The sequence below is a fragment of the Acinetobacter lactucae genome (assembly GCF_013344765.1).
GTDB lineage: Bacteria > Pseudomonadota > Gammaproteobacteria > Pseudomonadales > Moraxellaceae > Acinetobacter > Acinetobacter lactucae_A.
This window is the reverse complement of sequence record NZ_JABVBF010000004.1, coordinates 1-53,767: the sequence shown is the minus strand read 5'-3', so window position 1 is coordinate 53,767 and position 53,767 is coordinate 1. Positions and strand designations below refer to the sequence as shown.

Annotated in this window: 52 protein-coding genes and 1 riboswitch; of the genes, 23 read left to right on the top strand and 29 right to left on the bottom strand. The window is 40.2% G+C overall.

What is annotated here, in order from left to right; translation table 11 throughout:
- Nucleotides 1-168: 168 nt before the first annotated feature.
- The 7 genes from HUN22_RS01250 to HUN22_RS01220 all read right to left on the bottom strand — a co-directional run bounded on the left by HUN22_RS01250 (nucleotide 169) and on the right by HUN22_RS01220 (nucleotide 6,400).
- Nucleotides 169-609, bottom strand: a complete 441-nt coding sequence (locus HUN22_RS01250) for an acyl-CoA thioesterase (RefSeq protein WP_174726217.1) — start codon at nucleotides 607-609, stop codon at nucleotides 169-171.
- Nucleotides 610-616: 7 nt separating this feature from the next.
- The gene (locus HUN22_RS01245) at nucleotides 617-1,810 is read right to left on the bottom strand and encodes a heme biosynthesis protein HemY (RefSeq protein ID WP_174726216.1); all 1,194 of its coding nucleotides are present in this window, start codon (nucleotides 1,808-1,810) and stop codon (nucleotides 617-619) included.
- Between the two features lie 9 nt (nucleotides 1,811-1,819).
- Nucleotides 1,820-2,662: a hypothetical protein gene (locus tag HUN22_RS01240; RefSeq protein ID WP_174726215.1), complete on the bottom strand. Its 843-nt coding sequence runs from the start codon at nucleotides 2,660-2,662 to the stop codon at nucleotides 1,820-1,822.
- 8 nt (nucleotides 2,663-2,670) lie between these two features.
- Nucleotides 2,671-3,438 (bottom strand): uroporphyrinogen-III synthase, encoded by a 768-nt coding sequence (locus HUN22_RS01235; protein ID WP_174726214.1) that lies wholly within the window; start codon nucleotides 3,436-3,438, stop codon nucleotides 2,671-2,673.
- Between the two features lie 3 nt (nucleotides 3,439-3,441).
- The gene (hemC, locus tag HUN22_RS01230) at nucleotides 3,442-4,359 is read right to left on the bottom strand and encodes a hydroxymethylbilane synthase (protein WP_217488028.1); all 918 of its coding nucleotides are present in this window, start codon (nucleotides 4,357-4,359) and stop codon (nucleotides 3,442-3,444) included.
- Nucleotides 4,360-4,459: 100 nt separating this feature from the next.
- Nucleotides 4,460-5,200: a LytR/AlgR family response regulator transcription factor gene (locus tag HUN22_RS01225; protein ID WP_174726212.1), complete on the bottom strand. Its 741-nt coding sequence runs from the start codon at nucleotides 5,198-5,200 to the stop codon at nucleotides 4,460-4,462.
- A gap of 60 nt (nucleotides 5,201-5,260) precedes the next feature.
- Complete coding sequence (locus tag HUN22_RS01220; RefSeq protein ID WP_174726211.1) at nucleotides 5,261-6,400, bottom strand: sensor histidine kinase; 1,140 nt, start codon at nucleotides 6,398-6,400, stop codon at nucleotides 5,261-5,263.
- On the opposite strand from HUN22_RS01220, the gene argH reads away from it, so the two are divergent.
- Nucleotides 6,391-7,824 (top strand): argininosuccinate lyase, encoded by a 1,434-nt coding sequence (gene argH, locus HUN22_RS01215; protein WP_174726210.1) that lies wholly within the window; start codon nucleotides 6,391-6,393, stop codon nucleotides 7,822-7,824. The two genes, HUN22_RS01220 and argH, sit on opposite strands and share 10 nt — an antisense overlap.
- Before the next feature lie 9 nt (nucleotides 7,825-7,833).
- Nucleotides 7,834-8,103, top strand: coding sequence for an oxidative damage protection protein (locus HUN22_RS01210; RefSeq protein ID WP_000089995.1), 270 nt, complete (start codon nucleotides 7,834-7,836; stop codon nucleotides 8,101-8,103).
- Between the two features lie 305 nt (nucleotides 8,104-8,408).
- On the opposite strand, the gene phoU is transcribed toward HUN22_RS01210, so the two are convergent.
- The 4 genes from phoU to HUN22_RS01185 form a co-directional block, all read right to left on the bottom strand.
- Nucleotides 8,409-9,131 carry a phosphate signaling complex protein PhoU gene (phoU, locus tag HUN22_RS01205; protein WP_000075183.1) on the bottom strand — a complete coding sequence of 241 codons (723 nt, stop codon included), beginning with the start codon at nucleotides 9,129-9,131 and terminating at the stop codon, nucleotides 8,409-8,411.
- 105 nt (nucleotides 9,132-9,236) lie between these two features.
- Nucleotides 9,237-10,568 carry a TolC family outer membrane protein gene (locus HUN22_RS01200; protein ID WP_174726209.1) on the bottom strand — a complete coding sequence of 444 codons (1,332 nt, stop codon included), beginning with the start codon at nucleotides 10,566-10,568 and terminating at the stop codon, nucleotides 9,237-9,239.
- A 95-nt stretch (nucleotides 10,569-10,663) separates the two neighbouring features.
- Nucleotides 10,664-11,569 carry a DMT family transporter gene (locus HUN22_RS01190; RefSeq protein ID WP_174726207.1) on the bottom strand — a complete coding sequence of 302 codons (906 nt, stop codon included), beginning with the start codon at nucleotides 11,567-11,569 and terminating at the stop codon, nucleotides 10,664-10,666.
- Entirely contained in the window at nucleotides 11,562-12,143 is a 582-nt protein-coding gene (locus tag HUN22_RS01185; RefSeq protein ID WP_174726206.1) for a TetR/AcrR family transcriptional regulator, read from the bottom strand. The genes HUN22_RS01190 and HUN22_RS01185 overlap by 8 nt, the downstream gene beginning before the upstream one ends.
- A 110-nt stretch (nucleotides 12,144-12,253) precedes the next feature.
- Between HUN22_RS01185 and HUN22_RS01180 the strand changes: the two genes are divergently transcribed.
- The 6 genes from HUN22_RS01180 to gluQRS all read left to right on the top strand — a co-directional run bounded on the left by HUN22_RS01180 (nucleotide 12,254) and on the right by gluQRS (nucleotide 18,729).
- Complete coding sequence (locus HUN22_RS01180) at nucleotides 12,254-13,336, top strand: hypothetical protein (protein ID WP_217488026.1); 1,083 nt, start codon at nucleotides 12,254-12,256, stop codon at nucleotides 13,334-13,336.
- A gap of 34 nt (nucleotides 13,337-13,370) precedes the next feature.
- Nucleotides 13,371-13,505: riboswitch (TPP riboswitch) on the top strand.
- Between the two features lie 89 nt (nucleotides 13,506-13,594).
- Nucleotides 13,595-15,472 carry a phosphomethylpyrimidine synthase ThiC gene (gene thiC, locus HUN22_RS01175; protein ID WP_174726205.1) on the top strand — a complete coding sequence of 626 codons (1,878 nt, stop codon included), beginning with the start codon at nucleotides 13,595-13,597 and terminating at the stop codon, nucleotides 15,470-15,472.
- A 75-nt stretch (nucleotides 15,473-15,547) separates the two neighbouring features.
- Nucleotides 15,548-16,174, top strand: coding sequence for an NUDIX domain-containing protein (locus tag HUN22_RS01170; RefSeq protein WP_174726204.1), 627 nt, complete (start codon nucleotides 15,548-15,550; stop codon nucleotides 16,172-16,174).
- A gap of 4 nt (nucleotides 16,175-16,178) precedes the next feature.
- On the top strand, nucleotides 16,179-16,991 hold the full coding sequence (cpdA, locus tag HUN22_RS01165; protein WP_174726203.1) for a 3',5'-cyclic-AMP phosphodiesterase: 813 nt from the start codon (nucleotides 16,179-16,181) through the stop codon (nucleotides 16,989-16,991).
- 210 nt (nucleotides 16,992-17,201) lie between these two features.
- Nucleotides 17,202-17,735 (top strand): RNA polymerase-binding protein DksA, encoded by a 534-nt coding sequence (gene dksA / locus HUN22_RS01160; RefSeq protein WP_174726202.1) that lies wholly within the window; start codon nucleotides 17,202-17,204, stop codon nucleotides 17,733-17,735.
- 130 nt (nucleotides 17,736-17,865) lie between these two features.
- Nucleotides 17,866-18,729: a tRNA glutamyl-Q(34) synthetase GluQRS gene (gene gluQRS, locus HUN22_RS01155; RefSeq protein WP_174726201.1), complete on the top strand. Its 864-nt coding sequence runs from the start codon at nucleotides 17,866-17,868 to the stop codon at nucleotides 18,727-18,729.
- 55 nt (nucleotides 18,730-18,784) lie between these two features.
- Here the strand turns inward: gluQRS and ftsW are convergent, their stop codons facing one another.
- The 5 genes from ftsW to HUN22_RS01130 form a co-directional block, all read right to left on the bottom strand.
- The gene (ftsW, locus tag HUN22_RS01150; protein WP_016144113.1) at nucleotides 18,785-19,981 is read right to left on the bottom strand and encodes a putative lipid II flippase FtsW; all 1,197 of its coding nucleotides are present in this window, start codon (nucleotides 19,979-19,981) and stop codon (nucleotides 18,785-18,787) included.
- 24 nt (nucleotides 19,982-20,005) lie between these two features.
- A complete protein-coding gene (gene murD / locus HUN22_RS01145) occupies nucleotides 20,006-21,352 on the bottom strand; it encodes a UDP-N-acetylmuramoyl-L-alanine--D-glutamate ligase (RefSeq protein ID WP_174726200.1) in 1,347 nt (448 codons plus the stop codon).
- 160 nt (nucleotides 21,353-21,512) lie between these two features.
- Complete coding sequence (locus tag HUN22_RS01140) at nucleotides 21,513-21,764, bottom strand: DUF6587 family protein (protein ID WP_174726199.1); 252 nt, start codon at nucleotides 21,762-21,764, stop codon at nucleotides 21,513-21,515.
- 20 nt (nucleotides 21,765-21,784) lie between these two features.
- Nucleotides 21,785-23,638: a ferrous iron transporter B gene (feoB, locus tag HUN22_RS01135; RefSeq protein ID WP_174726198.1), complete on the bottom strand. Its 1,854-nt coding sequence runs from the start codon at nucleotides 23,636-23,638 to the stop codon at nucleotides 21,785-21,787.
- On the bottom strand, nucleotides 23,635-23,898 hold the full coding sequence (locus tag HUN22_RS01130; RefSeq protein ID WP_174726197.1) for a FeoA family protein: 264 nt from the start codon (nucleotides 23,896-23,898) through the stop codon (nucleotides 23,635-23,637). Before HUN22_RS01130 ends, feoB begins: the two co-directional genes overlap by 4 nt.
- Nucleotides 23,899-24,041: 143 nt before the next feature.
- On the opposite strand from HUN22_RS01130, the gene xerD reads away from it, so the two are divergent.
- From xerD to thrC, 4 genes are all read left to right on the top strand, one after another.
- Entirely contained in the window at nucleotides 24,042-24,962 is a 921-nt protein-coding gene (gene xerD, locus HUN22_RS01125; RefSeq protein WP_174726196.1) for a site-specific tyrosine recombinase XerD, read from the top strand.
- 146 nt (nucleotides 24,963-25,108) lie between these two features.
- Nucleotides 25,109-25,924 carry a DsbC family protein gene (locus HUN22_RS01120; RefSeq protein ID WP_174726195.1) on the top strand — a complete coding sequence of 272 codons (816 nt, stop codon included), beginning with the start codon at nucleotides 25,109-25,111 and terminating at the stop codon, nucleotides 25,922-25,924.
- A gap of 243 nt (nucleotides 25,925-26,167) precedes the next feature.
- Entirely contained in the window at nucleotides 26,168-27,469 is a 1,302-nt protein-coding gene (locus HUN22_RS01115) for a homoserine dehydrogenase (protein WP_174726194.1), read from the top strand.
- 54 nt (nucleotides 27,470-27,523) lie between these two features.
- Nucleotides 27,524-28,663 (top strand): threonine synthase, encoded by a 1,140-nt coding sequence (thrC, locus tag HUN22_RS01110; protein ID WP_002048893.1) that lies wholly within the window; start codon nucleotides 27,524-27,526, stop codon nucleotides 28,661-28,663.
- Nucleotides 28,664-28,768: 105 nt separating this feature from the next.
- On the opposite strand, the gene pbpG is transcribed toward thrC, so the two are convergent.
- Nucleotides 28,769-29,815, bottom strand: a complete 1,047-nt coding sequence (pbpG, locus tag HUN22_RS01105; protein WP_174726193.1) for a D-alanyl-D-alanine endopeptidase PBP7/8 — start codon at nucleotides 29,813-29,815, stop codon at nucleotides 28,769-28,771.
- A 212-nt stretch (nucleotides 29,816-30,027) separates the two neighbouring features.
- On the opposite strand from pbpG, the gene gacA reads away from it, so the two are divergent.
- From gacA to HUN22_RS01090, 3 genes are read left to right on the top strand one after another with little or no spacing between them, the layout of a single operon-like run.
- Complete coding sequence (gene gacA / locus HUN22_RS01100) at nucleotides 30,028-30,663, top strand: response regulator transcription factor GacA (protein WP_174726192.1); 636 nt, start codon at nucleotides 30,028-30,030, stop codon at nucleotides 30,661-30,663.
- A gap of 10 nt (nucleotides 30,664-30,673) precedes the next feature.
- Nucleotides 30,674-32,242, top strand: coding sequence for a sensor histidine kinase (locus tag HUN22_RS01095; RefSeq protein ID WP_217488023.1), 1,569 nt, complete (start codon nucleotides 30,674-30,676; stop codon nucleotides 32,240-32,242).
- Between the two features lie 23 nt (nucleotides 32,243-32,265).
- A complete protein-coding gene (locus HUN22_RS01090) occupies nucleotides 32,266-33,678 on the top strand; it encodes a sigma-54-dependent transcriptional regulator (protein WP_174726191.1) in 1,413 nt (470 codons plus the stop codon).
- Between the two features lie 3 nt (nucleotides 33,679-33,681).
- Here the strand turns inward: HUN22_RS01090 and HUN22_RS01085 are convergent, their stop codons facing one another.
- From HUN22_RS01085 to lptF, 4 genes are all read right to left on the bottom strand, one after another.
- Complete coding sequence (locus HUN22_RS01085) at nucleotides 33,682-34,866, bottom strand: S41 family peptidase (RefSeq protein ID WP_174726190.1); 1,185 nt, start codon at nucleotides 34,864-34,866, stop codon at nucleotides 33,682-33,684.
- A gap of 15 nt (nucleotides 34,867-34,881) precedes the next feature.
- The gene (gene gpmI, locus HUN22_RS01080) at nucleotides 34,882-36,429 is read right to left on the bottom strand and encodes a 2,3-bisphosphoglycerate-independent phosphoglycerate mutase (RefSeq protein WP_174726189.1); all 1,548 of its coding nucleotides are present in this window, start codon (nucleotides 36,427-36,429) and stop codon (nucleotides 34,882-34,884) included.
- A 126-nt stretch (nucleotides 36,430-36,555) separates the two neighbouring features.
- Nucleotides 36,556-37,626 carry an LPS export ABC transporter permease LptG gene (gene lptG / locus HUN22_RS01075; RefSeq protein WP_174726188.1) on the bottom strand — a complete coding sequence of 357 codons (1,071 nt, stop codon included), beginning with the start codon at nucleotides 37,624-37,626 and terminating at the stop codon, nucleotides 36,556-36,558.
- A complete protein-coding gene (lptF, locus tag HUN22_RS01070; RefSeq protein ID WP_174726187.1) occupies nucleotides 37,626-38,726 on the bottom strand; it encodes an LPS export ABC transporter permease LptF in 1,101 nt (366 codons plus the stop codon). Before lptF ends, lptG begins: the two co-directional genes overlap by 1 nt.
- A 143-nt stretch (nucleotides 38,727-38,869) precedes the next feature.
- Here lptF and HUN22_RS01065 point away from each other — a divergent pair, with 143 nt between their 5' ends.
- The 4 genes from HUN22_RS01065 (at nucleotide 38,870) to HUN22_RS01050 (ending at nucleotide 41,744) form a co-directional block, all read left to right on the top strand.
- Nucleotides 38,870-40,318 (top strand): leucyl aminopeptidase, encoded by a 1,449-nt coding sequence (locus tag HUN22_RS01065; RefSeq protein WP_081175515.1) that lies wholly within the window; start codon nucleotides 38,870-38,872, stop codon nucleotides 40,316-40,318.
- Complete coding sequence (locus HUN22_RS01060) at nucleotides 40,311-40,718, top strand: DNA polymerase III subunit chi (protein WP_174726186.1); 408 nt, start codon at nucleotides 40,311-40,313, stop codon at nucleotides 40,716-40,718. The genes HUN22_RS01065 and HUN22_RS01060 overlap by 8 nt, the downstream gene beginning before the upstream one ends.
- 38 nt (nucleotides 40,719-40,756) lie before the next feature.
- On the top strand, nucleotides 40,757-41,386 hold the full coding sequence (gene blhA / locus HUN22_RS01055; RefSeq protein ID WP_174726185.1) for a cell division protein BlhA: 630 nt from the start codon (nucleotides 40,757-40,759) through the stop codon (nucleotides 41,384-41,386).
- 139 nt (nucleotides 41,387-41,525) lie between these two features.
- Entirely contained in the window at nucleotides 41,526-41,744 is a 219-nt protein-coding gene (locus HUN22_RS01050) for a hypothetical protein (RefSeq protein ID WP_174726184.1), read from the top strand.
- Nucleotides 41,745-41,804: 60 nt separating this feature from the next.
- On the opposite strand, the gene HUN22_RS01045 is transcribed toward HUN22_RS01050, so the two are convergent.
- The 6 genes from HUN22_RS01045 to glnK form a co-directional block, all read right to left on the bottom strand.
- On the bottom strand, nucleotides 41,805-42,464 hold the full coding sequence (locus HUN22_RS01045; RefSeq protein ID WP_174726183.1) for a riboflavin synthase: 660 nt from the start codon (nucleotides 42,462-42,464) through the stop codon (nucleotides 41,805-41,807).
- 43 nt (nucleotides 42,465-42,507) lie between these two features.
- The gene (locus HUN22_RS01040; protein WP_002121221.1) at nucleotides 42,508-43,800 is read right to left on the bottom strand and encodes a DNA adenine methylase; all 1,293 of its coding nucleotides are present in this window, start codon (nucleotides 43,798-43,800) and stop codon (nucleotides 42,508-42,510) included.
- A complete protein-coding gene (gene ribD, locus HUN22_RS01035; RefSeq protein ID WP_174726182.1) occupies nucleotides 43,797-44,882 on the bottom strand; it encodes a bifunctional diaminohydroxyphosphoribosylaminopyrimidine deaminase/5-amino-6-(5-phosphoribosylamino)uracil reductase RibD in 1,086 nt (361 codons plus the stop codon). The genes HUN22_RS01040 and ribD overlap by 4 nt, the downstream gene beginning before the upstream one ends.
- A gap of 15 nt (nucleotides 44,883-44,897) precedes the next feature.
- Entirely contained in the window at nucleotides 44,898-45,356 is a 459-nt protein-coding gene (nrdR, locus tag HUN22_RS01030; RefSeq protein WP_000543541.1) for a transcriptional regulator NrdR, read from the bottom strand.
- A 163-nt stretch (nucleotides 45,357-45,519) separates the two neighbouring features.
- The gene (locus HUN22_RS01025) at nucleotides 45,520-46,914 is read right to left on the bottom strand and encodes an ammonium transporter (protein WP_016144094.1); all 1,395 of its coding nucleotides are present in this window, start codon (nucleotides 46,912-46,914) and stop codon (nucleotides 45,520-45,522) included.
- Nucleotides 46,915-46,971: 57 nt separating this feature from the next.
- On the bottom strand, nucleotides 46,972-47,310 hold the full coding sequence (glnK, locus tag HUN22_RS01020) for a P-II family nitrogen regulator (protein ID WP_000780326.1): 339 nt from the start codon (nucleotides 47,308-47,310) through the stop codon (nucleotides 46,972-46,974).
- A gap of 278 nt (nucleotides 47,311-47,588) precedes the next feature.
- Here glnK and HUN22_RS01015 point away from each other — a divergent pair, with 278 nt between their 5' ends.
- On the top strand, nucleotides 47,589-47,816 hold the full coding sequence (locus HUN22_RS01015) for an accessory factor UbiK family protein (RefSeq protein ID WP_174726181.1): 228 nt from the start codon (nucleotides 47,589-47,591) through the stop codon (nucleotides 47,814-47,816).
- Between the two features lie 65 nt (nucleotides 47,817-47,881).
- The gene (locus HUN22_RS01010) at nucleotides 47,882-49,369 is read left to right on the top strand and encodes a YifB family Mg chelatase-like AAA ATPase (RefSeq protein ID WP_174726180.1); all 1,488 of its coding nucleotides are present in this window, start codon (nucleotides 47,882-47,884) and stop codon (nucleotides 49,367-49,369) included.
- Between the two features lie 15 nt (nucleotides 49,370-49,384).
- Here the strand turns inward: HUN22_RS01010 and HUN22_RS01005 are convergent, their stop codons facing one another.
- A complete protein-coding gene (locus HUN22_RS01005; RefSeq protein WP_174726179.1) occupies nucleotides 49,385-50,818 on the bottom strand; it encodes a PLP-dependent aminotransferase family protein in 1,434 nt (477 codons plus the stop codon).
- Nucleotides 50,819-50,929: 111 nt separating this feature from the next.
- On the opposite strand from HUN22_RS01005, the gene HUN22_RS01000 reads away from it, so the two are divergent.
- Nucleotides 50,930-51,706, top strand: a complete 777-nt coding sequence (locus tag HUN22_RS01000) for an aldolase (protein WP_174726178.1) — start codon at nucleotides 50,930-50,932, stop codon at nucleotides 51,704-51,706.
- Between the two features lie 15 nt (nucleotides 51,707-51,721).
- Complete coding sequence (locus HUN22_RS00995) at nucleotides 51,722-52,600, top strand: dihydrodipicolinate synthase family protein (protein WP_174726177.1); 879 nt, start codon at nucleotides 51,722-51,724, stop codon at nucleotides 52,598-52,600.
- A 44-nt stretch (nucleotides 52,601-52,644) separates the two neighbouring features.
- Here HUN22_RS00995 and HUN22_RS00990 read toward each other — a convergent pair whose 3' ends face one another.
- A complete protein-coding gene (locus tag HUN22_RS00990) occupies nucleotides 52,645-53,457 on the bottom strand; it encodes a TorF family putative porin (protein WP_174726176.1) in 813 nt (270 codons plus the stop codon).
- Between the last annotated feature and the right edge of the window lie 310 nt (nucleotides 53,458-53,767).

The following is a 53,767-nucleotide window of genomic DNA, read 5'->3' as shown; positions in this document are numbered from 1 at the left end:
ATTCAAAATAATACAGACAAAATTTAAAAACATAAAATCAAGACCAATATTATTTATAATCCATTCAATAAGCAATAGTTTGAAAGCCGTGTTCATCAGAATAACTAAAAAAATTACCTTTTAATTACATTATCAATTATAAATGAAATATATTTTATTAATATTTATTTAAGATGAATGTATTAAGTCATGTCCTACTGATTTTTCTAACTCAATAATTTTTTGTTTTATCTCCTGAGGTATTTCACATTTTCGTTCTGTTAATTTATCCATGCATACCAGAACAGCCTCAGCAGTAGCCACGATTTGTTGTTGGGTTTCACTCCATAATATATAGGCCATACGGAATGCGCTATTACGGAGCTCTTCCACGCGAACACCGACTTTCAATACATCGGGATAAAAAACAGGCCTTAAATATTTACACTGACTTGAAGCAACAACGGGATATATTTGGGGAGTTAATATATTTATTGCTTCCATATATAAAATACGTGAGCTTTCAATATATCGATAATATTGTACATTATTGACATGACCAAAAGCGTCCATATCTCCCCATGCGACTTTCTGTTCATATATTATTGGATAGACAGACAGTTCTTTCATTTTTACCTCATATTTTAAACTTTAAAAAATTTGCATCGTTTTCAAAGATTAGATTTAACTGTTTGATTAACACTTCATCTTCTTTAAGCGTAGACTTAATACGTAAATAGCTCATTAAAATATTATCTGGATATAATGTTAATAATGTTTCAGCTTCTGCTTGACGTCCAGTTGCCATATAGACATGCCATTTTGCGAAAGTTAAAACCGGTAGATTCATATATTGATTTTCAAATTGAATAATTTTTTCTTCAACATCAGCATAGTCAGGAACCTGCTTAAGCAGTTGTTGCTGAAACCATAAATAAAATACTTCTGGATCAAACTGCTCTTTTAACAAGTGAAGGGTTAAGGCCGCATGTTGCATGCTCATATCTGGCATACGGGCTAATAGTTTTAGCCATAACAACTTACTGCTATAAGGTCGAGTTTGAATTTCAGCCTCTAAATCTAAATAACGCTGTTGCAATGCCTGTAAGTCATCAATAGAGGCTTGTTCAAATTGCTGAAGAAGTTGCTGCAACCATAAATCACGATGCTCAGCATCTAATAAGCCGTATTTCATGGATCGTAAATATATCCATGGGTGTTGCAGAGCTAATTGCCCCCATAAAGCAGTTAATCTTTGTTGGTAAGCAGTTTCTATTTCTTGTAACCAAGGCGATAACTGATGTTGGTATAAAAACTCAAGATGAGTTAATGCGCGGTCGGCTTCATTTTCGGCTAAAAAGATTTCAATTCGCTGTAACTCTGCCAATTCAAATGCCATCGGTGGTGATTGATCGAGAGCCGCCAGTGCCTTGGGATAGTCACCGCTTAAAACCAGAAACTTAGCATCAATAATATTTTTTAAAAGTCCTGACTGAGTAAAAACACGTTCAATAAATACGCGTTGGTCTTCGGCAGCCTCTAATAACCAGACAATACCTAATTGTTCATAAGGATGAAGGTTTTTAAACTGAAAGATGTTTTCACTTTTTCTTTGCTCACGAGAGGAATAACGTTTAATCCATAGCCATATAAGTTGAGCAATAAAACTTATTACTACAAAAGTAAGGGTTAATCCCCATACATTTGTTTGCAACTGTAATTGTCGCCAGTAAATATAGACATATCCCATTCCATAGCCATAACTCAATAAAGCTAAGGCTGCAAAAAGTATTAAGCTAATTATGAAATAAACCGACAGGAGGTGTTTCATATATCCTCCTTATGAGCCAATTAGCCCAAGTGTAGAAAGTTTAGGAACTGGCACGACAGATAAATGTGCCACTTTAGCAATACGTTTTTTCAACTGCTGACTCGTTGCATCAGGCATTTCATCTAGCTTTTGCATCACCAATTGCAACTCATTTTGATACTCAGTCATTTTTCCTTGATTGAGTGCCTGTTCGGCAATTAACAATCTTAATTGCACTTCTTTCAGCACGACACTTCGATTCATTAAATTAATAGAAGGAGTTTCTACTTTTTCTATACGGAACCATTTTTTCCACCAAGACACAGTCTCGGATTGATCCATTTCAAGTTTAGGCTGGGCTAAGGCTTGTTGAATATTCTTATCAATATTCTGCAATAAATCATCAATTAATTGATGGCGTTGATTTTGAGCCAAACTGAATTGTTGAACTGCTTGTTTATCCTGCTCAAGCGATTGATTCAAACTATGCTGCAATGCAGGAGCAATTTCATAGTGTACAAGCGATTGCTGTAACTGATTTAATTGATCAACTGCATAAATCAACTGCTGCTGATCAATCGCAAATTGAATTAAATCTAACTTTTGTTTAATTAAAACTGTAGGTGCAATACCTGTCGGTGGAGCATCTAGTTGAGCCACTGAACTAGTTTTATTCCCTGTATTTACGGGTTGATTCTGCAACTGTCGCTGTAAAGCAACCAATTGATCATTTAAATTGGCATAGTGCTGTTCTGATTGCAGCAGACTTTGTTTGAGCTCGGGAACAGTACGAGAAATTTGCCACATATCGTAACTGAGCTTAGCCAACCAAGCTACGCCCAGTAAAATGATGATAGAAACAAGTTTTCTCATATGAATCCTTATAATGCCTGAATGTGATGAATCATCCCCGAAGGCGATAAATTTTCAAGTTGAATAATGTGAAAATGAGCCTGTTGCTGATCGCGATACTCTTTAACCATTTGAAAAAGACGAGGTCCTAAAACCAGATATACACCATCAGGTTGTACATTATTTTTTGAACAAAGCTCTAACCAATACTTCCAGCTCGCTTCACTGGTAATTAAGACGAGCCATTTATTTAAATTATAATTTGAATTCTGTGTCAGATGTTTGAATGCAGAATATGAAGCTTTCGGGCACTGCCGATGATATAGAACAAAATTTAAAATCTGAATTCCTTGCTGTTGCAAAGACTCCATCATAAATTGGCGACCACCTTCTCCCCGCCAGAAAGCCACACTACCCGTCTGTTGCATATTGTGCAGAATAGGTAGGTTCAACATTCCCTCAGAGGTTTCAACATCTGGGATATGTGCGTCTATTCCATATTCATTTAGACAATTTGCTGTTGCCTGCCCTACAGCAATCCACTGAATATGTTTTAAATCGCTAATTTTTAAGCCACTTTGTGCTAAATACTCCATGCCCACTTCAACAGCTGTTGGGCTGACAACAACAATAGCTTGCGCCTTAATTAATTGTTGGTAAAGCTGAAGTAAATGTTCGGAAAAGGGTTTGGCAACAAGCTCTAAAAGAGGTAAAGACTCAACCTGACAACCTTCATTTTGCAAAGCTTCTGTTAATTCAGCTGCACGAGAATCAGGTCGAGTATTAATAAACAACATGGTTTAGTAGAGGGCCTTTAATAGCTCACCCGCACCTTGATCAAGTAAGTTTCGAGCAAGGTTCTCACCCAATTGCTGAGCATTATTGGCTTCGTCTGTCAGTTCAGCACGTAATAATGTTTGGCCATCAGGGCTTCCAACACGACCTTCGATATGGATTTGACCATTTTGTAATGTGGCATAACCTGCAATTGGGACCTGACAACCACCTTCAAGATAGGCATTAAATGCACGTTCAGCACGCACACAAACATCTGTTTCTGTGTGTAATAACGGTTGGATTAAAGCCAATACATCTTGGTCAGCAGCACGGCATTCTAGGCCCAATGCACCTTGCCCTACAGCAGGCAAACTAATATCTGGTGTTAAACAATGACGAATCCGTTCTGACAACCCTAAACGCTTCAAACCGGCACTGGCCAGAATAATCGCATCGTATTGACCTTCATCTAGCTTCGCTAAACGTGTGCCAACATTTCCACGCAAGTCAATAATTTGTAGATCTGGGCGTTGTTTTAAAATCTGAGATTTACGACGCAAGCTTGATGTACCAACTTTTGCACCTTGTGGTAAATCAGCAAATTTTTCAAAATGATTTGAAACGAAAGCATCTAACGGATCTTCACGTTCACAAATCACTGCTAAGGTTAAACCCTCAGGCAGAGCCATTGGGACATCTTTCATTGAATGTACAGCCAAATCTGCACGCCCATCTAAAAGTGCTGCTTCCAACTCTTTAACGAACAGCCCTTTACCCCCAATTTTTGCTAAAGGCGTATCTAAAATTTTATCGCCCTGCGTGACAAACTTAACCAATTCCACCGTTAAATCAGGGTGAAGCTCCTGTAAACGGGCACGAATATGTTCTGCCTGCCAAAGAGCAAGTGGGCTTTGTCGCGTAGCAATTTTCAAGGTTTTCATAAATTCAAGCATGGGCTGGTCAAACAATACACCCTAAACTTAACTTGATCCCTTAAAATTGCAAGTAAAATCTCGCAAGTCCAAGATCACTCTTCTAAATTTAGAGCTGATGAATCCTCTCTCTAAGCGTAGACAAATGTCGACGGCTCACCGAAAGTCGTTCATCTAGACCACGTAACCGAACCTGATATTGACCTGAACTAACCAGCTCTAGCCCATCTAGATATGCAACTGCAACCAACGCGTTTCGATGAATACGAATAAACTGATCTGCAAATTCGGTTTCAAGCTCTTTTAATGTTTCATCTATTAATACACTGCCGTTTTGATGACGCACTGTGACATATTTCTGATCTGCTAAAAAATAATAGATATTCTCAACAGGAATCAGCTCAACGCCACGATAGGTTTTTGCAGCAATTTGATGGCGCTGTGTTTTTAGATCATGTAAAAATTCATGTTGTGGCAAAGCACTTAGCTGTGCTCGAGTAAGCTGTGTCAATTGACCAAAAACTTGCTCAAGTTCTACTGGATCAATCGGCTTAAGAAGATATGCTTGAGCTTGTGATTTAAATGCTTCTAACGCATGTTGATCATAGGCGGTACAAAACACAATCGCAGGCCGAGGATTGAGCTGGCTTAACTGTTCTGCACAGACGAGACCATTCATACCTGGCATTTGAATATCAAGTAAGATTACATCCGGTTGATGAAGCCGTGCCTGTTCTAAGGCCTCCTGTCCATGATGAGCCGTTGATACAACTTCATGTCCCATCTTTGAAACTAAACGTGACAAACGCTCCACTGCAAGTGGTTCATCGTCACAAATTAGCACCTTCATTCATCCTCCTTGTCACCGTTAACTTGGTCCATTTTTTTATGGTTAACTCTGACTGACTTATTATTTTGTTTGATATTGATAGCTCATAATAGTGGTATATAAAGCTTCGCCTTTATAAACCTGAAATCTAACGGTGTTCCCATAATACGCTTTCAGGCGCTGCTTAACATTTTCAAGAGCGATTCCATGCCCTTTCCGTGAATTTATTGTATCGTCTGTATATGGGTTGGTAATGACTATACTGACCTGATTTTGCAATATTTCAACCAATACCCCTATGGTTGCTTTACCCATCATTGGTTCTACCCCATGAAAAATACTATTCTCCAACAAAGGTTGTAATGTCAATAAAGGAATAGTGATCTGTTTTAATTGCACAGATGAAAGCTCGATCTTCCAATCTACTTTTAAGCGTTCTCCCAAGCGAACCTGTTCAATCATTAAATATTGTTTACTCAGCTCGATTTCTTCATACAGACTCACCAACTTCAATTCTTGGAAGCTCGCGCGAAATAGCCGCGACAAACTAATAAGCATGCTTTCTGCTTTATCTGGATCTATCGTAATTAAACTGACCACATTATTTAGACTATTAAATAAGAAGTGAGGATGAATTCGCGCTTGCATGGCCTGAATACGAGCATTTAACTCTGCATACTGCTGATGCAACCATTGTTCTCTAACATATAAATAACGTAAACAGAAAGCCCCGAGCAATATTCCATAGCTTAGATATAAAGGTACATTGGTAAAGTAAATGCTCCAGTCCTGTGTTAAAGAAACATGTTTATTTAAAAGACCAAATTGAAAAAAATTACTCATTAAAGTAGTCAAAACAACAATGCCTTGTAGCATCACAAAACCAATAGCCAAAGCAAACTCTTGACGTAAACCGCTAAAAAAACCTTGAAAGCGTTCAACCAAGGCAAAAAAAGACAATATCACCCAATTAATAAAAACAATGTATTGAAAAAGTCTTCCCCCATTTAAGGCTTGCCAAGACTGTGCTTCAGCCAATGCTAAGACCAGTGCCAAAACATTACTTGCGATAATTAATTCGAATAAGTGTTGCCAACGCCCGTTTTTCGTAAAAAAATAGGAGGAATTTTGATTTCGGTATGCTGTAGGAAACAACTTTGTTTGTTGAGCTTCGGCAAGTGATATACTCTTTTTTATTTTACTGAGCCACCATGACCACATCTTCAAATCCCCCTAATTCAGTAACCCCAGACCAAACCTCAGGTATGTGGGGTGGTCGTTTTTCTGAAGCGACGGACGCTTTTGTAGCCGAATTTACCGCCTCTGTTCAGTTTGACCAACGTTTTTATAAGCAAGACATCGCTGGTTCGATTGCGCATGCTACCATGCTTGCGAAAGTTGGCGTACTCACAGAAGCAGAACGCGATGACATTATTGAAGGTTTAAGCACCATTCGCTCAGAAATTGAGGCTGGAAACTTTGAGTGGCGCATCGATCTTGAAGATGTTCACATGAACATTGAATCACGTTTGACTCAACGTATTGGCATTACAGGTAAAAAATTACACACCGGCCGTAGCCGCAACGATCAGGTTGCAACTGATATTCGTCTTTACCTACGCGACGAAATTGATGATATTTTAAAATTATTAGAACGTTTACAAAAAGGCTTGTTAGGCTTGGCTGCCAAAAATGTAAATACAATTATGCCGGGCTTTACACATCTACAAACTGCTCAGCCTGTGACTTTTGGTCATCACTTGCTTGCATGGTTTGAAATGTTGGTACGTGACACTGAACGTCTTCAAGACTGTCGTAAGCGCGTTAACCGCATGCCACTTGGTTCTGCCGCTCTTGCTGGTACAACTTATCCAATTGACCGCGCATACACAGCAGAACTCTTAGGTTGTGAAGCTGTATCTGAAAACTCGCTTGATGCCGTATCTGACCGTGACTTTGCCATCGAATTTAATGCAGCTGCTGCACTGATCATGATGCATTTATCACGTATGTCAGAAGAGCTCATTCTTTGGACTTCTGCACAGTTCAAATTTGTGAATATTCCTGACCGCTTCTGTACAGGTTCTTCAATTATGCCGCAGAAGAAAAATCCGGATGTTCCAGAACTTATTCGTGGTAAATCTGGCCGTGTATTTGGTGACTTAATTAGCTTGCTTACGCTCATGAAAGGTCAACCATTGGCGTACAACAAAGATAACCAAGAAGATAAAGAACCTTTATTTGATGCGATCGATACGGTTCGTGGTTCACTCATGGCATTTGCAGACATGATTCCTGCATTGGTGCCAAATATTGAAATTATGCGTGAAGCTGCGCTTCGTGGATTCTCAACTGCAACTGATCTTGCTGACTACTTAGTGAAAAAAGGCGTTGCGTTCCGTGATGCGCATGAAATTGTAGGTAAAGCAGTCGCGTTAGGCGTTGCTGAAGAAAAAGATTTATCTGAGCTCACACTTGAGCAATTACAGCAATTCTCTGACTTAATTACAGCAGATGTATTTGATAAAGCCTTAACCCTAGAAGCTTCTGTAAATGCACGTGATCATATTGGTGGAACTTCACCAAAACAGGTTGAAGCTGCGATTGCGCGTGCCCATACACGTTTAGAACAGTTATACGCTTAAGGATAAAACATGAGTCGCCAAGTATTTTGCCGTAAATATCAAAAGGAAATGGAAGGTTTAGACTTCGCTCCTTTCCCGGGTGCTAAAGGCCAAGATTTTTTTGAAAATGTTTCTAAGCAAGCATGGCAAGAATGGTTACAGCATCAAACTACACTGATTAATGAAAAGCGTTTAAACGTGTTTGAACCAGAAGCTAAAAAGTTTCTTGAAGAACAACGTGAAAAATTCTTCAATAATGATGAAAGCGTAGAAAAAGCTGAAGGCTGGAAACCAGAATAATCGGTTTGTTTTAGCTTATTCATCATTAAAAAGGCGGGTCTATATACATAGATCCGCCTTTTTTTACGTGAAACTTACACAAACATAAAAAGCCTTACATAGAGCGCACAGGACTCTACATGACTTTAAAAAGCGAAAAATTTATTATCACTCTATAGCAAGAAGAACACGATCCCTGTCGTGTTTATGCACTTGATTTTCTGTCCTGAACTTCCCCCCAAAGTTCGGGACATTTTTTTATCTATTATTTTTAAAAATAAAAAAGCCTTGTTTCAAACAAGGCCTTTAAATAGTTCAGCTCAAGATTATTTTTCGTGGACTTTCGCTTCAATTTCTTCAATTTTGGTATGGCGGGCATCAAAGCCTTTTGCCATGTAAATCACTTGCTCAGCAATGTTACGTGCATGGTCACCAATACGCTCTAATGAACGTAAAACCCACATCACATTAATCACACGGGCAATATGTCGTGGATCTTCAATCATATAAGTCATTAATGTACGAGTTGCCGACTGATATTCGCGGTCGATATCAGCATCGGCTAAAAGTACACGTAAAGCTTGATCTGCATCTAAACGTGCAAAAGCATCAAGAGCATCATGAATCATGACACGAACTTGGTTACCAATATGACGTGTTTCCATGTAGCCACGAGGTGACCCGCCCTCTTCACACAGATTCTGTGCAATACGGGCAATTTTCGCTGCTTCATCACCAATACGCTCAAGGTCAGTATTGGCTTTACTCATGGCAATAACCATACGCAAGTCAATTGCTGCTGGATGACGACGTGCTAAAATTAGCGTCAAGCCTTCATCAATATCACGTTCATATTGATTGACTGCATTATCTTTAAATTGAACATCAATCGCTAAATTTGCGTCTGTATCAAGCAAAGAATGAATTGCATTGGCAACCTGTTGTTCGACCAAGCCACCCATGGTCATAAACTTTGTGTTTACATCTTGCAAATCTTCATTAAATTGAGAAGAAATATGATGGCTTAACACCGGATTACTTGGACTCAAGGGAAGCCTCCAACATGATGGCGCAGGAATAAAATGATTGAGCATTAAAACACAGCAATCATTAAGTTTTTATGACAAAATTAAATTTCAGATAAAAGCATTTTATTACTGATACGTTAACCAGCTATTAAGCTCGACCAGATCTTTTTCACCTAACTGACCTACCGCAGCTTTTAAACGAAGTACATTCAATAAGTAGTCATATTGACTATTAAGATAATCCTGTTTTGCTGAAAAAGCATTACGCTGCGCTAATAAAACATCAACCATACTTTTTAAGCCTTCGTTATAACTCGCTTTTGAGGCTTGAGAAACTAAAGAAGATGAATCCATTGCAGCCTTTCTTGCTTCAAGTTTGGCTTGGTCTGTATCGACCTGCATAAAGGCACTTTTCACATCAACATTGGCACGGCGGATGGCCGCATCAAGTTGAGCCTGAGCTTTACTGGCTTCTACAGTCGCTTTTTTAATTGATGTTCGAGTGCGCCCACCATTAAATAAATTCCAGTTCATTTCTACCCCAACCTGATCAAATTTTCCGTCAGTCGAAATAAGAGTCTCTGGGGTCTGTTTGGTATAACCATAGCTCGCAACTGCGTCTATCTGTGGATAAAGCGCGGCTTTTTCCACACGGCGCTGATCTTCACTATATTGTTGCTGTAAGCGGGCTTGCTGGATCTTTAGATTTTTTTGCTGGGCCAAAGAAATCCAGTCATTAAGCTCTGCTGGATAAGGCTTTTGAAAACTAAAGTCACTTCGTAATACAGCAAGCTTATCTTGATAAGAACCAATATATTCAGACAGCTGTTCTTGGGCTAAAAGTAATTGAACATTGGTTGCAATACGATTAGCTCTGGCATTTTGATATTGAGCATTTGCTTCACTCACATCACTACGCGCCACCAAACCTTCTTTGAGTTTGGCATTCATCATATTAAGCTGCTCAAGCAAAGCTTTTTCTTCTTGTAGATATGCAACACTCAATGCCTGCTGACGCAGTACATTAAAATAGGCTTCTGCTACATTTAAAACATGATCTTGTTTTTGCAGTCTTAAAGTAATTTCACTTAAGGCAACCGAAGTTTTAACTTGCTTATAACCTTCCCAAGCATCCATACGGAATAATGGCTGACGTGCAGTGAGAGTCGCCTGTCGAGTCGTCGAAGTATTACTCACCAAAGCATCTGACAGGCCTTCTTGATCAACACCCGGAAAGTTTGAACGTTTTACAGTTTGTCGATTACGGGTAATGTTTCCAGACAATGTGACAGTGGGTAATAACGCCCCCGTTGCTAAGCCTAAGTTCAGTTGATCTGCTTCATATTGTTGTTGATTGGCTTGCCATGTCGGGTCATTTTGTTTTGCGCGCTCATAAGCTTCAACCAAATCTAGAGCAAAACTCGAAGATGCAAAACTCCAAAGGCCCACAGCGACCATTAATTTTATTTTCATTGTTCAAATCAACGATAAAACTTGCCTTTAAGACTAAGAAAAATTCTAATCAAACTCAAGCCATTAAAAGTTTTAGTTTTTTAAGAATCCTTAGTTTTTGACAAGATTAAAATACAAATAAAAATCAGAAACATACCTATCCAGCCTACCCATGAAACATGCTCACCAACCAAAACAATCGCAAAAATCGCAGCAACTAAAGGTTCAAATAAAGTTAGGGTGGTAGCCTTGCTAGCATTTACTGTTTTTAGACCAAATCCAAAAAGTAAATAACCTAAAAACATAGGAATCAGCATCATATAACCAGCCACAAGTAGATTAGTTGAGCTATGCAATAACCCTCCACCTGTAACCAATAAAGTAGGAAGCAAAATAACTGCCCCGCCACCCATAATCATGCCCATTGCAGCTTTAGCGGCAACACCCCGATCTATTAATCTTTTTGCGGCCCATGAATAAAGCGAATAAGTTGTAGCAGCGACCAACCCAAGGAAAATACCGAAGAATTTATTCCATTGATTTGTACTCTCTTGAACCGCATGACTTTCGCCCATCGACAACATACTTACGCCAAGCACACCGCAAATAAAACTTAGAAACCAAATAGCAGATAAAGCTTTGCGGTCAAAGAATCTTTCTAAAATCGCTGCGATAAGTGGAGCGGTACCAATTGAAACCACCGTACCAATCGTAATGCCTGCATAATGCATTGAGGAATAAAAAGCCAAAGGATAAATTCCAACCGCCACTACGCCTAAAAGTAGTATTGAAAGATTTTCTCTAATAAATTGGCGGTTTTCCCGTATCGCCTGTGATGCAACCAAAGCTTGTAAAAGGCCTCCACCGCCCATCGCTACGGCGCCAATAGCAAGTGGGCCAAGTGTCGGTGCAAATGCTGCCGCAGTACCTGTTGTTCCCCACAAAACAGAGGCAACTAAAATCGCAATTGTGCCTCCATAGCTACTATTTTTAATGAGGCTAATCATGTAGGCATTCTCTATTTAAAATGTCTTCAGCCATTTGTTTTGCCAAGAGGAGTTGACGACTGTTGCCCTCTAAGCCTGCTCTTGCCATAGAACCTTCTAAAAGAAAAGAAAGCTGTGTAGCCACATAATTCACACGTTGTGAGTCTGGTATTAATTTTTTTAAATGCTCAGCAACAATAGCCTCGACTTCTTCTTTATGCTGTCTTACCGAGCTTCGCCCTGTACTATTCGCCGGAAACTCAGCCGCAGCATTCAATAACCCGCAGCCTCGAAAGCCTTTTTCATAGGCAAATTCTGCATGGTCTTGATAGGCATCAAACACAGCCAAAATAGCTTCTTTCGCTGTTTTTGCTTTTTCTAAACGTGTTTGATAGAGATCAAGCCACTCTTGATGTCGTGCAGCAATGTAGGCATCAACAAGATCACCTTTTGAAGAAAAATTATTATAAAGCGACATCTTAGCAACATCTGCTTTAGTCGTAACCGAGTTAATGCCCGTTGCAGTAATGCCATCGTTATAAAATAAGGTTGCCGCTGCATCGAGAATTTTCTGTCTTGCTGTTTTATCATTCATAGTTTTAATTTAAGTAGACCGACCTACCTAATAATAAAGATTTCTAACAATGATGCAATCTTTTTAAGCGTTATAATTTGAGCAATATTAATTTCTATAAAAGTACAATGATGAAGAAAGTTCTAATGATGAGTATGTGCAGTGCACTACTTTTAGCTGGATGTAATAAAACATCAGAGCAAGATCAGACTGTGTCTAAAGAGCAAAAAACAACTGAGCGAAAGGCCACTCAAAAACAAGACAGTAGCTGCTTACAAATTATGATAGCTATGCACACGATTAATCAAAACAGCAAAATAGAAGATTTAAATCAAATTAATGAAAAGCTTAAAACCTGTGTTCCCTCTTTAAAAAATGAGGAACAGCTTAAGCTGATTAATGCATCAACTGCCATGTATCAACGTTTTCTTAAACACGACTACACTGACAAAACAGCTAGAGCTTTTGAAGCATTTGGCTATGCCATTTTAGAAAAAGAACCATTAGATGCTAAAAAAACAATGAAAACCAAGAAAAAGTTATTCGATCAGCTTAGCGCTCGTGATCAATATCTGATTCAACACGAGGGCCAAGCCTACATCGAACTTCTCTATCAAGGTGAGGGCATGTTTACCTACCGACGTCAGCCAAACTATTTAGTTGATGTTTTTGCTAAAGCTCTACCCACTGACCAAAAAGAGTTCTTAACTCGTATGGCGAAAGACAATAAAGAAATTTTCTATGACGACGGTGCTTTGGCTATTTCATGGAAAGAGCTTACTGAGCGTGCATTATTTTGGGAGAAATTTATTCAGAAATATCCAAAGAGTTATTTTATTAGTGATGCAAAATTATTATTTAATGAGTACCGATACTTTATTTTCTTTGGCTTAGATAATACGCCTGTGTCCGATCACTTTGCTCCAAACACATGGATTGATAAAGATGCTTTACAACAAATTCAATTTTTATCAACACAAAAACAGTCGAGTTTAGCGAAACCTGCCCAACAATTTCTCAAGTTCATTGCCACTCCCGTGGATGAGCGTAATACACAATTTAAGACAGATTTAATTGATGAAAGTGGACAAAAGAAATCAACCTATCAAATTGTGCATGAACAGCTTGAGCAGTTATTAAAATTAGAGTCACCATGGAATACCAAAAGCTACCGTGACTGCCATATGGATGCGGTTTGTATAGATACAAATTGACAATGCCAGCCAACCTAAAACATGTTAGTCTGTAAATCGCTTGACGGAGCGCGAGTAATAGCTCGCTGAGATTGTGTAAATTCCGTGTTATCGCAACACAAGTTTGATCACAAGTACCGTTGAACCTGATCAGGTTAAGACCTGCGTAGGAATCAAGCCATCTGAAAACTTAAAGCCCCCAATTTATCTCGTAAAGATAAATCCGCCATCGTTTTTGGTCGTGCTTGATTCGTTGATGTTATTCATAAGGATCATGTGATGAACCAGTTAACGAATCTCTCTTCTGCTGAAATTTCAGCACAACATGAACAAGATGCAAAAGATTTAACCCGCATCCTACCCGCTTCTAAAAAAGTTTATATTGAAGGCTCTCGCCCTGACATTCAGGTTCCAATGCGAGAAATTTCTTTAACCGACACCCCTACTGGTCTTGGCGGTGAACATAATCCTCCTATTATGGTTTATGACACTTCAGGTGTTTATACCGACCCAAATGTTCAAATTGATTTAAACAAAGGGTTACCTTCAGTTCGCCAAAACTGGATTGAAGAGCGTAACGATACCGACGTACTTTCTGGCTTAACTTCAAAGTTTGGTCAAGAGCGTTTAAAAGACATTCGCACCGCTGACATTCGTTTTGCACATATTCAAAATCCACGCCGTGCTAAAGCAGGCAAAAATGTCACTCAAATGCATTATGCCAAGCAAGGTATTATCACACCTGAAATGGAATATATTGCAATTCGTGAAAATCAGCGCCAGCGCGAAGGCGTTGATATGCGTCAACATGCTGGGCAGAATTTTGGTGCAAAAAATTTAAAAGAAATTACACCTGAATTTGTTCGCCAAGAAGTGGCTGAAGGTCGTGCGATTATTCCTGCTAACATTAACCATCCAGAACTTGAACCAATGATTATTGGTCGTAACTTCTTGGTTAAAATTAATGCCAACATTGGTAACTCAGCGCTTGGCTCTTCAATTGATGAAGAAGTTGCAAAAATGACTTGGGCAACCCGTTGGGGTGCCGACACCATTATGGATTTGTCGACAGGTAAGAACATTCATGAAACACGTGAATGGATTATTCGTAACTCACCTGTTCCAATCGGCACTGTACCGATTTATCAAGCACTTGAAAAAGTTGATGGTGTTGCAGAAGACCTGACTTGGGAAATCTTCAAAGACACGCTGATTGAACAAGCTGAACAAGGCGTTGACTACTTCACCATTCACGCAGGTGTATTACTTCGCTATGTACCACTTACCGCAAACCGCTTAACGGGTATTGTTTCACGTGGTGGTTCAATCATGGCGCAGTGGTGTCTAGCACATCATGAAGAAAACTTCTTATACACACATTTCGATGAAATCTGTGAAATCATGAAAGCTTATGACGTTTCATTTAGCTTAGGTGATGGCTTACGTCCGGGCTGTATTCAAGATGCAAATGACGAAGCACAATTCAGCGAACTTAAAACACTAGGTGAACTCACTCACCGTGCATGGGAACATGATGTTCAAGTCATGATTGAAGGCCCTGGTCACGTACCAATGCACATGATTAAAGAAAACATGGATTTACAGCTTGAGGTGTGTAAAGAAGCGCCCTTCTATACACTCGGGCCCTTAACGACAGATATCGCTCCGGGTTATGACCACATTACATCTGCAATTGGTGCAGCCATGATTGGTTGGTACGGCACAGCAATGCTTTGCTATGTCACACCGAAAGAGCACTTGGGTCTACCAAACAAAAAAGATGTTAAAGATGGGATTATTACCTACAAGCTTGCGGCACACGCTGCCGATCTTGCTAAAGGACATCCGGGTGCACAGGTACGTGATAATGCCTTATCAAAAGCACGTTTTGAATTTCGTTGGGATGATCAGTTCAACCTAAGTCTAGACCCTGATACAGCACGTAGCATGCACGATGAAACCTTACCAAAAGAGGCTCATAAATCTGCTCACTTCTGCTCAATGTGTGGTCCAAAGTTCTGCTCAATGAAAATCACTCAGAATGTACGCGACTATGCCAACAATCTCACAAATAGCGATTCAGAGGTTGAAGAAGGCCTCAAAGCGATGAAAGAAGTTTACCAAGAACAAGGTCAAAAACTGTATCATAAAGTGTAAATATTCAAAAAAAACACTTGCCTAGCCATGATTCTCGGTTAGGATGAAATAAATAGATTTCGTCCTGATCGAATCATGAGTATTGTTGAACGTCCAAGTTATACATCTAAAGATGTCGAAGTAACATCACGTGAATCTCTATTCCGTGGTTTTATTCAAGTTGAAAAAGTCAGCCTTCGACATCGTCTATTTAACCAAACTGAATATACTCATGTATTGCAACGTGAACTCATTCATCGGCCTGAAGCTGCTGGTGTACTACTTTACAATGATCAAAAACAACAGTTTGCACTGATTGAACAGTTCCGTGTTGGTGCTTTAGATGATTCTCAGTCTCCATGGCAGCTAGAAATCATTGCAGGCGTGTTAGATGGCGATGAATCACCAGAAAGTTGCATTCGACGAGAGAGCCTCGAAGAGTCAGGTTGCGAAGTTCAGGATTTAGAACATCTATTTAGCTTTTATCCGTCAGTTGGTGCTTGCTCAGAGTTATTTCATCTCTATGTTGCCGAAACTCAATTACCCACTAATGGTGGTGTATTTGGTGTAGATGATGAGGGTGAAAATATTCAACTACACTTGTTTAATTATAGTGAAATCCAAACTCTACTCGACAGCGGACGTTTAAAAAATGCTCCCGTCATTATGGCATTACAATGGCTGGCCCAACACAGCAAAACGATAATAAATCCGAAGAGGTAGGACGGTGACTTTTCAAGTCTCAACACATTCACAAAAAGACCATGTCATTATACAAATTACCGATACTCACCTATTGGAGTATCCACATTTAGAATTTGTGGGTATGAATCCTGAAGAAAGTTTTCATGCCGTTATTCAACAAATACGAAATAAACATCCTGAAATTGATGCCATCATCCATACGGGTGATCTAGCTCAAGCACCAACGCCTATTACCTATAAACGCTATATTCAATATATGCAAACGCTTGGTCTGCCTTTTTTTCAGACTTTAGGTAATCATGACAATGTTGACCATTTTCCATTACATAAAGGAAACCATCAGGAACCTGTGGTTATTTGCCTAGGAAACTGGCGTGTTATTTTATTAAATAGTGCGGTAAAAGATCATATTGATGGACATCTATCAGCCGAACAGCTAGAGAACTTAGCGGTTTTACTCGAAGAGTACGTAGATAACCATGTTTTGTTAGCTTGTCACCATCACCCTTTTGCCATGAAGTCAAAATGGATTGATCATCACAAGCTACAAAATTCTAATGCTTTGCTTAATACATTGGCCCCGTTTAAAAATGTAAAAGCTTTAGTCTGTGGGCATGTTCATCAGGACTCCATAAACACTTGGCAAGGAATCGAATTTTTCTCAACCCCATCGACAAGTGTTCAGTTTAAACCGTTTAGTAATGATTTTGCCTTAGATCAAAATGCTCCCGGCTATCGTTACCTTCGTCTAAAAAACAATGGTAGTTTTGAAACAGAAGTCTTCCGGCTTGAAAATTTTCAAGGTCATATAAATACTGATATTTCAGGCTATTAACCCTATTTCTTATATGCTTATACATAATTATGACTGGGGTAAACACGTTTTGAAAATATTTACGGGACGGAATGACTATCATCTTGCAGGAAAAATCTATATGATGACGACCCGATGGGAAAATCCCATCGATGGTTTTCTATAAAAACACTTGCATATCACCATATTTTTTGCGTATAGATAGTACGTGTAAGATGAGGAATGCCCTATATGGCGAATGACAACCAAAATCAAGTCTTGGACGAACACACAGCAGTGATCGACGAACAAAAATCGGCTGTAAAACGTGTACGCAAAACCAAACCTAAAGCTTCTGAAGGCGGTACAACTGCGAGCTTGTTTGGGATTGAACCTTATCAGCCGAAAAAAAATGAAGAATACATGTCTGATGGACAACTTGAGCATTTCCGCCAAATCCTAAATGCATGGAAAGCAGAGTTAATGTCAGAAGTTGATCGTACGCTCAACACAATGCAAGATGAATCATCTGCTTTACCTGATGTAAATGATAGAGCGACTCAGGAAGAAGAGTTTGCGATTGAATTACGTACACGTGATCGTGAGCGTAAACTGATTCGTAAAATCGAGCAATCATTAGAAGCGATCCAAAGTGGTGATTACGGTTTCTGCGAAACTTGTGGTATCGAAATTGGCTTGCGCCGTCTAGAAGCTCGTCCAACAGCTACTCAATGTATCGATTGCAAAACTTTGGCTGAAATCAAAGAAAAGCAAAACAACGGATAACCATCCTTCCTAACCTCCCTTTTCAAAGGGAGGAATACTGCGAATTTTAAAAACTTCTGATATTCGCACATTCCCCTCCTTATATTGGAGGGGTTAGGTGTAGATTTAATATAGACAACTATAAATCTTTATGTCTTACATTGGACGTTTTGCTCCCTCTCCTACTGGTCCTTTACATTTCGGTTCTTTACTGACTGCTGTCGCAAGCTATTGTGATGCCAAAGCCAATCATGGTAAGTGGTTAGTTCGAATAGAAGATACAGACATCCCTCGTATTTATCCGGGCAGTGAAGAGCATATTCTCACGTCATTAGAAATCTTCCAATTCGAACCAGATGCTGAGATCGTCTTTCAAAAAAACCGTTTAGACATTTATGAAAGCGTATTAGACCAACTCAAAAAAGAAGGTCTTATCTATGCATGTCAATGTACAAGAAAAATGTTGGGTTCAAATGCAATCTATGCAGGTACTTGCCGTGATCTCAATCTTGATTTTCAAGGTCAAGCGATACGGGTAAAAGTTCAAGATCAGCAGATCTGTTTCGATGACCGATTACAAGGACGTCATTGCTCCAATCTACACCACGATCTCGGAGACTTCGTCCTTAAGCGCCGTGATGGGATTATTAACTATCAACTTGCTGTCGTCGTGGATGATTATCTACAAGGTATTACCCATGTCGTTCGAGGTTCAGACCTATTAGATAACACTGAACGTCAGATCTGGCTGGGACAGCTTCTAGGTTATCCTAAACTGAGCTATATGCACCTTCCCCTCGCCATGAATGACCAAGGACAAAAGCTCTCTAAACAAAATCTTGCTCAAGCACTCGATTTATCAAAAGCTCCTAAATTACTTCAAAAAGCAATACAAGCCTTAGGACAACCCAAGGTTGATTTAGATCAGCCTAAACTGATGCTGAAGCAGGCTGTAGCGCAGTGGAATATCGATTTAATTCCCCATGGGCAAGAGCTCAGCGGAACATATCTATAAATAATAAAAAAGCCCGATATCAAAATCGGGCTTTTTTAAACTTCTAAATACTCAATTAGAAGTTCGACTCTTCTCGTTCTGGGTTGACTTCTTGTGTTGAAGCATCGATCTTTAAAATCAAACTAATCATCGCAGCACACATCATTAAAGACGTACCACCATAACTAATGAATGGCAAAGTCAAACCTTTGGTCGGCATTAAGCCCATATTCATGCCCGCATTTACCAAAATCTGAAGTAAGAAAATAATGCTAATACCGTAAGCTAAATAGCCTGCGCGAAGGTAATGATGTTTCAAAGCACGGTGACCAATTTTGATACAACATGCTAGCATCAAGAAAGATAGAGCAATGACAATGGAAATACCCACGAAACCAAACTCTTCACCTAGAACTGCCAACATAAAGTCAGTATGTGCTTCAGGTAAATAAGATAGTTTTTGTACACTGTGGCCTAAGCCTGTACCAAACCATTCGCCACGGCCAAAAGCCATTAATGCATTTGATAACTGATAACCTACACCTAATGGATCTGCCCATGGGTCAGTAAACGAAATCAAACGCTGGAAACGGTAGGGTTCAAATAAGATCAAAAACACGATACCCGTGACAATCGCACCAAGCATGATTAAGAACTGAGTTGGTGGCGCGCCCGCTAAAAAGAACACACCAACCATCATCATGACAATAACGACCGTTGCCCCCAAGTCAGGCTCAGCAATAATCAAACCGACCGTGATTGCCATAACCCCACTTAGCCGTAGCAAGCCTTTCCAATGAGTACGAACCTCTTTGGCACGGCGCACCACGTAGTCTGCGGTAAAGATCGCCATCATGACTTTGGCAACCTCGGTTGGCTGCAAGGTAAAGCCACCAATCTTAATCCAACGCGTAGATCCATTGACTTCCGAACCCACCACCAAAGCAGCAAGCAACAGAACCATGGTTAATAGCCACAGCGGAAAGGTATTTTTAAACCACGTATTAAGTGATATCCGATAGGTCAAATAAGCCACTACACCTGCAGCGACAATCGAAATACCATGACGAATCACATAGTGAAACGGGTTTTCATGCATATATTCAGCATAGGGCATCGAAGCAGATGCAACCATCACTGAACCGATACACAATAATGCAACGACACAGAAAATCAGGACATTACGTGGCGTCACTTCCGCTGGCCATTTAGGCAATATCCGTTCATACCAATGATTGATTTTCTGGATTGTGGTCTGAGCTAAGCCTGCCATACTACATTCCTAATCATGTTTTCTTTAAACCAACGAATTGACGCAGGCAACAAACTGCTGACCACGATCATTATAACTTTTAAACATATCAAAACTTGCACATGCTGGTGATAACAACACCACATCTTCGGCCTGTGTTTCACGTTGAGATAGCTCTACAGCTTCTTTAAGCGTTGCTGCATGTAAAATTTTGGTTGCACCTTGAATGGCTTGCTCAATAACCGGAGCATCCTCACCAATCAATACCACAACTTTGGCATATTTTTCGATAGAAGAACGTAATGGACCAAAATCCTGTCCTTTACCTTGCCCACCTAAAATCAAGGCAACCTTACCTTTTTTAACCTCAATTGCAGCGCCTAAACCATCAATCGCTGCAAGCGTAGCGCCAACGTTAGTGCCTTTAGAATCATTGTAATAACGTACATCATGCACAGTCTTTACATATTCACAGCGATGCTCTAAGCCTTTAAATTGTTTTAAGGTTTCAAGCATAGATTCCATAGGCAAACCAATTGCTTCACCTAATGCTAAACAAGCTAAAGCATTGGCTACGTTGTGCATGCCTTGAATATATAAATCCGAGCTTTTAATTAAACGTTGCAAACCACGCGCAAGCCAAAGTGTGCCATCACCATCTCTTAAAACACCATATTGATTTAGATCTGGTGCATTTAAACCAAAGCTTTGCATTGGTGTTGTATCTGGAACAAGAGGACGACTTAAAGCATCATCACGGTTAAATACTACTTTTTTAACACCTTGGAAAATACGGTGCTTTGCTTGATGGTAACCCAACATATTGCCGTGACGGTCTAAATGGTCTTCACTCATATTTAGAACCACAGCAACTTCAGCATTCAAGTGAGAAGTGGTTTCCAACTGAAAACTTGATAGCTCAAGTATAATTAATTCAGGTTGATCTTTTAATAAATCTAGAGCTGGGCGTCCAAGATTGCCACCCACAGCAACTTTTTTTCCCGCATCTTTAGCCATTATACCAATTAAAGTCGTTACCGTACTTTTCGCATTGGAACCTGTAATCGCAACAATAGGCACATCGGTTGCACGGCGTAATAATTGAATATCCCCTACTACCGATATCCCTTGCGCAATAGCGGCCTGAATTTCTGGTAATTGTGGTGCAAGACCTGGGCTTAAAATAATTTCTTCTGCTTGTAATAATAATTCTTGATCAAGTTGACCGAAACTGGTTTTAACGCCAGCTGGAATCTGATCATGCCCCGGCGGCGTGGGACGAGAGTCTGTTACTGCAACTTGGTAGCCTTGTTCATGCAAGAAATTTACAGCAGAAACGCCTGAGATTCCCAAGCCTGCGACAACTTTTAGCCCACCACGTTGTATTAACATTTTTGCCCCACAATTTATCAATCGACAGAATGGCAAAAATGTTAGCACTTTGCTGTTTTGAATGCTTTTTCAGTTTGAACTTTATTCATCTTTTTTTGTGTCAGTGCGTAAAAAAGCCATCAATATGATGGCTTTTTAAACGAAACAAGAAATAGTGAATTTACTGCCATTTAATTGGCTTAATTTCTTGAACTGTATTGCTAGGTTTATCTTCGCTTGAACAACCACAACCTCCAGCACAACCAAAGATCATTTTTGGTTTAAGCCATTTTGCCAAAGTCGTCCAACCCTGCTTTTCGCAAAACAGAGAGAGTGAAGAAAACACTGAGTTTGCTGTTTTTGGAAATACTTTCTTAAAAACAACTACAGCACTCCAAATCACTAAAACCGCAATGATCAGATATTGAACCATATACAACCTCCTTTATTGCTTTAACCCCAGTAGTGAGAAGCAATTTGATAGGTAACAAACGATGCAAAATAAGCTAAACCAAACAGATATGCAGTCATAGCTGCAACATGTTTCCATGAACCTGTTTCACGACGTACCGTTGCTAATGTTGCCAAACAATGTGGAGCATAAATGAACCACACTAAAAGCGATAAACCTGTTGCTAAAGACCAACCAGTTCCATCTGCACTAATCAGATGCGACAGACCTTGTGCCACAGCATCGTCATCTGTTGCAGACAAGGCATAAACCGTACCTAATGCTGCGACTACTACTTCACGAGCGGCCATTGCTGGAATTAAAGCAATACAGATTTGCCAGTTAAAACCAATTGGAGCAAATAAAGGCTGGATAAGATGCCCAAGCATACCTGCAAAACTATAATCTATAGCAGGTAATGTCGCCCCTTCTGGTGGTTGTGGGAAAGTACACAAAAACCATAACAGAATAGAGAGCGCAAAAATGATTCCACCAACGCGTTTCAAAAAGATCTTTGCACGATCCAGCAAACCGATTCCCACACTTTTTAAATCAGGAAAACGATAACTCGGCAGCTCTAGCAATAAGGCATGTTGTGACTTATCTTTTTGCAAAAACTTCATTAAGAATGAAACGCAAAGCGCACTCACAATACCAGCCATATACAGGCCGAAAAGTACCAGACCTTGTAGGTTAAAAATACCCCAGACCATTTTCTCTGGAATAAATGCAGCAATCAGCAAAGCATAGACAGGTAAACGTGCCGAACAAGTCATTAAAGGCGCAACCATAATGGTCGTAAAACGATCACGAGGGTCACTAATACTACGCGTTGCCATAATTCCCGGTACTGCACAAGCAAAGCTTGACAGTAAAGGAATGAAAGCACGACCACTTAAGCCAGCTTGGAACATTAATTTATCAAGCAAAAATGCTGCGCGCGGTAAATAGCCTGATTCTTCGAGTACTAAAATGAAGAAGAACAAGATCAAAATTTGTGGCAAGAACACCACTACACCACCAGCACCCGCGATAATGCCATCAACCACCAAACTATGCAGTAGGGGCTGGGTAATCACACTTCCTATGACTTCACCTAGCCAGCCGAAGAAACCTTCAATGCCATCCATGAATGGAGCTGCCCAAGCAAAAACTGCTTGGAACACAATAAACATCATGAGGGCAAGACTAAGTAAGCCTAAAACTGGATGTAAGAAAATTCGATCTAGAAAATCAGTACGCTTATCTCCCTGATCAACATAATGAACCACATCTTTAAAAATCATATCGATTTTTTGATGATGAGTCCCAGTTAAACCACTCAATTCGGTTTGTGGCACACTGTATTTTTCTTGATCAAGGGCATGTAATAAATTTTCAATACCCGCATTACGAACAGCAACTGTTTCAACAACTGGTACACCCAAACGTTGAGATAACTTTTGAGTATTAATTTGGATGCCACGACGACGCGCTTCATCCATCATATTGAGCACAAGTAAAATCGGACGGCCTAGCCCGATCATTTCAAGCACCAGTCCTAAATGTAATTTTAAATTAGTGGCATCAACCACACACAAAAACGCATCTTGCTGCCCTTCTTCTGCAATCTTACCCAAACAGACATCACGGGTAATAACTTCATCAGGACTAGTTGCATTAAGACTATACGTACCCGGTAAATCGAGTACACGGACTGCTCGGCCAGAGGGTAACTGAAAATGACCAACTTTACGCTCAACAGTTACACCCGCATAGTTTGCAACTTTTTGTCGAGTTCCAGTTAAATGGTTGAAAAGAGAGGTTTTACCACAGTTAGGGTTTCCCACAAGGGCAATACGTAACGCATCACTCATGCGGGTACTCCTTCTTCTATTAAAATTTCGATTTTGTCCGCTTCTGCTTTACGTAAAGCGAAACGAGTAAAGCCAATTTGGATCAAGATCGGATCACCACCAAAAATACCTTTGGTAATCACTTCCACTCGTGTGCCTGGTACAAAGCCCAGACTTTCCAAACGAATTGCGACCAAATCTTGTTGCTCGGACTCTACTTCTATCCGATTCACTTTGGTGATGGTCGCCGCTTGCTTCACTTTTAAAGCTGATAAACGCACCGCATCCGATCCTAAACCTTTTTTTCTAGTATACATATAAATGAGAATAATTACCAAATAAGGTTAAATTTCACTTCTTATTCAGTTTAATCGACAAACCTTAAAGTTTCTTTTACAGTACAGAGGTTTAGAGGATCTAGTGTATGTTGAATAAAAAACCGCGTATTCCAAGCCCAGTTCAAATTCCTGAACATTTAAGCTTTTTACAAGGTTTTCGCGACTACTTAGTTGCACAGACGGTGAGTCCTCATACACGAAATGCTTATTTATCCGATCTCATTCAATGTAGTGAACTTCATAAAAAAATCGCTCTTCCAGAGTGGTCAAGTGATGATATCGCAGATGTTTTGATTGAATTGACCAAAGTCGGGAAAAGTCCCCGCTCGATTGCCCGCTGCTTATCTGCCCTACGTCAGTTTTACAAATTTTTACGTGAACAGAAATTACGAAGCGATAATCCTGTAGCAACCCATCATTCTCCAAAAATTGGCAGAGCCTTACCCAAAGATTTATCAGAGGAAGATGTCGAAGCACTGATTCAGGCTCCTGATATTGATACGGCACTGGGATTACGTGATCGGGCAATGTTTGAAGTTCTTTACGCATGTGGTTTACGTGTTTCAGAACTGCTGAACTTACGCCTAGAACTTATTAACTTAAAACAAGGCTATTTAAGAATTACCGGTAAAGGTAATAAAGAGCGTTTGGTCCCGCTAGGCCAATTTGCTTGTGAATGGGTAGAACGTTACTTGCATGATGCTCGGCCTCAACTCTACAAAAGCGCGACGGACTATCTCTTTTTAACTCAACATGGCGGAATTATGAGTCGTCAAAACTTCTGGTATGCCATTAAGCGTTACGCCTTACAAGCCAATATTCAAGCTGAACTTTCGCCTCACACCTTACGTCACGCCTTTGCAACACACTTGCTCAATCACGGCGCAGACTTACGCGTAGTACAAATGTTACTAGGTCATAGCGACTTATCCACTACGCAAATTTACACACATGTGGCACAAGTAAGAATGCAACAATTGCATGAAAAACATCATCCTAGAGGTTAAAAAGTTTAAAGCTTATTATTTGAAATACACCTAACAATCACTTGATTTCGTTCACAAAGGTTAAGAAAGTTTTAACAATACACGCTAGATTTTTTGTTATGCTTAGCAGCTTCTGACTATAAATACTGATGAAATAAGGGTTATCTATGTCTTTTACCCGATCTCAACTTTTTCTTGCCTGTGCTTTGGCTTCTAGCCTGTTATTCAGTGCTTGTTCTAAAGAAAACAAACCACAAAAAGAAGATGCGCTCACTGCGACCGCACCTGCTACTGGGGAAGCTTCAACCATCATTGAACGCAATGAGAAACAGCGTTTAATTGAGACTTTGCAAAAACAATTTAAGAATGCAAACATCAACGCCAAAATTTTAGATATCAAGCCTACAGAAGTTCCTAACTTATATTGGGTAAATCTCGAAGGAATGACGTCTATTTATACAACCAGTGATGGCAAATACCTGATTCAAGGTGATGTCATCCGTTTAGGCGGTAAAGAACTGCATAATATTGGCGACAATCTTCAAGCTTCAGAAAATAAAAAGCATCTGGCTGCTTTAAAAAATGAAGATTTGATTGTTTACCCAGCTAAAGGTGGTAAGGCTAAACATGTGATTTATGTGTTTACCGATGCAAGCTGTCCTTATTGCCATAAGCTACATGAGCACTTACCTGAAATTAATGAAAAAGGTATTGAGGTGCGCTATATCGCTTGGCCACGCGGTGAACAGTTTATGCCGACTATGGAAGCTGTATGGTGTAGTACAGATCGTAAAGCTGCCTTTAACCAAGCCGTACAAGGTATCAATATCCCACCGGCTCAATGTAAAAACCCTGTTCGAGAACAATATCAGCTTGGCTTAAACATGGGTGTAAATGGAACACCAGCAATTTACAATGTTGCCGGCGAGTACTTAGGTGGATACCTAACACCAGATGAATTAATTAAACGTCTGGATAAATAACATCCTTTAAGCTGATGAATGATTAATCATCTATGTCTTTTAAAAAGCGCTGCTCTTATTGCAGTGCTTTGTTTTTTCAATAATTAATATTTAATCAACCTGTGTTTAAAGACTGATCTACTTGTCTTTTCCAAACATCGCACTCTAATTCATTGAACAGGCACTAAAAGCGCTAGAGTCTGGCGTTTTTTTTAGCTATGATCTAGCTTCAACTAAATGATTAAATGATGAATGGAGTGTGACGTGAAACCAGTTCGCCTGGCAATACTCGGTCTAGGAACCGTAGGTGGAGGAGCCCTTAAACTACTACAAGAAAATGCCGCTGAAATTAAACGTCGCACCGGTCGAGAAATTCAAATTACCCACGTTGGAACACGCCGCCCTCGTCCAGATCTTGAATTGGAAGGGATTAAGCAAAGCGCCGATTTACTTGACATCGTTCGTCAACCAGACGTTGATGTAGTTGTAGAAGTCATGGGTGGGATCCACCCTGCTTACGAAGTTATCATGGAAGCAATCAAACACGGCAAACAAGTCGTGACTGCAAATAAAGCTTTACTCGCTGAACATGGCAATGAATTATTTAAAGCAGCAGAAGACAATGCTGTGCAAATTGCTTATGAAGCAGCAGTTGCTGGCGGTATTCCAATTATTAAAGTTATCCGTGAAGGCCTTGCTGCAAACCATATCGAATGGTTGGCAGGCATTATTAATGGTACAGGTAACTTTATTCTGACTGAAATGCGTGAAAAAGGTCGTGCATTTGATGATGTATTAAAAGAAGCGCAAGAACTCGGTTATGCAGAAGCAGACCCAACTTTTGACGTTGAAGGTATCGATGCTGCGCATAAACTTACAATTTTAGCGTCTTGTGCGTTTGGTATTCCTCTTCAGTTCGATAAGGTCTATACCGAAGGTATCAGCAAAATTACTGCACAAGATGTGAAATATGCAGAAGATCTTGGTTTCCGCATTAAGCACCTTGGTATTGCACGCCGTGCAGAGAAAGGTATTGAGTTACGTGTTCACCCAACACTCATTCCAGATGAACAGCTTATTGCGAATGTAAACGGCGTTAAAAATGCTGTTTTAGTTCAAGCCCATGCTGTAGGTCCTACACTTTATTACGGCGCTGGTGCTGGTGCTGGTCCAACAGCTTCTGCTGTTGTTGCCGATGTAATTGATATTGTTCGGGACATCTCTTATACCGAAGACGGCGCAGGAACAATTCCTCAGTTGGCTTTTGAAGCATTAACAAATGTGCCAATTTTAAGCCGTGAAGAAATGACCACAGGTTATTACATCCGCTTAAATGCAGAAGACCAAACTGGCGTACTTGCAGATGTGACGACCATCTTAAGCCGCGCTGGAATTAGTATTGATGCGATTATGCAACAATCTCGTTTAAAAGATCTTATTCCAATCGTGATTCTGACCGATCCAATCGTTGAATCTAAAATGGATGATGCTCTTGCACAAATCCAAGCATTACCTGCAATTCGTGGCGAAATCGTAAGAATTCGTTTAGAATCGCTCGATAGTTAATCAGGTTGAGGGAAAGATTCCCTCTCCCGCTTCACCTCTAATTGGAACACCATCATGTCTAATGCCAATCGTTATACTGGTCTTGTAGATCGTTATCGTGACCGTTTGCCAGTTTCGGCAACTACTCGTGCTATCTCTTTGGGTGAAGGCAACACCCCACTCATTAAACTTGAGAATATTCCACGTATTATTGGCAAAGATGTTGAAATTTATGTGAAATACGAGGGTTTAAACCCAACTGGTTCATTTAAAGACCGTGGTATGACCATGGCTGTAACCAAAGCGGTTGAAGAAGGCTCTAAAGCGATTATCTGTGCATCTACTGGTAACACTTCTGCTGCTGCTGCTGCCTATGCTGCACGTGCAGGTATCAAAGCATTTGTTTTGATTCCAGAAGGTAAAATTGCGATGGGTAAAATGGCGCAAGCGATGATGTATGGTGCGATCACTATGCAAATTCGCGGTAACTTCGATGATGGTATGCGTCTTGTAAAAGAAGTCGCTGATCAAGCGCCTGTAACGATTGTAAACTCAATCAACCCTTACCGTTTGCAAGGTCAAAAAACTATTGCTTATGAAATCGTTGAAGCTTTAGGCCGTGCACCTGATTACCACTGCTTACCTGTAGGTAACGCAGGTAACATCACAGCTCACTGGATGGGTTATACCGAAGCTGTAGCAAACCAACCTGCTGATCAGTTTGAACAAGTGATTTATGATGCAGCTACTGATCAATTCACTGGTCCAAAACCAGAAGGTTTACCAACAATGGTAGGTTACCAAGCTTCTGGCGCAGCTCCATTCTTACGTGGTGCTCCAGTTGAAAGCCCTGAAACTGTTGCAACTGCAATCCGTATTGGTAATCCACAAAGCTGGAACCATGCAAAAGCTGTAGTACGTGACTCTAAAGGCTGGTTTGATGAACTTCAAGACAGCGAAATTTTAGAAGCTCAACGCTTACTTTCTATGTATGAAGGCGTATTTGTTGAGCCAGCGTCTGCTGCTTCTATCGGCGGTGCGATCCGTGATATTAAAGCGGGTAAAATTGCTGAAGGTTCTGTAATTGTATGTACAGTAACGGGTAATGGCTTGAAAGATCCTGACACTGCAATCAAACAATGTGCTGATGCAGTTATGTTATCAATTGATGCAACAATGGACCAAGTAAAAGATTCTATTTTATCTAATATGTAATATCTGATTTTTCAAAAACGGCTGTTTAATACAGCCGTTTTTTTATGTCTTTTTATAGCCAGAAAAAAACGCTTCTTGATAGAAGCGTTTTTTAGAATATTGAAATTAAATACGTTTTGGTAAATTACTTAACCAACCCAATAAGTTAGTTGCATCATTATTACGTGCCTGTGTACTTGGTTCACCAAGTAATACAATGACTGCTGGACGTGAGTTTACAGTCGTGTGCATTACAACACAGCGACCTGCTTCATTAATATATCCAGTTTTTGATAGGTTAATGTTCCAACCACCATTACGCACTAGGGCATTGGTATTATTAGATTTCAATACACGATAACCCAAATTAAAGTCATAAGTCGGTGTAGTTGAGAATTGACGAATCAAACCATATTGAGATGCGGTACTTACCAAAATACCTAAATCACGTGCCGAAGATACATTACGTGGATCTAGACCAGTTGATTCATAGTAATGAGTCGAATTCATACCCAAAGCACGAGCTTTAGCATTCATTGCAGCTACGAATGCAGGACGACCACCTGGATAAGTCCGTGCTAAGGCAGCCGCTGCAGGGTTTTCAGATTTCATTAAAGCAAACAGAAGAACTTCTGCACGGTTCATCTTGTCGCCAACACGAAGTGTTGAACTTGAGTTTTTCCCACCAGCCCCAGCAAAGTCAATTTGCTCAAGTGTAATTTCTTCAGACATGTTTAAACGGGCATCCGCCGTTACAACCGCTGTCATCACTTTTGTAATAGATGCAATTGGCACAGAAGCGTTGGTATTTTTACTGTAGAGCACTTCACCAGTTTGCGCGTCCATTACAAGTGCAGCTCGAGCGCTTACACTCGGCTGGGAATTGTAACCAGACGTATCACGGATTGGAGCAACTCTAGGTGCAGATGCTACAATTTTCGGTGCATTACTACCACGTAAAGTTGTGGTTACTGATGTTGAACCTTGCGGAGTAGGTTCGTCATCTTCATCATTTAAAAATTGGCTAGCATCAGCTGAAGACCAATTTAAGCTTGCAGTACCACTATTCCCTGAGGACGGGTTATTGACGAGTTCTGCAAAGCTTGTTGAACTCAAACTAAGCAAAATAGACATGCTTAGCACATGCATTAAAGACTTTTTAGAATTTTTCACGGCACAATACTCGACTCAGGGTGATACACATTTGCGCTTACTATAATTATGCCTTACATTTGAGGTATAAGGTATAACGCTTTTACCGACACAATTGTGCACAACTATTCGCTCACTATATAAGAATAGGATTGCTAATTTTGTCATTCCATTGCAAGCTAATTTTGCTTTATGTAACAAAAAACTTGTTTTTTGAAAGAAAGGAGGTCTTCTTGATTACAGTTTTAGTTGTGGATGACCATGAACTTGTACGCACAGGCATTTGCCGTATGTTAGAAGATCATGCCGATGTAGAGGTCATTGGACAAGCCGAATCGGGTGAAGAAGCAATTGCTATTGTTCGTCAGAAACATCCTCAAGTTGTACTACTTGATGTCAACATGCCAGGCATCGGGGGCGTAGAAACAACCCGCCGTTTACTACAAACTGCACCAGATACAAAAGTGATTGCAGTCAGTGGTTTAGCAGAAGAACCTTACCCTTCTCTTTTACTTAAAGCAGGAGCTAAAGGATATATCACGAAAGGTGCTCCAATTACAGAAATGGTTCGCGCAATCAATAAAGTGATGCAAGGTGGCAAATATTTCAGTGCGGATATTGCTGAGCAGTTGGCGAGTTCCTATCTATCAGACACACAACAATCACCTTTTGACGCTCTATCCGAACGAGAAATGCAAGTTGCAATGATGGTTGTAAATTGTATTAGCGCTCAAGAAATTGCAGACAAACTTTTTGTAAGTGTCAAAACAGTGAATACTTACCGCTACCGTATTTTTGAAAAGCTAGCCATTGATAGTGATGTTAAACTAACTCATCTTGCGATTCGCTACGGTCTGATCAAACCTTAATCAGACTTACATGCAATTTCCCATAAACTCATCCTTGTCCCATACGATTTTTCGTTTGGGCACGTGGTATGGTTTGTATCGCCTTATTATTGCGGTTAGCCTGAATATTATTTTGGTTTTAACCGACGCTCAAATCGACAATAGTCTACAACAACCCGCTTTATATTCTTACACACTACTCAGCTATTCGCTCTTAAGCCTTCTTCAACTTTTATGCTTTAAGTTTATTGCCACTCAGGCAACAAAGCAGCTTATTTTATTTTTTATAGTTGATGTTATTTGCCTGAGTTTACTTACATTTTCTGTAGGCGAACCAAATCTACAACTTAGCTTACTGTATGTTATTGCCATATTTACTTCGGCAATTTTACTCAGCGCAAGAATGTCTTTACTCATTACATTACTTGCTGTCATTGCCGTTATTTACCAACGTTTTGTTGGTAGCTTGTTTGACTACAATAATTTAAATACGATTGGTAATAGTGCCCTATTAGCCTTCTTATTTTTTGTAGTACACGGCATCGGGCAAATTGCAGTTCAGCGCTTTAAATTGCTTGAAGCGCTAACTTTCCATCAATCAATTGAACTCTATCAACTACAAAATATTAACCGCTATATTTTGGAACAAATTGAAGAAGGCTATCTGGTTCTTGATGAAAATTATGACATTGTTTTAAGTAATCCAGCTGCATGCTCTCTTTTAGGGATTCCGCCTCAATTTGCCAGTGAAAAATATCCCTTAGCCAAATGGCATGCTGACTTATTTGAAATTCTTAAGTTTGATAACCTAAAAGAAGGTGACCGATTTATTTTTGAATCTCGGCTGTCAGCCTATTCTATTAATATTAAAGTGCAGCATCTTTTAGTGCCACAACAAGCGTTGACGCTACTCATCTTACAAGATGCACAACAGATTAATCAGCAAGCTCAACAACTCAAACTTGCCGCTCTAGGGCAACTGTCAGCAAGTATCGCACACGAAATCCGCAATCCACTTGCAGCAATTGTTCAAGCAAATGAATTACTTAAAGACAGTGACATAGAACAGCAAGATACTTTACGCCGTATGATTGGTAAGCAAACCAAACGCATTGATAGTATCGTTCAAGATACCTTAGGGCTTGCTCGTAGCGAAAGAACATACCCAATCCAGATTGAACTAAACGACTTCATAAAAACGTTATTAGATGAAGATTTATCTGATGTTCAACATGCGATCCGGCTTAAAATTTCCGATTCATCCTTAAAATTATTATTTGACGAAAAACAACTTAGACAGGTGCTCATTAACCTTGTTAGGAATGCTTTACGACACAATGCACCCGACTCGCCTTATGTTCTGATCAATATTCACTCACAAACAAATAAAATTTATATTGATGTGATCGATTACGGTGAAGGTGTTTCAAAACGTGATATATCTCAATTATTTAAACCATTTTTTAGTACCGAAATTAATGGAACTGGTTTAGGATTATATTTGTCTCATAGTTTTTGTGAGGCAAACCATGCAAAGCTCACTTATGTAGAGCAAAAACAAGGGGCATGCTTCCGAATAGAATGCCCAATAATATATTGATTTTTTATTAGGTTTTTGGGGAAATGGCAGAACAGCAACCACTCGTTTTGCTTGTAGACGATGAAGAAGATTTGTGCCTGTTAATGCAAATGACTCTTGCACGAATGGGGATTAAGACACATCTTGCTTATCGGGTTGAACAGGCCAAACAACTCTTTACTCAGTTTCATTACGATGCATGCTTGACCGACTTAAATCTACCAGACGGTAGCGGTTTAGAATTGGTTAAACATGTTTCTCAAACTTACCCGCATACACCCATTGCAGTTTTAACTGCATACGGCAATATGGATATTGCAATTGCAGCATTAAAAGCGGGAGCTTTTGATTTTGTAAGCAAACCGATTAACCAAATTCATTTAGATCAGCTGTTAAAAAAGGCGCTTAACCAGCCCAAACCAGAGCATGAGTTTGGCGAAACAACATTAGAAAATGATTTATTAATCGGGCGTTCACCACCGATACAAAACTTACGGACAGCTATTAAAAAAATAGCCCGCTCCCAAGCGCCTGTATTTGTTACAGGCGAGTCTGGTACGGGTAAAGAAGTTGTTGCCAATCTTATTCACCGCTTAAGCAACCGTAGCGAAGGGCCATTTATTGCAATTAACTGTGGAGCAATCCCAACTGAGCTCATGGAAAGTGAACTTTTCGGGCATAAAAAAGGGAGCTTTACTGGAGCGACTCAAGACAAACAAGGTCTTATTTTATCAGCACACGGCGGCAGTTTATTTTTAGATGAAATTGCCGAATTGCCTTTAAGTATGCAAGTTAAATTGCTTCGCGCAGTACAAGAAAAAAAGATTCGCCCAGTAGGTTCTGATCAGGAAATTGATGTTGATTTTCGAGTAATTAGTGCGAGTCACCAAGATTTAGATTTGTTAGTCCAACAAGGTAAATTCCGTCAGGACTTATTTTTCCGTATTCATGTTATGGATATTATGTTGCCGCCACTGCGTGACCGTGGTGGAGATATTTTGCTATTGGCCAATCATTTTATTCAAAAGGTTTGTACGGAATGGGGAATTCCAAGCAAGCAATTAACGGCGAGTGCTGAAACTTATTTATTGCAGCAAGACTTCCCGGGTAATGTTCGTGAATTAAGAAATATGATTGAACGAGCTATTACTTTAAGTGATGATGAATGCATTGATTTGACACACTTAGCACCTCCTCTTAGAGGCAGTAGTGTGAGCCCGCAAATCGTAACAAAACAACTAAATCAAGCACCGACTGTTCAGACTCATCCAAAATTTCCAATGGAAGGTTTAGAACGTTACTTAGAAAATATCGAAAAAGATATTTTACTGAATGCATTAAACATGACGCATTGGAATCGAACTTTGGCGGCTAAAAAGCTAGGAATGACATTCCGTTCTTTACGCTATCGACTCAAAAAGTTTGGTTTGGATACCGAAATGGGAGAGGAAATATAAAAATTACTTCCTCTTTAGGAATAAATCTGCAACACGCTCTAAGTAAACATCTTCTTTCATTTCTGCGGGCAAGGGATAGGTCTGGTTAGGCTGAATACCCTGCCCTTCAATCATATTGCCATTTGGCGTGTAGTAATGTGAGACTGTCATTTGTAGAGCCGCCCCACTTGGTAAAGGAAATAGTTTTTGCACTACGCCCTTACCATAACTTTTTTCACCTATCACCCAAGCACGCTGGTGTTCTTTCATGGCCGCAGTAAAAACTTCTGCTGCCGATGCAGACCGATGATTAATTAATATACCTAATTTTATATTCTGGAATTCATTGCCCGGTAGCGCCTGAAACTGCTGGTTACCTTCCGAACGACTTTTCGTTGAAACAATAATTCCGTTATTTAAAAACAAATCTGCCGACTCAACCGCTGCCGATAACAACCCCCCCGGATTGTTTCGCAAATCGATTAAAACAGCCTTTAAACGTGGCGAGTTATTTTCTTCAATTAATCTTTTAATTTCATTAGCAGTGTCTTGCTGGAATACTCTAATTTTTAGTACGAGTACCTGATTATGTAACATTACAGGTTCTATATCGGTTTCTATTTTTTTATTACGGACTAAGTTAATATTTCCGCTGAGTTCTTCTGCTTGTACTTGAAGTGTACTTCCGATAGAACCGTAAAGTAGTCCAAGCACCTGATCTTGGTTTAAATTTTTTAAATCTTGGTTATCAATTTTGAGAATCGTCTGACCATTTCGCAAACCTAATTTATAGGAATCAGAACCTGTTTTAAGATCACGAATCATCCATTTATGGAGATGTGATTCAGGGGTTAATGCAAAATCAACTGAAGCAAGATCACCTTCGGTATATTGAATGAGTTGGCGATATTCTTCTGCCGACAAATAACGCGAATAACGATCCAACCCACTCACCAATCCTTTTATGGCTTGTTGAAACAAGGCATCGTCAGACTTCACGTCGACATAGTTATCTCGAACGATTCCATAGATTTGCACAAACTGTTGAATCGATTCAATCGGCACCTCTGCATAGCTATGTTCGGGTTCTTCCGAATCAGAATGCAAAGGTGACATTTTTTCTTTTACAACTGGCGCTGCAAAAGCAAATTGGCTGCAACACAGCAACATACTTACAATAAGTTTTTTATATTTAATGTGTTGCAGCATCCAATCACCTTTAACTTATGCAGATAGTGTAATCAGATTACGTCCTTGCATTTCGGCAGGAACAGGAATCTGCATTAAATTGAGAATTGTCGGTGCTACGTCTGCAAGCACACCACCTTCTGCAATTGTTGCTTGTGTTGGGCCAACATAGATAAACGGTACAAGCTCGGTCGTATGTTGAGTGTGTACTTGCCCACTTTCGTAGTCTTGCATTTGTTCAACATTACCATGGTCAGCAGTAATGAGCATATGGCCTTTTTTCGCCATCACTGCTTCATAGACACGACCTAAGCAAGTATCAACCGCTTCAACCGCTTTAACCGCAGCGTCAAACACACCCGTATGGCCGACCATGTCGCCATTCGCATAGTTCACAACTAATAAGTCGTATTCACCCGAATTAATTGCTTGAACTAACTCATCAGTGACTTCATAAGCACTCATTTCTGGCTTAAGGTCATATGTCGCAACGTTTGGAGATGGAATTAAAATACGCTTTTCACCCGGATATTCATCTTCACGGCCACCACTAAAGAAGAACGTTACATGCGCATACTTTTCTGTTTCGGCAATACGTAACTGAGTTTTACCTAAAGAAGATAAATATTCGCCCAATGAATTTTTAAGAGCTTCTGGCATATATGCAACTGGTGCATCAATGCTCGCCTGATAACGCGTTAACATCACAAATTTAGAAAGATTTGGTACAACTTTGCGTTCAAAACCAGCAAAGTCTTTCTCAACAAATGCACGAGTAATTTCACGAGCTCGGTCAGCACGGAAATTCATAAATACAACGCTATCACCGTCTTGAACTTTAGCGATATCACCAATACGAGTCGCTTTTACAAACTCATCATTTTCATTGGCTGCATAAGCTAGCTCTAACCCTTCAACTGCAGTTTGTGCAGTACGAAGTGCTTCACCTTCGGTTAACAAGCGATAAGCTTGCTCAACACGATCCCAACGGTTGTCACGGTCCATAGCAAAGTAGCGACCAATCATGGTTGCGATACGGCCTTGGCCCGGATATTGAGCAAATAATGCATCTAATTTTTCTAAAGATGGTTGAGCACTGCGTGGAGGTGTATCACGGCCATCAAGGAAAGCATGTAAATAAACTTTTGCACCACGTTTTAATGCAAGCTCACACATCGCTACAATATGATCTTCATGTGAATGAACACCACCTTCTGAAAGTAGTCCCATAATATGGACAGCACCACCAGCAGCTTTAGCTTTTTCAACAGCGTCGATCAATACTTCGTGTTTGAAAAAGGCACCAGTACGAATATCTTTAGTAATGCGGGTAAAGTCTTGATATAACACACGGCCAGCGCCAAGATTCATATGGCCGACCTCAGAGTTCCCCATTTGACCATCAGGCAATCCAACATCTTCACCTGAACCAGAAATTAGACTATTCGGATGCTTGGCTTTCATTGCCGCCAAATTTGGTGTTTTTGCTGCAAGAAAAGCATTATCTTCAATCGCTTCACGGTGTCCAACACCATCCATAATGACCAGAACGTGAGGGATCTTGCCAGCAGTTGCATCCGTCATAATCAATTTCTCTTTTGTCTACAATTTCGTCACAATATCTTACCGAATTTTCGGTCAAGACTCTATTTATTCCTATGGCTTTCACCAATATCCGCGATTGATGAAAACCATAAATATCAATTATTACTAGCGAGCGCGGTAAAGCAAATAACTTCCGGCACCAAACATTAACAAGATAGGCACGAGCACAAACCATGCTGGAGATGGAGAATAAACCAAGCTCGCATAGCCCAAGAAATCCTGTAAATAATAGAAACTCAAACCAATAAACAATGCGATCACCAAACGGAAACCCATTGATTGTTGGCGTAACGGTCCAAAAATAAAAGAACACGCCACGAGAACTAATGCGATAAGTGAAAATGGCGAAGCAACTTTTTGCCAGAAAGCCAATTGGTAAGTCTTTGGCACCTGACTATATTCATCCATATAACGCATAAAGCTAATCAGTTGGCTTGGTGATAGATCTTCAGGATCTAAAGTCACCATATGCACATATTTAGGCTGTAATGCTAAAGCAAGCGATTGCTCTTCATGATCAGTTTTGATGGCATTTCCTGCCGCCAAAATGTCCATTTGTTCAGCTTTTTTCAAAGCCCATTGACCATTTTTAATGAACTGTCCTTGCTGAGCATTAATTAATGATTGCAAGTAATAGTTCTGGTCAAAGTCGACCACTTGAATATCTCTTAAATTGCCCTGAGAGTTAGCATAGTCGATATAGATAAATCGCTGCCCTTCACGGGACCAATACCCTTTAACTTCACCTAAAGCAGCTACAGAACGATGGCTTTTAACACTTTGTGCTTTTTCATTGGTATAAGGGATAACCCATTCACTTAAAGCAAACGACAAAATAATAAGCAGTAAAGCTGAGCGCATCACCCAACCGACAATACGCCATAAGCTAACACCCACTGAACGCATAACAATGAGTTCACTACTTGTTGCCAATGAACCTAACCCAATCACAGCCCCGATCAAGGCAGAAATAGGTAAAATTTCATAGAGATAGCGAGGAGCTCCCCACAAAACATAGATGAGAGCCTGCCATGCGTTATAGTCTGGTTTAAGCTCACCCAACTCGCCAAGATATGTAAATAAGACCTGTAGAATGGACAAAACAACTGTGGTGCCAAACATCGCAAGCGCAGTGGTTTTCGTCACATATTTGGCGACTATTCGACGTGCTAACATTATAATTTCACTCGCTTGATCTGTTTCTTGATTTTTGGTCCTAACTTTTGCTTACGTGAGAATAAGGCAGCTGCAACGCCGTAAACAACTAACACGGCAGGATAAGCCCAAATATCGAGTTCTTCTTTACTAATACGAGTCTTGATTGCAATCATTAATACAATCAGACTGGAAAAAATAAAAATCGCCGGAATAAGACGGTAATAACGGCCTTGTCGTGGACTCACCTCAGACAATGCCACTGATAGCATTAACGCAATAACAATGGTAAATGGCCCAAATAAACGCCATCCCAACTCACTTCTAATGACTGGATCATTCGTTTTCGAAAAAAGTTTTGTTGTTGATAGAGCCTCTACATCGCCACTTTCAAACTTAACGTCTTTGTCATTTTCTAAACGTAGACGATAAGATTGAAACTCTGCTTGTGTATATTTTGGTTGTCCCGGGAATATTTCATAACGACGGCCTTGTACCAAATCAACGACATTGGCGGTGTCATTTGCAACTTCTACTCGAGTCGCTTCTTTTGCCAAAATCATAACATCTGGCTTATCTTCTTTAGCAGCACGCTGATAAAAGAAAATGTCTTTCAAATTCTTTCGGTCTTCTGACAATGAACCTGCATAGATCGTATATGGACCAGAAGAAATAAATTCTCTTGGCCGAACCAAATCGAAACCTGTACGCACTGCTTGTGTAGTTGTCAGCTTTTCAAACTCACGTAGTCCCCATGGCGTCATCCAGAGCATAAGCACAGACTGACACACCATATAAACAAGTGTCATTGGAATGAGTAATCGGGCTAATTGATGACGGCTAACACCACTGCCATTTAATACCGCCATTTCATGGTCAACATATAAACGACCAAACACCAACATTAAACCAATGAAAAAACCTAGTGGTAAAATAAGTGTTAAAAATTCAGGCAAACGGTATCCAATGATGCTAAACAAGATACCAGCATCTAAACGCCCCTGTGCCGCCACACCAAAGTATTTGATCAGACGACCACCCATCATGATTAAGGTCAATAAGGAAATGACCACCAATGAGGTAGAAACAACTTGCTTGACGAGATAACGCCGAATAATCAAAGTAATACTTCCAAAAGGCTAATCGGGACGTGTGCTAGTTTACCCGAATGTTAAAAATATAAAACCGCACATTGCAACGCTATGCTTGAAAGTGTTTCAATGTTTTAATCCAACATAACTTTCTATAGGCAATCACGGCAGCCATGAAATTTACAACTTATACAACTTTTCCCGAACAGACATCTAATGAATCTTTGTGGGTTTTAGTTGATTCAGAACAGCTACAAAGCAACATCAACACATATCAAATCAATAACCTAGAAAGCGTTCTTACTGCCACCCAATTCAAAGGCAACTTCAATGAAACTCTGCCTTTATTCGGTCAGATTTCAAATCAACCTCATGGCCAATTACTTGGCTTAGGAAAAACAGCTGAACTTCAGGCGGTTAAGCTCGCTAAACTTGCCCAAACCATTATCAAATCGACACAAAATAAATTTAAGCATATCGCGATTGATATTGCTGCGTTACCTGTCGAATACCATTATTTATTCGCTTTAAGCTTAACTCAAGCAGCTTATGGTTATGATGAGTTTAAATCGAAAAAAAATGAATTTGTGTTACAACAGGTTGATTTAATTAGTTCAACGACTAGCCTCGATGAAAAACAACTGGCTTTAGTGCATGCCGTACAGTCTGGTCAGTCGTATGCACGTGACCTCGGAAACCGTCCAGGTAACATTTGTTTCCCTGAATATTTAGCAGAACAAGCATTAGCTTTAGCTGCAGAATTCCCTGACTTACTCAAAGTTACTGTCTTAAATGAGCAGCAAATGGCTGATTTAGGCATGTATGCTTTTCTTGCAGTCAGCAAAGGATCTGAACGTCCGGGTCGTATCGTAACACTCGAATACCAAGCTGGAATTGATCAAGCACCTGTTGTACTTGTCGGTAAAGGCGTTACTTTTGATACAGGCGGCATTTCTTTAAAACCAGGCCTAGGCATGGATGAAATGAAGTTCGACATGTGTGGTGCTGCCTCTGTTCTAGGGACTATTCGTGCACTATGCGAAGCGAAACTTCCGATTCATGTCGTTGGAGCAATTGCAGCTGCAGAAAACATGCCTTCAGGTAAAGCAACCCGTCCGGGCGACATCGTGACAACAATGAGCGGACAAACTGTTGAAATCTTAAATACTGATGCCGAAGGCCGTTTAGTACTGTGTGACACATTGACCTATATCAAACGCTTCAATCCAGCAGTTGTGGTCGATATTGCGACCTTAACAGGTGCATGTGTAGTCGCTTTAGGCAAAGTGCTTAGTGGTTTGTTCTCACCTGATGATGCTTTAGCAGCTGAACTTCAACAAGCGGGTGAGCAATCATTTGACCGTGTATGGCGTATGCCAGTGATTGAAGATTATCAAGAATTACTTGATTCACCATTTGCGGATATTGCAAACATCGGTGGACCATATGGCGGCGCAATTACGGCAGCATGCTTCCTTGAACGCTTTACACGTGAGTATCGCTGGGCTCATTTAGATGTAGCAGGAACAGCATGGTTATCTGGTCCAGCTAAAGGTGCAACAGGTCGCCCAGTACCATTACTCATGCAATTTTTAGCGAATCGTGTAAATACGAATGGCTAAAGTTAGTTTTTATCTGTTTGAAACCAGTGAAGAACGGCAAGTCGATAGTGCTTGCCGTTTATGCCGAAAGATTTTGCAGAAGCATCCTAAAATCTGGTGGTATTGCCCAGATGTGCAGCTACAACAAAATCTTGATGAAAGATTATGGGATTTCGACCCTGTAAGTTTCATTGCGCATGGGATTGATCAAGCTGAAGCTGCTGTATGTATTTCGGCTAAACAACCGCTTGAACAAGGCTTATTGGTATTTAATTTTAACAATCATGCACTTGAACAAGTTGATCATTTTAGCCACATTATAGAAATTGTTGAAAATAATGAAACAGCCAAGCAAATTGGTCGAGAAAAATTTAAAATGTATCGCCGTTTGGGTATAGAACCGCGGACCTTTAAATTATAACGCGCTAAAATGTAAATACTGTTGAACAAAGGAGAAGCATGGTGGCATTAAATGTCGGGCAAGATTTTAAAAAAAGATGGTTAAATGCGCCTGAAGCTGTCCGTCATGCCTATCAACAGGATCTGGCACGTATTTGCGATTTATTAGAACCTCAAACTCCGATTCAGCTTTGGGTTTTAAATGATGAAAAAGCGCAGTTAGAATCGCAGCAAAAAATTGAACAAGCTTACGCGGACCTCAAGGCAGAGCTTATTGAGCAAGCACGTATTCGTCGTCAGCTTGCTTTAGAGAAAGCACTTGCTGATAAACGAGCGTTAGAAGCGGCCTATGCTGCCGAATTGCAAGCAGACGAAATTCGTCAATTTAGTGAACAGACTGAAGCGCTTCAAACCATTCGCAGTCAGTTAGAACAAGAAGTTACAGAGCAAACTGCACGTTATCAGAAAAACCCTGAAACACCAGCAGTCAATTACTCTTCTGGCGTAAAACTTAGTATTACCGATGATCAAATTTTATCTGAGCTTGAAAGTTTACGCATTCGTTTAGAACTTGAAGCTGAGAACTTAATTGAAGAGTCTGTAACGGCTTTCCGTGCCAAACTACAGTCGGCAGCTCAAGAAGAAGTTGAATATATCTTAAAAAATTCTAAGTTTTCTGATGAAAAATAGAAAAGTAAACTTTTAAAAGCCTCTTTGTCATAAAACTGACACTTATTTGTCACAAAATAGACACAAATATTATTCTTATAGATCAAATGATTATAAGAATAAAAAGTAGTGGTTTTAAGATAATTAATGAGGGTAAGAGATGGACATTCTGCATCAGATTTCAAAGCAAGTTGAACAGCTTAATCAGGGCGAGCAATGGACTTTTTCGGCACAAGAATTTTATATGAGTCATAACGATTTTAATTCGCTTTCAATCTTGCTGACACGAGCGTCGGAAAAAGGTGAGTTTTCAATTACACGTACTCAGCATACTAAACCATGGGTCGGCACACATTCGGTTACTCTGACTAAGCATTAATTTTTAAAAATAAAAAAACCGGAACATATGTCCGGTTTTTTTATTTTGATGACCTGGCTTTTATTTTAAAAAACCATTCTCGGCTAAAAAAGCCATACTAATATTTGACTCGTTTTTTTGTTCAGCTGCTTTATCACCTAGCAATAAACGCTCGATATAACGTGCTAAAACATCAACTTCAAGATTTACTTTACTGCCTACTTGCCACGTTCCAATATTCGTACGTTCTGCTGTGTGGGGAATTAAATTCAAGCTTAAAATATTTCCACGCAAGTGGTTAATCGTTAAGCTAATACCATCAACGGTTACAGAACCTTTTTCCGCCAAATATTTAGCAAGTTCTGTCGGCGCTGTTACTTCATAATAGATTGAACGAGCATCTTCACGTACTACAGTAATTTCACCTACGCCATCAACGTGACCACTTACAATGTGCCCGCCAAAGCGCGTGGTCGGTAACATTGCCTTTTCAACATTGACACGTTGCCCAACTTTCCAGTGACCCAAAGTCGTTCGATTTAAACTTTCACGAGAAACATCCGCTGCGTACCAGTTATCGCCCCATTCAATCACTGTGAGACAAATACCATTGGTTGCAATTGAGTCACCTAAATGTACATCAGACATATCCAGATCAGTCTGAATACGTAGACGTACATCACCACCTACACTTTGCAGGCTTTCAACTTTACCTAAACTTTCAATAATGCCTGTAAACATGGCTCAATCTCCAAATCTTTTTACACTGCTTAAATTGCAGCGCTTACCAAAGTGCGAGCTGTGTACTATTACCTGAAGTATCTACACCACCTAGCTCAGCGAAGTGGTAAAGCTGGCCTAATAACTGACGTAATGGTGGTCCTGACTTGGCATGAGTATCAGTAATCACAATAAACTCAAGCACGCGTGCACGTTCAGACTGTCGTTGTTTACTCACTCGATAACGCGGAACATCTTGAGTTAACAAGGTAACTTTACCCCGCTCCAGATTAGCCATAAGCAAATCTTTCGGCTCGATATTACCATCAGTTGAATAACTGGTCAGAATATAGCGTGCATTGATCGTTGAGAGTAATTTCTCATACGCATCTTTTGCATGTTTAGAAGAGTTATATGGACTTGGACGCTCTTTACGCCATGCTCTATCAATACCACTCTTATAACCTTTGGTATCTGGTGAAGGTAAATCCACCTGATCCCATAAAGTTAATGCATTTAAAACATGGTAATTACTACTATATGCGTGTTGGTTATATGGTGGATCAAGATAGGCAACATCGACTTCAAAACCGCTCATTTGATTTGCTAGATGTTGTGAATCTACACACCACATTTCAGCAGCCGGACGTTTACGATCACCAATCTCACAAAAACGGCTCGGTGTTAACCAAAGTAATGACTCAATTCGTTCTAACGCAGTTTGAGTACGTCCACCCCACCCTTGGTGGAAGCTTTTAAATACGCCACTCGTGTTACTGACAAAACTAGCTGAATAGAGCAATGGTGCGAGCAAAGCACTCATCTCTACATCATTAATTGCACCTTGCGCCTGCCATGTTGCAATTTGCTGACGAATTGCATCGATACGCATACCATTACGACGTTTAAAGAATAAACGGTCACGAGTTGGATCGTATACATCATCGTTACGTGGACAAAGGTTATGCGTTACCCAACCTTTAACTTCAGGTAAGCGATTTAAATAGTCGATTGCCTTTTGATAGCCACCTAGTTCTTTAAAAGCAGGCGCATCTACACAAGCTAAAATCGCATGATTTAAAGCATGGCTATAAGGTTCCCAGTCATTCGCAATCACACGGTAACCATTTTGACGTGCTAAACGAGACACAACGCCACTGCCGGCAAAGAAATCGGCAAAAATCGGTGGATTCTTTTTCTTGCTATTCAGTGTCCCTGTAATTTCGAGGGCTTCTAAAATTAGATGGAGCAATCGGCGCTTGTTACCCAAGTACGGCACAAGCTGATGGAAAAGATATTCGTCTGTCGTACGGGCTGCATGACGACGTTTGTGATAAACCGAAGGCTCTGAATTCATACTTTCTCTTGCGTAGGGATTAACCTTAAGCGTATATCTTGATCAATTTGTGTCACATCAAGAAGTGTAAAACGAAGTTGCTCTGCCATATATTCAAATTCTGCATTGAACATGGCCCTTGCACTTTTCCCCAATAATGTCGGGGCAATATAACTGATCAATTCGTCCACCAAACCTTCTTGCAAAAAGGCAGTAGACAATGTTGCGCCAGCTTCAACCAACACATCATAAATTTGATGTTGCTTAGATAGGGTCTGTAACAGTATTTTTAAAGGCTGAATTTCTAATTGTATCACGCCTAAATCAGCAAGTTCTTGACGATACGGGCCCATAACCATCACAGTTTCAGGATTCTCTAAGATCTTAGCGTTAAGTGGCAAACGTCCTTGGCGATCTAAAACAACACGCTTTGGCTGAGCAACCGTCTCGATATCAACATTATGGAGTGAACGCACGTTAAGCTGACAATCATCAGCCATCACAGTTTCAATGCCAGTAATTACAGCTCCTGAAATCGCACGCCAGTGTTGTACATCTTGACGGGCAGCAGAGCCGGTAATCCACTTCGACTCACCTGACGCCATTGCGGTACGCCCATCTAAACTTGAAGCAACTTTTAAACGTACATAAGGCATGCCTGTAGACATTGCTTTTAAAAAGCCTTGATTAAGTTTTGATGCTAAATCTTCACAAATACCGACTTTTACTTCAATTCCAGCATTTTTTAAAATCTGAACACCCTTACCCGCAACCAATGGATTGGGATCAGGACAAGCAACCACTACTTTTTTAACTTGGGCTTTTACTAATGCTTCAGCACAAGGAGGGGTTCTACCATAGTGTGCACATGGTTCAAGCGTAACGTAAGCCGTTGCGCCTTGTGCATTTTCACCCGCCTCGCGTAAGGCAAAAACCTCAGCGTGTGGTTGACCTGCTTTAGGATGAAAGCCTTTACCAATTAACTGATCATCTTTGACAATGACACAACCAACATTTGGATTAGGCTTGGTCGAATAAAGTCCTCGTTTGGCAAGTTCAATGGCTTGCTGCATCCAATACTGATCTTGTTTCAACTCAGACATAAAAATCTCAAATGATTAATGTTCACGTTGCTGCATTTGCTCAATTTGACGGCGAAACGCTTCAACATCCTGAAAATCTTGATAGACAGAAGCAAATCGAACGTAAGCAACATGGTCAAGGGCAAATAAAGATTGCATGACGATTTCGCCAATTGTTCTAGATTTCACATCGCGCTCACCTAGACGGCGAATCTGCAACTGAATGTCACTTAAAACTGTTTCGATCTGCTCTTGTGTGACCGGACGTTTTTGCAAAGCATGCATTAACGAACGACGTAATTTAGCCTCATCGAAAGGTTCATTTTTTCCATTCGATTTGATCACACGGGGCATTACCACTTCATAGCTTTCAAAAGTGGTAAAACGTTCACCACAACTTACACACTCACGACGTCGACGAATCTGACAGCCTTCGGCGGCTAAACGTGAATCGATGACTTTACTATCTGCGGCGTTGCAAAATGGACAATGCATAGCGGATTTATAGGGTCGATTACTTTGACCTAGTGTAGCAAAATTTCTACACTTACAGAACCAGCATTCTATAAGACAGAAAAACAGTCCTGAGCAAGATCAAAGCATCGCTTTGATCACAGCGCAAGACTGTTCTTTTAAGACAGCAGATTATTAATGATGATTATTCAATACGTTCGCCATGTTGGCTTAAATCCAGACCCATGCGTTCATCATCAGCGTTCACACGGATACCGATCACAAGATCAATCACTTTAAGAATAATGAAAGTCGCAACACCACTGTAAACCATGGTTGCCAATACGCCTTCAACTTGTACCCATAATTGACCAGCGAATGTTGGAGCTAATGCAACGTTGGCTGCTTTAATAATTTCGTCACTATAGAATACGCCAGTTAAAATCGCACCGACAATACCACCTACAGCATGTAAACCAAACGCATCCAAAGCATCATCGGCTTTAAGTAAACGTTTAAGTGCTGTAATACCCCAGAAGCACACAACGCCACCAATAAGGCCCATCACTAAAGCACCGCCTACCCCGACAAAACCTGCTGCTGGTGTAATCACAACTAAACCAGCTACCGCACCAGAAGCACCACCTAATACAGATGCTTTACCACGGATCATACGTTCAACAACTAACCAAGAGAATGCAGCAGCGGCAGCAGCAACTTGGGTCACTAAAATTGCCATACTTGCACGAGCACCAGCGCCTAGAGCACTACCACCGTTAAAGCCGAACCAACCCACCCAAAGTAAGCTTGCGCCGACTACAGTTAAAGTCAGGTTATGCGGAGCCATAGATTCACGGCCAAGGCCAATACGTTTTCCAAGCATATAAGCAGCAACTAAACCTGCAACACCTGAGTTGATGTGTACAACTGTACCACCAGCAAAATCTAATGCGCCTGCTTTAAATAACCAGCCATCTGCCGCCCACACCCAGTGAGTAATTGGTGCGTATACTACCAGCACCCAAACTGCAATAAAAACCATAAAAGCTGAATACTTCATACGGTCTGCAATAGAACCGCTAAGAATTGCAACTGTAATGATGGCAAAAGTCATTTGGAAAATAACAAAGAGACTTTCAGGAATTGTCCCACTCAATGCATCAAACGCCACTCCGTTTAGCATCGCTTTAGACAAATCACCAAAAAATGCACCTGTGCCAGAGAACGCGATTGAATACCCAGCAATCACCCATAGCAAACTTACCAAGATTGCAGCTGAGAGACTGAACATCATCGTACTTAGTACATTTTTTTTACGTACCATACCGCCGTAGAATAATGCCAATCCTGGAATGGTCATTAATAAAACCAATGCGGTTGAAACTAAAATCCAAGAGGTGTCACCCGTATCAAGAGTGGGTGTCGGTGCTGGAGCTGCCGGAGTTTCAGCAACTGGTGCTTCCGCCGTAGTTACAGCAGCTTGAGATGTTGATGCAGCCGCAACTTCCGATGTTGGCGTTGTTACAGCTTCTTCTGCCCAAACGGCAGTACCACCCAAAAGAGCGCCTGATAGACTGAGCGCCATAAGTATTTTTTTCATTCGTGTCCCCCAACCTCATTTGCGAGTTATTTTCTACTCAGCAAGCTTTGTGCCAATTTAGACAGCATCCGGTCCAGTTTCACCCGTACGAATACGGATTACTTGTTCCAGGTTAGTCACAAAAATCTTACCATCGCCAATTTTTCCAGTGCTTGCTACACGGGTAATTGATTCAATTACCGCGTCAACCATTTCATCACTAATCGCAATCTCGATTTTTACTTTAGGTAAGAAATCAACCACATACTCTGCACCACGGTAGAGTTCTGTATGCCCTTTTTGACGACCAAAACCTTTAACTTCAGTTACGGTAATCCCTTGTACACCAATGTCAGAGAGTGCTTCACGCACATCATCCAATTTAAACGGTTTTACAATTGCAGTTACAAGCTTCATGTTTGTTTCCTTCGGCTTCTTTTCACCAGTAAGGTTTTATGTTCAATTTTCATGCCAATATTTCAAAGGTTGAGGGAAATGAATCTTTTGCATGAACTTTCTTTATAACCTATTTAATGATCAAGATGTAGATGAGCTACTAAAAATAAAATGAATTTTCAGTATTGTTATATGCTGATTTAATGTTCTATTTGCACTAAAAGAATTGAAACCTATATCCCACGTTCAAGCAGTGTTAAACTATAAACCATAAGGTAATACAACACTTTGGATATCTCATGCTAGAAACATTACTACAGGCCATTCTGGAACAAATTGATGAGCCTAAAAAAGATTTGGAAAAAAATTTACGTGCATTATTAAATGAAGCAGTCGAAAAGTTAGATCTTGTTTCCAAACAAGAGATTGACCGTCAAAAAACTGCACTTCAATCTGCCAATCAACGTTTAGCAGAGCTACAAAAACAAGTGACTCTATTAGAAGAAGCTTTAAAGAATAAAAAATAAGCACCAATGTAGCGCACTTATACTTTACAACGATTAAAAATGAAGCACCATAATGGAACAATAAGATGTCTTTTTCTAAAATTTATACACGGGGACTTTTGGGTTTACATGCGCCTCTGATTGAAGTCGAAGTACATGTGAGTCAAGGCTTACCTTCACTTACCATTGTAGGCTTAGCCGAAGCAGCAGTAAGAGAAAGTAAAGACCGAGTTCGCTCAGCTATTATTAACAGTGGATTTCAGTTCCCGACTAAACGCCTGACCATCAACCTTGCACCAGCAGATTTGCCCAAAGATGGTTCACGCCTAGATTTACCGATTGCTATCGGCATTTTAATTGCGTCTGGTCAGCTCCCAGAAAACTGTGCCGAAGATTTTGAATTAATTGGTGAATTAGCGCTGGATGGTCACGTAAGGCCAGTGTCAGGCACTTTAACTTTGGCAATGGCATGTCAACAGGCCAAGCATAAAATGCTTTTTCCCCTTGATAATAGTCAGGATATTAGCCATTTACCGGACCTTGAATGCTACCCGGTGAACCACTTAAAAGAAGTCTGTGAACATTTTCTGGGCACGAAATCTCTATCTTCGATTGAACCTGTAATCACCTCAAACCAAATGCCTTATAAATTTGATCTGGCAGATGTAAAAGGTCAGCTACGCCCACGTCGTGCACTAGAAATAGCTGCCGCCGGAGGACATTCCTTGCTCTTTAAAGGACCACCAGGCACAGGTAAAACTTTACTCGCTTCACGTCTTCCCTCAATTTTACCGCCGCTTTCTAATCAAGAAACACTTGAAGTTGCGAGTATTTATTCTATTTCAAATACACCACATACGTTTGGTCAGCGCCCATTTCGAGCGCCCCATCATACAGCATCAGCGATTGCACTCGTTGGGGGCGGTTCTCATCCTAAACCGGGCGAAATTACATTATCGCATTTAGGTGTGCTATTTTTAGATGAACTTCCTGAATTTGACAGAAAAGTATTAGAAGTCTTACGCCAGCCACTTGAGTCAAAAGAAATCATTATTTCACGAGCAGCTCGGCAAATTACCTATCCTGCAAACTTCCAGCTGATTGCAGCGATGAACCCCTGCCCATGTGGTTATGCATTTAATCAAGATAGCCGCTGCCAATGTTCACCAGAAAGCATTAAACGCTATCAAAATCGTATATCGGGACCGTTACTTGACCGTATCGATTTACATATTGATGTACCGCCTTTAAAAGCTCAGGAACTACAAGATCCAACGCCTACCGAAGACTCCAGCAGTGTTCGACAACGTGTGATTTATGCTTATAACCAACAAATGCAAAGACAAAATTGTTTAAATCAAGCGCTTTCACCGAAGCAACTTGAGCAATATGCAGTACTTGATAGCACTTCACAACGAATGATTGAAATGGCTCAGCAACGTTTAAATCTATCGGCTCGTGCTTATCATCGTGTTTTACGAGTAGCGCGGACCATTGCTGATTTAGCTCAAAGTGAGATGATTCAAAGTCCTCACCTTACAGAAGCGCTCTCTTATCGAGGCAATCATTCTTAAAAATAAAACAGCGGATTACGAGTCCGCTGTTCCTTGGTTAAGAACTTGATTTAAGGTTTCAATTAAACTAGTAATTTCTTTCTCTGATAAAGCAGCAAAACCCAAGCGAATACAATGATTAGAAGACTCGATTTTTTTAAACTTATGCTCTGTATCAATATTGAGTTCTTTTAACTTTATAAGCTGATCTTGAGTAAATGGTTTCTCGAATTTTACCCATAAGGCCATTCCACCCGCAGGCGGTTGTATGTGAACACTCTCTGCAAAAATTCGGTGAAACTCAGTTAACGCATGGTCACGGCGTAGTTGATATATTTTTTTCATTTTGCGGATGTGTCGTTTGATTTCACCACGTTGCATTAAATCCGCTAAAGCAAGTTCGGTAATGTTATTACCTTGTCGGTCAATCAACAGAATATCTTCGGTAATCGATTGAATGATTGGTGATGATGCTATGATGTAACCTAAGCGAATGCCGGGTGCAAAAACCTTAGACAATGAACCAACATGAATGACTAACTCAGAATGAGGCAAACTTGCTAAGGGCGGCATAGGCCGACTGTCATAGTGGAATTCGTGGTCATAGTCATCTTCAATAATATAAAAGCCCCTTTTTTTTGAAAGCTCCAAAAGTTGAAGACGACGGCTCATAGGCATCGTGACAGTTGTAGGATATTGATGATGCGGAGTTGTATAAATGGCAGCAACCAAATGTTCTTTTAAAATCCGTTGTAAATCCTCAATGACAATACCTTGTTCGTCTAATTTGACAGAAACCACTTGAAAGCCATTTGACTGAAATGCTTTAAAAGCAGATGGGTAGTAAAGCTCTTCAACAACAATAACGCCCTGTCGATTAGGTAATGCACGAGAGGCTAGAAAAATTCCCATCTGGCTACCACGTACAATACAAATCTCATCTTTGGCAACATTCATAAAACGTTCCATCGACAACATTTGTTGTAAAGCCTGTCTTAGCTCAACCATACCTCGCGGGTCACCATATCCCATGTACTGGTTTTGCGTAATTTTAATCAGTGCGTGACGATAGGCCCGTGAAAATAGTTCATAGGGAATAAGCCTCGGATCTGGCACACCATCGTTATGTGGGCGTTGAATCACTTTTTGAATGATTGGTTTATCATTAACTTTTTTCTCAGATATCAGCTCTATTTGAAGCTGTTTTTCTGGCAAAACATCTGCCACAAATGTACCTTTTCGAGGTCGAGTCACAAGCCATCCTTGTGCTTCTAATTCTTCATAAACTGCTTGTACAGTTTTTCGATTAATTCCTAGTTCTTTTGACAGGCTACGAGACCCCGGCAGCATAGTCCCCTGCACTAAACGGCCACTTAAAATTTCCTGACTAATCAAGTTAGTCAGTTTTAGAAAAACCGTTTTTTCTTCTCTTTCATCGATACGGAAATGTATTTGCCAAGGTCTTAGCATATTCGCCCCATCTGGACCATATAACTTATAAAAACTGGATGTATTGATTCATCCAGTTGTTTTCTATTCTGCCTTCACCTACTTAATTTGGTCAACTGGACTGGAGAAGAGATGAAGACTGCTTCTGTGAACAAACAAGACCTAATGCAACACGCACAACAAGACATGCAAAAGTGGATTAGCGACTCAGATTTAACTGACCGCCAAAAGCTTGCATTGACTTGCCGTATTTTATTTGACCATGGGCATGATGCTGGTTTAGCAGGCCAAATTACCTGCCGTAGTGAAAATAAAGAGTCATTTATTACCCAACGTTTTGGTTTTGGTTTTGATGAAATTACTGCCTCAAACTTACTTGAGGTGAATCAAGATTTAGAACCAATCAATCAAGAAGGAATGGCAAACCCAGCCAATCGTTTTCACACATGGATTTATAAAGAACATCCAGAAGTGAACTGCATTATCCATACACATCCTACCCATGTAGCGGCTCTATCGATGTTACAGATTCCACTTATGATTTCCCAAATGGATGTTTGCGCACTTTACGAAGACTGCTCATTTGTAGGTCATTGGCCTGGTGTCCCTGTAGGTAATGAAGAAGGTATTTTGATTTCTTCTGCACTTGGTAAAAACCGCGCTGTTTTGCTGTCTCACCATGGTCAATTAGTCACAGGGAAAACCATTGAAGAAGCATGTAACTTGGCGCTTTTAATTGAGCGCGCAGCTCAACTGCAACTGCTAGCGATGTCTGCCGGACAAATTCAGCCGATCCCCCACGATTTAGCAACAGAAGCACATGACTGGGTGTCTACCGATAAACGCAACAAAGTGAACTTTGCTTACTACGCACGTAAAGCTTTGAAAAAACATTCTGACTGTATTTAAAAAGAGATTTCGACCATGAAACTAAACGGCATTATTGGTTACCCTGTTACCCCATTTTCTGATGACAACACCGTTAACCTTGTTGTTTTAAAGGAAATGCTAGATTTACTTATTAAAAATGGCTGTGATGCGATTGCACCTTTAGGCAGTACAGGTGAAAGCGCTTATCTTGAATGGGATGAGTGGTGCTTAGTTGCTAAAACTTCAATTGAAAGCATCAATAAACGTTTACCTGTCATTATTGGGATTTCTGAACTCACGACGGATCAAGCCATTAAAAAGGCCCAAATTGCACAAAGCTATGGTGCAGATGCACTGATGATCATTCCTGTTTCGTACTGGAAACTAACAGATCAAGAGATTTTTGAATATTATCAAGCGATTGCTCAATCAACGAATTTGCCGATTATGATTTATAACAACCCTGCGACTAGTGGTGTTGATATGTCTCCAGAGTTAATCGTGCACATGTTTAACAGCATTCCAAATATCACGATGGTAAAAGAAAGTAGCGGCGACATTCAGCGTATGCATAAAATTCAAGAGTTATCAAAAGGAGAGCTTCCATTTTATAACGGATGTAATCCTCTAGCTTTGGAAGCTTTATGTGCTGGAGCAAGTGGTTGGTGTACAGCAGCGCCAAACTTATTAGGCCATCGACCTCAACAGCTCATTCAACATGTAAGAAATGGTGAGTTAGAACAAGCCCAAAAGTCATTTTATCAGCAGCTTCCTCTACTACGCTTTATTGTAAATGGTGGTTTACCTAAAACGATTAAAGCAGGTTTGCAGCTAAAAGGTATTCCTGCAGGTTCACCACGTAAGCCTCTGTCCAAAGCTGCGGATATTGAGCTTAACCAGTTAAAGCAGCTCCTTTCTGAAATCGATAATTAATAAAAAAGCGGGTTTATTTACCCGCTTTTTTTTAAAACTCAAACTTAGAATGTTTTAGTTAAACTAAACACTAAACCTGTATCGTAAGGTTTTTTACCAGCATCAGTCATGCCAGAAGTGCTAATGTCTGTACCTACAACATCTAGCTCAGCAACAATACCCAAGATGTTATAGTTTACGCCGACTTTATAATCAATATAGCTATCGTCTTCACCTGGTCCACCTGCAACTACAAGTAAAGAATCTTTATTTTTAAGCTTGTTATAACCAACAGAAGCAAGTCCCGTAAAACCTGTGTCTGCAATTGGTGCTGAATAACCCACGTTAAAATACCAGAACTCATCAGAGTGGCCCCAGTAATCGTTAGAATAGTTCACACCTACACTGAGTGCATCTCCTTTAAACAAAGAGTCTGCAAACGTTAATTTCCCGTAAAACTCAGTGAAGTCAAAACCAGTATCACCGTTGTATGGGTTAGTAAATTTTGAGTCAGAACCAATATAACCATAATGGATCACACCAACATCATAAGTCGGCGCCAGTGTGTCTGACAGTTTTAAGGTATTAGTATAACCTAATGAAATATCAGTTTCAGTTGAAACACCAGGTGTATTAAAGTCAACGCTAGAACCCCAAAGCGCAACATAAGCACCTGACTTATGAGAAAAAGTAAAACCACCTTGAATAGCTGGGTTATTTGATGATTGAGTAACGCCACGGAAGCGATAGTCTGTGGTCGCTGCCACACTACCTGTTGCCGTGATTCCGTAAAAAGATGGTGCATCTTCAGCCATAGCCATGGTTGAACCTGCTGCAAAGATACTAAGACTCACGGCCTTAAGTGCAAATTTCATCATTTTGATCTCCCCCACAATGAATGCACGATTTATATGAATTAAATAAATTGTGTTGGTTAAGCTTTAGCAATTGCTGTGCCAATTCCATCTTTGCTATCGATGCACTTCACTAATTTTGAAATCAAACTTGTTCTACAATTAAAATCTTGCTTATTTCTTATAAAAAAATATTTATAAAAAACAAAAAAATAAAACAAAATTATTTTGGTGTTAAAAATGATAAACATACGAAAACCCCTTATCGGAAACTAATTACCGAGATGAGAAGTATCCATTTGATGTACGTAAATTTTCTATTTAAACCTAGAGT

Bases quoted from the DNA above. Each gene is read 5' to 3' on its own strand.
- HUN22_RS00995 (WP_174726177.1), top strand. From the start codon at position 51,722: ATGAAACTAAACGGCATTATTGGTTACCCTGTTACCCCATTTTCTGAT.
- nrdR (WP_000543541.1), bottom strand. From the start codon at position 45,356: ATGCATTGTCCATTTTGCAACGCCGCAGATAGTAAAGTCATCGATTCA.
- HUN22_RS01240 (WP_174726215.1), bottom strand. From the start codon at position 2,662: ATGAGAAAACTTGTTTCTATCATCATTTTACTGGGCGTAGCTTGGTTG.
- argH (WP_174726210.1), top strand. From the start codon at position 6,391: ATGACCACATCTTCAAATCCCCCTAATTCAGTAACCCCAGACCAAACC.
- HUN22_RS01120 (WP_174726195.1), top strand. From the start codon at position 25,109: ATGTCTTTTACCCGATCTCAACTTTTTCTTGCCTGTGCTTTGGCTTCT.
- thiC (WP_174726205.1), top strand. From the start codon at position 13,595: ATGAACCAGTTAACGAATCTCTCTTCTGCTGAAATTTCAGCACAACAT.
- HUN22_RS01005 (WP_174726179.1), bottom strand. From the start codon at position 50,818: ATGCTAAGACCTTGGCAAATACATTTCCGTATCGATGAAAGAGAAGAA.
- HUN22_RS01190 (WP_174726207.1), bottom strand. From the start codon at position 11,569: ATGATTAGCCTCATTAAAAATAGTAGCTATGGAGGCACAATTGCGATT.
- gpmI (WP_174726189.1), bottom strand. From the start codon at position 36,429: ATGACGGATGCAACTGCTGGCAAGATCCCTCACGTTCTGGTCATTATG.
- ribD (WP_174726182.1), bottom strand. From the start codon at position 44,882: ATGTCTGAGTTGAAACAAGATCAGTATTGGATGCAGCAAGCCATTGAA.
- HUN22_RS01050 (WP_174726184.1), top strand. From the start codon at position 41,526: ATGGACATTCTGCATCAGATTTCAAAGCAAGTTGAACAGCTTAATCAG.
- HUN22_RS01010 (WP_174726180.1), top strand. From the start codon at position 47,882: ATGTCTTTTTCTAAAATTTATACACGGGGACTTTTGGGTTTACATGCG.
- gluQRS (WP_174726201.1), top strand. From the start codon at position 17,866: ATGTCTTACATTGGACGTTTTGCTCCCTCTCCTACTGGTCCTTTACAT.
- HUN22_RS01180 (WP_217488026.1), top strand. From the start codon at position 12,254: ATGAAGAAAGTTCTAATGATGAGTATGTGCAGTGCACTACTTTTAGCT.
- xerD (WP_174726196.1), top strand. From the start codon at position 24,042: ATGTTGAATAAAAAACCGCGTATTCCAAGCCCAGTTCAAATTCCTGAA.
- HUN22_RS01245 (WP_174726216.1), bottom strand. From the start codon at position 1,810: ATGAAACACCTCCTGTCGGTTTATTTCATAATTAGCTTAATACTTTTT.
- HUN22_RS01060 (WP_174726186.1), top strand. From the start codon at position 40,311: ATGGCTAAAGTTAGTTTTTATCTGTTTGAAACCAGTGAAGAACGGCAA.
- HUN22_RS01140 (WP_174726199.1), bottom strand. From the start codon at position 21,764: ATGGTTCAATATCTGATCATTGCGGTTTTAGTGATTTGGAGTGCTGTA.
- glnK (WP_000780326.1), bottom strand. From the start codon at position 47,310: ATGAAGCTTGTAACTGCAATTGTAAAACCGTTTAAATTGGATGATGTG.
- HUN22_RS01200 (WP_174726209.1), bottom strand. From the start codon at position 10,568: ATGGTCGCTGTGGGCCTTTGGAGTTTTGCATCTTCGAGTTTTGCTCTA.
- HUN22_RS01095 (WP_217488023.1), top strand. From the start codon at position 30,674: ATGCAATTTCCCATAAACTCATCCTTGTCCCATACGATTTTTCGTTTG.
- HUN22_RS01250 (WP_174726217.1), bottom strand. From the start codon at position 609: ATGAAAGAACTGTCTGTCTATCCAATAATATATGAACAGAAAGTCGCA.
- HUN22_RS01085 (WP_174726190.1), bottom strand. From the start codon at position 34,866: ATGCTGCAACACATTAAATATAAAAAACTTATTGTAAGTATGTTGCTG.
- HUN22_RS01090 (WP_174726191.1), top strand. From the start codon at position 32,266: ATGGCAGAACAGCAACCACTCGTTTTGCTTGTAGACGATGAAGAAGAT.
- HUN22_RS01225 (WP_174726212.1), bottom strand. From the start codon at position 5,200: ATGAAGGTGCTAATTTGTGACGATGAACCACTTGCAGTGGAGCGTTTG.
- HUN22_RS01015 (WP_174726181.1), top strand. From the start codon at position 47,589: ATGCTAGAAACATTACTACAGGCCATTCTGGAACAAATTGATGAGCCT.
- thrC (WP_002048893.1), top strand. From the start codon at position 27,524: ATGTCTAATGCCAATCGTTATACTGGTCTTGTAGATCGTTATCGTGAC.
- HUN22_RS01000 (WP_174726178.1), top strand. From the start codon at position 50,930: ATGAAGACTGCTTCTGTGAACAAACAAGACCTAATGCAACACGCACAA.
- lptG (WP_174726188.1), bottom strand. From the start codon at position 37,626: ATGTTAGCACGTCGAATAGTCGCCAAATATGTGACGAAAACCACTGCG.
- HUN22_RS01025 (WP_016144094.1), bottom strand. From the start codon at position 46,914: ATGAAAAAAATACTTATGGCGCTCAGTCTATCAGGCGCTCTTTTGGGT.
- HUN22_RS01220 (WP_174726211.1), bottom strand. From the start codon at position 6,400: ATGTGGTCATGGTGGCTCAGTAAAATAAAAAAGAGTATATCACTTGCC.
- blhA (WP_174726185.1), top strand. From the start codon at position 40,757: ATGGTGGCATTAAATGTCGGGCAAGATTTTAAAAAAAGATGGTTAAAT.
- HUN22_RS01040 (WP_002121221.1), bottom strand. From the start codon at position 43,800: ATGAATTCAGAGCCTTCGGTTTATCACAAACGTCGTCATGCAGCCCGT.
- murD (WP_174726200.1), bottom strand. From the start codon at position 21,352: ATGTTAATACAACGTGGTGGGCTAAAAGTTGTCGCAGGCTTGGGAATC.
- HUN22_RS01065 (WP_081175515.1), top strand. From the start codon at position 38,870: ATGAAATTTACAACTTATACAACTTTTCCCGAACAGACATCTAATGAA.
- hemC (WP_217488028.1), bottom strand. From the start codon at position 4,359: ATGAAAACCTTGAAAATTGCTACGCGACAAAGCCCACTTGCTCTTTGG.
- feoB (WP_174726198.1), bottom strand. From the start codon at position 23,638: ATGAGTGATGCGTTACGTATTGCCCTTGTGGGAAACCCTAACTGTGGT.
- HUN22_RS01210 (WP_000089995.1), top strand. From the start codon at position 7,834: ATGAGTCGCCAAGTATTTTGCCGTAAATATCAAAAGGAAATGGAAGGT.
- HUN22_RS01045 (WP_174726183.1), bottom strand. From the start codon at position 42,464: ATGTTTACAGGCATTATTGAAAGTTTAGGTAAAGTTGAAAGCCTGCAA.
- ftsW (WP_016144113.1), bottom strand. From the start codon at position 19,981: ATGGCAGGCTTAGCTCAGACCACAATCCAGAAAATCAATCATTGGTAT.
- HUN22_RS00990 (WP_174726176.1), bottom strand. From the start codon at position 53,457: ATGATGAAATTTGCACTTAAGGCCGTGAGTCTTAGTATCTTTGCAGCA.
- HUN22_RS01170 (WP_174726204.1), top strand. From the start codon at position 15,548: ATGAGTATTGTTGAACGTCCAAGTTATACATCTAAAGATGTCGAAGTA.
- HUN22_RS01235 (WP_174726214.1), bottom strand. From the start codon at position 3,438: ATGTTGTTTATTAATACTCGACCTGATTCTCGTGCAGCTGAATTAACA.
- HUN22_RS01185 (WP_174726206.1), bottom strand. From the start codon at position 12,143: ATGAATGATAAAACAGCAAGACAGAAAATTCTCGATGCAGCGGCAACC.
- dksA (WP_174726202.1), top strand. From the start codon at position 17,202: ATGGCGAATGACAACCAAAATCAAGTCTTGGACGAACACACAGCAGTG.